Raw genomic sequence first — 57,671 nt, 5'->3', positions numbered from 1 at the left:
TCTGGGTTCTTAAACGGTGAGTTGGTGAACTGGCTTGCGTCACCGTGGATTACCCGTCGGACTGCTCCACTTGTGTTCTGACAAAGTGCCCGCAGTACAAACTCCTCTTCGTCTGTTAACCGGTCTACTGCATCGGAGGGATCTTCGATTTCACCAAGTCGCGTCTCAGGTGTAGGCCACTCCTTCAGTATGAAATCGCGTAGTTGCGACTCACGATGCTCAATATTCTCGATGGACCACTCGTCGTAGTTGTTCTGGATATCCCATTGCACCCAGAGCTTTGAGTCCGCATATCCTTCGTCGCACTTCATTTCAAATTCGGCGTTGCCCCATGTTGAGTTCCAAGACCTACTTGCTAGCGTGAGATTGCCGAGTCGGTGGACATGAGCTTCATAACGAGCCTCCGGGCTTGGGTAGTCACCAGAGTCCTTTAGAGGTAACTCTTCGGGGTTCTGTGGCCATATGTGCTCTACTGTATACTCGTTGCTCATTGCCTCGGATAGTGTCGGACCACCCCGTTCACGCTCATTTTCTGCGCGATGTTTATTATAGAAGTAGAAGAGGTACCGTAGATCCTGTGAGCTCGCTTTCGAATACAGATTTTGTGCTGAAAGTGATTTCCGGAACTTAGTGTCGCTCTCGTACCGCTTCATCAGGTTTGCGACTTTGCTTACCCAGACTTCTAATGGTTTGTCGTTACTGAGCTTCCGAGTCCTGACATAGAGGCTGGACTCCCCGGTGTGGCCCTTGTGATTCCCGGTCGAATAGACGCGGAAAATGTATGTTTCAATGGCGTTCAGTAACTCTATTCTCCCTTCATCGTCGAAGTTCGGCCAAGCTTTCAGCAGCAGCGGGTAGAACTTGGTTGCGTGCCGGAGTTTGTGAATCCGGTCTATAAGTTCAGAGATTTCGTCGTCTCCAGTCTGGTCTAGAACTGTTGACAGCGCATTAAACCCCCTTTCTAGGCTACTCGTGTAGTCTTGGATGTACTCTAAGCACTTCTCAGGGTCCTCTTGTCGGAGCCCGTCGACGTGTTCTTTTAATTCAGCCAAGAACGCCGGATCACTGTATTCATCAGAGCTTGACCAGTCGAAATACGAGATGAAATGATAGCGTTGCACTGCATCGTCGCTGATGTCGTTGACATACGGAGACTCCAGCATTGTCTGGTGGTCGTTGTACATCTCGCCGAACGACTGGCGAACTCGGCGAATAATCGCCTGGGCCTCACTCTCCTCGTCTGCGGCAAGATATGCCATTCGCATCAAGAATGATTTTGTCTTGTCGAAAGTTGAGAGAGAGCGTCCCCGGTCGTTGACGCTGTCGAATATGAGTGTGGCTTTCTCCGGGTTGGCCGCGTCAACTACATACACCATCAGTTCAAGCTCCAGTATCGTTTCCCAGAGTTGTTTCAACCGTGAAGCGACACCAAGTGGGTCGGTGTCAGGAGATGCGGTGAGGTCCGCGAGCTGCTGGTCGAAGAACTCCTTTGCCTCAATCATCTTTCGCTGGGACGGTCGTTCGGGGTCGCGAATATCCTGCCCGGTGAGCAGCCTTTCGAGATACTTGTTGTCCTCTCCGTCAAGCAGCTGGAGTTGGTAGATATTGTCCGTGACGAGGAGGGTTTCTCGCATCTCATCAACGTCATTACGGATCTCTGCTTCGTGATTCGTCTCTGGCGCGAGTTCTTCCAGCAGCTCTGTCATTGAGCGAACGAGCAGTGTAAGAGATGTTAGGCGCTGCTGGCCGTCAATTAACAAATTGACTGGCTTCTCTTTAGATGATCCATACCCACCTGTGCTTCCCCCAGTTTCTGTTTCTTTGGTTTTCTGTAGAATTATTGTACCGAAGTAATGCTGTTTGTTAGGTGGCAATGTGTATAGGTCAGTCCAGAGATCTTCCCACTCGGACTTGGTCCACGAATAGTATCGCTGGTAATCTGGGATATGGAAGACACCAGCCGTAATTAGCTCATCAAGAGACTTTTTCCCTGATTCCATGCTGCAGTTTAATCAAACAAATGTGAAGTAACTATGGGAGAATTGGTTCTGTGGCACTGTCTAGATAAGCCAGTTTGAGAAGCGAGCAAGTCCTAGAGTTAGTGATTGATGCTACTCTCAGACTTGCTCAAACAGAGTTTAGACACGGCTACGCTTGAATGTTGGCAGCGAGAGAGGACGGCGACGCCCGTTAGGGCGTTCGCCGTCCGACTTCACGCAGCAGGACTTTCCCTCAGGGAAACAGAAGCAGTTCTTCGGCTACTTGGCGTAGAACGGTCGTTTCAGGCTATTTTCCAGTGGGTGCATCGACTTTCTGATAGCCTTCCAGACCCGCCGAAGGCGAAGCCGAGGCGGGTCGCGGTCGACGAGACAGCTATCAAGATCAACGGCGAGTGGTCTTGGTTGTATGCTGCAATATACCTCGACACAAAGTTGATTCTCGACGCCACGTTGTTCAGGCGTCACGGTACGAATCCAGCAGCTGCGTTCCTGTTTGGACTCGCCGAGAAACACGATCAATCAGACGCTGTGTTTCTGGTCGACCAGTTCGGATATCGGACTGCCTTAGCTCGGTTAGGATTGAACGGTCGGGTCGACTACAAAGACCGAAACCTGATTGAAAAGTGGTTTCAGACCTTGAAGATTCGAGTCGACCGTTTCCACAACTCATGGGTGGGCAGTCGGCTGAGCGTTCGCCGGTGGCTTGCAATGTTTGTGCATTACTACAACGTTCAGCGACCGCATCACTCGCTCGATGGACGAACGCCAGCTCAGGAGGTTAACTAGACAGTGCCGGTTCTGTTGAAATTATCGGAGCATGACACTAATAGCGTAACCGATACGCGCCCTGTATGCAGCACGAGTCACAGAACACAACAGTGAGTCGTCAGAACATCCCGCGGTTCACTCGCACGCTCGGTCTGTCAATACGCCTCCAACGACACGTCCTGATACTCCTGCAGGTACTGCTCGATAGCGCCTTCGCGCCAGTCAAGCGGCGACAGGACGCTCTCGGCGGCTCGAACAAGCTGCTCGCGGTAGTACGCGAAGTCGTACTCCTCCAACGACTCGCTCCCGAGTAGGACCCGCTCAGGTGACGATTTCTTGTCGTCGACGATGACGTACTGGACGGACTGGCCTGGGTGGCGGGGTATTCCGAGGTGTTTCGCGCGTTCGAGTGCGGCAACGTTCCGAGTGTACTGCGAGTACTCCTCAAGGGGCTTCGAAACGCGATTCGTCACGAGCAGGTCCTGAACGTCGACGTCACCGCGACTGAGTTTCCCGATCCAGGTCTTCAGCCGCTCGACGACCGCAGCAGGCTCACGAGTTTCATCAAGCGTCTCGATGAGGTCTTTCTGTGCTCGCTCGACGAACGGTGGCGTACTGCGCTGACGGCATTCGATACCGCGGAATTTGTACTCGTCAGCGTCGGCTTCCTTCCCGAAGTACTTCGTCAGCGCGCCGGCCTCGCTGTTGCGCATGGGGACGAACGCGATCCAGTCGTACGCAGCCTCGTACTCCAGTCGGATGCCCACGTCCTCGGTGATCTCGTCAGCCAGTTCACCGAGTGGTGTCTGTTCTTCGTCGTCGATGGCGGTGACCCAGATGGAGTCGACGATACCGTGGACGACGCGCCAGCCGTTCGCCTCGAAGGTGTCCTTGGCGTCCAGCAAGATTTCGCGCGCGAAAGCGTTGATTGCCTCGTGGCACTCGATACGACCATACTTCGCGTTCGAGAAGCCCTGGTAGCCGAAACAGGACACCAGAATCCACTTGATGGCGTTCGAGCGCCCCTCCAGTTCCTCGATTCGGTCGGGGTCCTCGGCCTCGCGCAGTTCAGCCTTGATGTCGTCACGGTCGCTGATGAGTGGTTCCAGCACGTCGGGCAGATAGCCGCGTTCGTCACAGATGCAGTAGCCGAGGCCGGGCACGTCCTCTCGACCGCTGTGGCAGTCACAGCGGATCTTCTCCGGACTCACGTTCCGCGTCACGATGATGTTCGGGTAGAGACTGGAGAAGTCGAGCTCGTGGACGTCCTCGTGGAAACCGGCGTCAGGAGCGAACGTGAAGCCGCCACGGTCGGCCTCGTGAAGTTGCCGCATCGTCTTGGGGAACTCGTGTCGCCATGAGTACCACGGGACGAGGACGCCGCGTCGACGCGCCTCGCGAATCTGGATGGCAGTGAGTATCGACCCGATGGACGAGCGGGCGAGTTCCTGCAGTGGCTTGTGTGACCGGGAGACGAGGTCGAGACACCCATCCAAGTTCGTCTGGTTCCACATGAACGTGTTCGACGTGTCGACGATGGCTCGCCCCGGGACGTTGTACCGCGCGGGCGAGTGCCCGACGCGGCCGTAGCTGGTGTACGTCGAGCGCCCGGCGAGCTGTTGATACCGCTTGTCCGGCAGTCGTCCGAGTCTGAAGTCGTCGAGGCCGACAGCGTCGGCCTGGTCGGCGAGTGCGGGCAGGACTTCGCTGGTGTTCACGAGCAGCACGTCCGGGTCCAGCGTGTCGAGTCGTTCCTGCACCGACTCCAGTACCTCTGCCCTGTCGCCAGTCACCTCCTCGCCGTCGACGGTGAGACTCGTGATGTGGCTGTTCGCGATGGACTGCTCGTCGACTGCGAGTTCCATCACGGACAGTTCGACCGTCGGTGTCGGGTCGACGCCTGTTTCGAGGCAGTAGCGGTACTCACGGGACAAATCGACGTTGTATAGCCGATACACGCCGGGATCTGCCCAGCCAGCAACCTCCCGTGCGATGCGCTTCACCGCGTCGATGGTGCTCGCGTCGACGCGGAGGACACGCGACGGGTCGTGCCTGAAACTGATTCGTTCCTCCACGTAGCGGGTATGCTCGACCTGCGGATGCTCCGAAAATGTCGGCTCTATCTCGGTGAGACAACCGCCACGGTGGGCAGACACGTACAGCGTCGGTGTGTACGACTCGTCGACCTCGTACGTGGCCCCATTCTCACCAGCAGTCCACTGGTACACGTCGCCGTCGATAAAGTCGAACTTGAACGGCACAGAACTCACCCCGTCTGCATTGCTGGCTCCGCGCGCTCGTCGAGCGCGGCTTCGAGTTCGCTGATGCGCTTTTCCTGTTCGAGCATGATGGAGACGAGCACCGGAATCGCCGTCGAGCGATGGTTGAGGTAGCCAGCAGCGTCGGCATGGGCTCGGGCGTGTTCGAACAGCGCGTCGAAGTGGGGCTGGTCGTGGCGACGCAGCGCCCGCCGGTAGTCGCTCCAGTTCGTCTCCATCGTCCGCAGCGAGTCGCGGAAGGTCGGGTTAGTACGTCCCACCGATACTCACCTCGTGTTGTGCGGACTCCGTAAGCGAGGCGTGTCTGTCATGCAGGACGCGCTCCCAGAACGCGAGCGTTGTCTGGAGGTCGCCGTTTTGCAGGGGGTACACGAGCGTCTCGAACTCGTCGCCGGAGAAGCGTGGCCCGAACTGCGTCCGCTCGCACTGGACGACGTCGTCAGCAAGGTCACGAATGGGCTGCGAGAAACCGTCGACTCGTTCGCGAGTGAGCAGTATCGGAACTTCGTACGTAGCGGCTGCCTCCTCGACGATGTCGAGAGCAGTGTCGAGCATCTCGTTGCCTTCGCCACGTCGGAGGTCCTCTGACCGGTAGAACGCATCGAAGGCTGGCAGGACGATGAGTGTGGTCTCGTCACGGAGCATATCGGGAAGGTCAAACAGCAAGCTCTGGTGCTGCCAGGGCGTGAACGCCCGGGCGACGTCGATACGGTCGAGGACGCGTATGCTCGGCGCGAGCCGGGCCATCGGCTTCGTCGTCGAGTAGGCGTTCGCGTCGATCCACGTCGCCGCCCCGCTTTCGAGCAGGACGTGGTCGAGGACGAGCGACTGCAACGCGCCTGTAACGCGCTCGTCGGCGTCGAGGAGCGTCACGCCCGGGTCGAGCGTCGGTAGCTCTGGGGTGTCGGCCTGAGACTGGAAGTTTCCCATCGGTACCAGACTGTAAACACGAGCAACACTTATTCTCGATAGGGCTGTTTCCGATATTTCCGATACCGCCGTTACTGCAGCCGATACGTCCGTCCGCGCTTCTCGCCGTCGCTCACGATGAGGCCGTACTGATCGAGCTTCGCAAGGTGGTTTCTGACGGTGCGTTTCGACTTCGGCTCGTCGACGCCGTCGGTGTACAGTTCGTACAGATTACCGGGGTCGATTTCGCCCTCGTTGTCGATAATCTCGTAGAGGGCGCGCTGATGCGGGTTCAGTTTGTCCACTGCGTTATCCCTGACCTCCTGTTTGCCAGCCGGGACTGCAGCTTCGAGGATGTCCGTCGTAATCCGCCCAGTACCCTGCTGGTCTGCGCGTCTCGCCGCCGACCGCAGAATGCCGATACCGACGCGTGCGTCACCTGCTGCACTATCGGCAATGAACCGGAGTCCGTCCTTTCCGATAGCGTCCTCCGCTAGTCCCCACCGAGCTCGTGCCTGGAGGATCTCCACGAGTTCGTCGAGGTGGTACTTGTCGAACTGGATGCGGACGCAACTGTGGAGTCGGCTCACCAGTCGGTCTTCGAGCTGTGAGAACAGCTGCTCCTCACGGTTCGCGATGAGGACCATCGTGATCTTGCGCGCCTGGTAGAGGTCGTACAGGACTTTCGTGTCCTGCAGCTGGTCGACTTCGTCGAGGATGATGACGTACTGCGAGCCGTCGTAGTCGGCGAGTCGCGCCGAGAGCTCGTCCTTCGGGGTGGAACGACGCTGCAGGTCGACGGTCTTGTCGATACCGTCGAGAATCCGGTAGAGGACGCGGAAGCGAGAGTAATCCTGCCAGCAGTTGACGTACTGCGTGTTGATGTCGAGGACGTTCTCACGGAGTTTCTCGGCCGTGTACTGCGCGATACAGGTCTTCCCGGCTCCACTGGGTCCATACAGGAGTGCAGTCTCTCCGGGGTGGCCGTCCATGATGGGCCGGAGCGCGTTCGAGAGGTGGTTCACCACCGCGTTCCGGTGTTCGACCTCCTGCGGGATGAACTCCGGTTGGAGCACACGGGCGTCGGCGATCATCGAATAGGTGTCTGGGTGGCAACGTAATAAACGGAAGCGTGGGGTTTCCGATACTCAAATCGGGAAAACTGCTTTCCAGATATATTGGCTATCTCTTATAGGGAAAATTTTGGAATGAAGTGGCGGGTCAGATTTTTCGACTGATTATCTTTGATTATTTGGACAATCTAGTTAAAAAAACTAGAATTAGAATACAAATCAGAATGATATATAATCCGAAAAAGTAAGTCAATTTGCTCTCTGGATCTCGTTCCTTGTCTCCAGAAGGACGTTAGCTACGTATGTCGCTCTGTCAGAAAGATCGGCCAATTCTTCATCATCAATGTCATATTTGATTGAGTGTGCCATAGCATCGCCCTCATGTTTGAAGGACCATATCTTTGCTATTATTCCGTTATCTAAATTATTGCAGTATTGTCTAAGATCGCTTTTGTCATTGTCCAATGTGTCAATTAGGTCTGAAAACCCGTGGAACTGTCCTTCGTCCTCGTTGTAGAATTTTTCTAACTGGCTAGTCCCGTAGTGACCACGGAGGATTTCGATAACCGTGTTCTCAATTAGTTTCCGATATAGTACAAGTACAGCTGTATTAGCACCAATACGATAACAACGGTTAATCTCACCAATGGTTTGTTCATCAAACGCTCCGTTTGCATAGTCATCATCGACGAAAGTTCCTGCCTGAACAATCATCCCATTTTCCCCTGCCCAAGGGAAGTTGGTACCGCAAGAACGGCAAAATAGTGGCAAGTCAGTTCTTGACACGTCTTCTTGGGTAACGTTTTCTTCTGAAACGATTATTTTCTGGTTATCGCATTCAGGGCACTCAATATGGCCCTTCGTACCACATTCAGTACAATATTCGCCATCCTTAATATATTCTGGATTCGGAGACGTGTTCATTATATGCCCGTTCTCGCAAACTTGAGCATGCGTCGTCATGTCCTCTAATGAAATAACAGGGGGCATGAACATTGTGGTTCTTATAGGCCAATTAGCAGCCAATTTTCCATGCTAAGATAACGAACTCAACGCTTTTTGTGAGATTCTTTATCAGATATCTTTCCACCGTCGGTCACCATTACTTCGAGTGACTCCCAAGCAGTCGGTTCGAGACCGTCCGCGACGTGCTTGATGAGCACCGAGTTCTCGGGGTGCTCATGTCGTCTCGACTGGCGAGCGCACGGCCCTTTTCAGCCCCACTCAACTGGTTAGTTGGTCTTCGTCGTCGCCGATATCTCCGGATGAACGCGGCTACCTAGTTTCGGGCCCGTCCACATGTTTGTCAGCCCGGCGTCGACGGCGCGCCCCGCTCGCCGCTTCCGCCCGGAGCGCTCACGACTCCCTGCGGTCGTCGTTCGCCGTCAAGGCACTCCCTCCGGTCGTGCCTCGCAACGCTCGCGACCGACCATTCCGGGCGTGCGGTTCGCTCCTGCGTCGCTCACCGTTCCGGGCCAAGCTCGCTCTCTCGTCCCTCGTTCGCTCATATGGCTTCGACGCCAGCGGGTAAGCCCGTCGGTTGCGCCCCTCGCGGACTTTCGCGTTCCAGCGCTTGGTGCCGATGCGCTCGCCGAGTCACGACCGCCCCGACTCGACGAGCGCACCGACAGTCGCGCTGGACACGGTCTCGCAGTCCGGGCCGGACCGAGAGCGGGCTTACTCCGCTGGACGCTCGCTCCGGGCGGGTCGCCGCGCGGTTCTGGTTAGTTCCTCTCTTACGGCGCGCTCTCGCTCGCGCCCTTGGGGCGCTCGCGAAGGCGCAAGCGAGAGCGCGCAGATGATTGGTCGGTCTGTGAGGAGAGCCACGGCTGGAGAGTCGTAGTTGTCGGAAGAAGACGCCGAGTGAGCGCCTTCAGTGATCAGCAATGTCGAGTAAGAACGTTCTCGGTAATGAAGTTTCGGACGTCGAACAGTACAGAGACAAGACGGACGCGTACGTCGTCGACGAGCAATCTGAGCTCGAACCGACGGTGGAGTTGGAAATACAGGCGAAGGTGGACACGAATCACCCTGACGCAAGCACGGGTCGGGGACTGACGCTGGCGGCGGAAGAGCGGTTGGCGGCGCGAGAGATGGAGATCGGGCGAACGCGAGAGCGGTGGGACCGGTCACAGGAGTCAACCCGGGAAGGGCGGTGTCGCGACGACGTGGAAGCGCAGGCGGCGACGCTGGAAGGTGTGTGGGAGCCAGAGCCGGACCCACGAGAGAACCTCAGTCGAGCAAACCTGGGGGCGGTGAACGAGCAAGCGATGAACATTCACCGGCAGGTGAAGTACAGTAGTTCTCGGGCGGCCATCGCGAAGCAACTCGCAGAGCGCGTCGCAGACGGAGCGAGCGTTCTCGGAGCCGTCGTCGGTGTCAGTGAAGCCGAGCGCGATCGACAAGGGACCATCATCCCCATCTCCAGACTGGAAGCGGTGTGGCGCAAGGAGGTGAGCATCGAGGGGCGTGTGACCCAGTTGTGGGAGCCAGCGCATCCAAGCATCTCTCAAGTCGGTCTCGTCGAGGACGAGACGGGCGTGACGAAATTTACCAGCTGGGTGCGCAGCGACCAACCCGTGGTTCGTGAAGGTGACCTCGTACGGTTCTACGACGTCGCGAAGAACTGGTACCAGGGACGTGTCTCACTGGCACTGACCGGCTGGTCGCGGGTGGTCTTCCCCGAGCGCGATCGGTGGTGGGACCAGTAGACGACGCTGGGGGTTCTCTCTTTTTCGTCGTCGCCACCACCCAACACCCGCCACCCCACCCTCCGCTCCGTGCTCGCTCCCTTCGGTCGCTGTGCGCGCAGCCACGACCTTTACCGTACCCCCCTGTGGACGCTTCAATCCCACAAGGATCCTTCTGTACCCTGGCGTGCTCGGCCGTGAGCGTGTACGGGCCGATGCTTCAACCCCACAAGGATTCGTCTGTAACGCCCGTTGCCGTCGCCGTCGCCCGCCAGAGCGGTAGGTAGGGTGCTTCAACCCTACACAGGTTCGTCTGTCCGCAGGTAGTATCCGTCGGCGTTCGCTTGGACGACGCTTCAACCCGACAGAGGTTCATCTTCAACCAACATCGAACACGACCAGTACCACGACCTCGCCCGGCTTCAACCCAACAATGGTCCACCTGTAACGATTGGGCCTCCGTTGACCGTTTCCGCGAGCGTGCTTCAACCCCACAAGGTCCGTCTGTAACGCGTCGAGGTCACGAAGTTGTTTGGACGTAGCAAGTCCTTCAACCCTACAGGAGTCTTTCTGTAACTCGCGGTCTTTACTCTGCGTCGGGGGTCTCCGTACAGCTTCAATCCCACAAGGGTGCTTCTGTAACGTCGGCGAGGTCGTGGTGACGCGACCGCTAAACGGGCTTCAATCCCACAAGGGTGCTTCTGTAACCACGATGACGCCGACCGAGTACGACGAGTTCCTCGCGGCTTCAATCCCACAAGGGTGCTTCTGTAACACGGGCATCTTCGGAGCCATCGGCGTGTTCTTCCGGCTTCAATCCCACAAGGGTGCTTCTGTAACTAGCATGCAGCTCATCAACGGGCAAGAACTTTGGATTGCTTCAATCCCACAAGGGTGCTTCTGTAACGGCGATGTAACAGTGAGAGATATATCAGATATGACCGCTTCAATCCCACAAGGGTGCTTCTGTAACTCGGGGAGCACGTGACGGAGGTGCATCGAGGCGAGTGGCTTCAATCCCACAAGGGTGCTTCTGTAACGCGCGTCTGGAACGATGGCGTGCGCCAGCCCATCGACGCTTCAATCCCACAAGGGTGCTTCTGTAACGAAGTCGCACCCTTCTGTACCGTCCAACAAAACAGCGGCTTCAATCCCACAAGGGTGCTTCTGTAACCCGGGAACAAGGGAGAAACCACGGAGCAGATCGGGCTTCAATCCCACAAGGGTGCTTCTGTAACTTCGCCTCCGACGCGACGCTCGTGCCGACCATCAGGCTTCAATCCCACAAGGGTGCTTCTGTAACTCGCAGGCGGAGACGGAGACAACACTATGGCAGAAGCTTCAATCCCACAAGGGTGCTTCTGTAACCATCATCGACCCGGACGAACTCGAGGAGACTGTCGCTTCAATCCCACAAGGGTGCTTCTGTAACAGGTTTCAGTCGCGGTTCTCCTCCCTGTGCCCATCGCTTCAATCCCACAAGGGTGCTTCTGTAACACGCGCGCAAGTCGCGGGTCTCGTCGCTCTCGATGCTTCAATCCCACAAGGGTGCTTCTGTAACAGCTACACTGGACGGGAGGGCGGGATTCCCACGGGAGCTTCAATCCCACAAGGGTGCTTCTGTAACTCGAGCCAGTCCTCCGCGATGGCGGCATCGTACGTGCTTCAATCCCACAAGGGTGCTTCTGTAACGCGGCATGATGCCGCCGGAGAGGTCCGTCGAGTCGCTTCAATCCCACAAGGGTGCTTCTGTAACAGTATCGCGTCCCGGCTTCCCCAAGTCGAGAGCATGCTTCAATCCCACAAGGGTGCTTCTGTAACGCGCTTCCCCGCCATCGAGGACTGCGCCGAAGTCTGGCTTCAATCCCACAAGGGTGCTTCTGTAACACGAGCGGGACCGTCACGTCCGCCGAGTTGCCCCGGCTTCAATCCCACAAGGGTGCTTCTGTAACTCGCTAATCTTCCCGGGAGCATTATCTATTGTTTCTGCTTCAATCCCACAAGGGTGCTTCTGTAACTCTGCTTGTCCTGCACCGCTGAGGCCGAAACCCGTGCTTCAATCCCACAAGGGTGCTTCTGTAACCCGGATTCGAGAGCAACTCGACACGTGGACCGGCAGCTTCAATCCCACAAGGGTGCTTCTGTAACTCGCATCTCATCTAAGAGTTCTGCGAGTTCCTGCTTCAATCCCACAAGGGTGCTTCTGTAACTGTTGGGTCACCAGGGTTGGCTGCCGTCGAGTTGTTCGCTTCAATCCCACAAGGGTGCTTCTGTAACTGTCGGACTTCGACCCGAAAGGCGCGGATATGCCGCTTCAATCCCACAAGGGTGCTTCTGTAACCTTGATTTGCGCGCTCGACGCGCTCCCGAGCGGGCTTCAATCCCACAAGGGTGCTTCTGTAACCAGGGCCTCCTCGCCGTCCGCCTGCTCCGTCTTACGGCTTCAATCCCACAAGGGTGCTTCTGTAACCAGTCGACTCGATAGACTCGCCCGGATTCTGGTTTTGGCTTCAATCCCACAAGGGTGCTTCTGTAACGTCTCGGGCGAGGTGGAGTTCGAGGGCGAGGCGGTGGCTTCAATCCCACAAGGGTGCTTCTGTAACCCGCGACTGTATGACCCGCGCGGGGGTCCCGCAGCTTCAATCCCACAAGGGTGCTTCTGTAACCCGTCGAGGGCCGCGGAACCCCATCTCCCCCGCCCGCTTCAATCCCACAAGGGTGCTTCTGTAACGTGTACGCGCCGTCGGTCTCCCGCACGTGGTTCAAGCTTCAATCCCACAAGGGTGCTTCTGTAACCGGGTTAGGTCCACATTGTGACCGTATTCTCCCCGCTTCAATCCCACAAGGGTGCTTCTGTAACTCGTCTAACCACTCGTCAACAACTCCGATTTCAGTCCGCTTCAATCCCACAAGGGTGCTTCTGTAACCCACTCAGAGACTGTGTGTCCGGTGAGATTAATTGAGCTTCAATCCCACAAGGGTGCTTCTGTAACATGGTTGAGTCCGCGCTCCCCACGCTCGAGAGGTCGCTTCAATCCCACAAGGGTGCTTCTGTAACCATACCCATTTTCAGGCACTCAGTGGTCATAGCCGGCGATTTCACAAAACAGTTTCCGTCGACCTCTGATAACCCGTCTACCCCCCGGGGTCGATGGAAAATCAAAGAAATCGAGCGTCGTTGGTCGGGTCTTCTCCGACCACGGTCCTCTCGACGTACTTTTCGGAGCTCATTCGGTAGATAATCGCGGATTCATTGGGTTCCAGTAAATCCTGTGTTCGAGTCTGAATAGTCTCCAAATCACCCTCAGTGATCTCTCCCTCAAAGACTGAGTTCTGGACATGGGTGAGGTATTTGCGAAGGAAGTTGAGCATGAGTCGCGTTCGGTCGGCTTGCATGTCGTAGACGACGATAACGTAGACCACTGGTCACCACCAACGTTTGAACGGGACGTACTCCTCACCAGTGAGGAGATATTTTTTGAGCTTGTACGCCTCGAGACGGAGGAGATACTGGTAGCTGACCTTCTTTCCGAGATCCGGATGGTCAATTGTACGCTCGAGCGTTTCCTCGTAGGCTTTCGAGAACGTCTTGCGGCCTCGGTCAGTTAACAGACACGAGTTGAGGTCCGTCTCGAAATCGTTCGTCGAAAGTTGACTTCGATTGAGCAGTCGGAAGATGACTCGATCGGTGAGAAGCGGTTTGAAAATATCCGCGATATCGAGAGCGAGCGAATACCGGCGTTCTCCTGGTTCGTGGAGAAAGCTAACAGCGGGATCGAGTGCTGTCGCTCGAATCGCGGAAACCACGTTGGCGTAGACGAGGGAATTGCCGAACGAGATGAGGCTATTGGTCTCGTTATCTGGCGGGTTGTACCGTCGACCGTCGAAGACGAACCCGTCCGGAAGAATGTCGTCGAACGTGGCGTAATATGCACGCCGAGCAGTTGCTTCCACTCCCATTGTCTCGTCGACGGCTGCCACCCCGTCGAGTCGGTCCCTTGTTTCGTCTAGCGTCTCAATGACGTCCTCAAAGTCGTGGCCTCGGCCATTGTAGTAGGTGACGTTCGCTCGCATGTTGTGGATACTACCTGCGACAAACTTCCGGGCCAGCTCGATGCGACGGTCGGAATCGTCATAAGCGCGAACCTGCTCAACGAGCGTCTGGCCTGATGTCTGGCCCCGCTTTGGCATTATCGACCCGGAATAGTAGTCATTCCAGCCGAAGACGTGGATTGCGACGCCGTGTTGGTTGAGAAAGGAGATTAGCCGAGTGTTGTAGTCCACCTGTCCGTGGAGGTAGATCGCCTCTGCTTTCTCGATGGGGAGAAATTTCTTCTCGTCGTCGAGGGTAACGAGGCGAACGGTGTCATTGTGGCGCTCGAGTCGTCCGTCACTGAATACGTGGTAGTTCCTGTCCATGTTCAACAGCTCCAACAGAAGTCGTGATATGCACACGACTCACAAATTGGCTTCTCGGTTGCGGGTGGCGGCGATTCGCTGGTGATAACCGCGTGGATACCTCGAATCGCGTTTTCAACGCGTTCTGTCTCTTCGAGTCCAAGTTCAACGTCCTCCCGCCGCCGCTCCGTCGGATGGGCAAGGACGCCCGACTTCTCGACGCCGACGACGCGCTTCAGATACCACAGGTAGTATAGCAGTTGTAACTTCGCTGGTTCGACGAGCGCAGAAGAGGGTTTGACTTCCATCACACGCCCGTCATCGAGCACGTCGATGGCGATGGTCTCATCGATGGCGACGTTTCGTCGCTTCTCGGCGTAGGCGGTGTCATCGACGTGGGTGCCGCGAACAATCGCCGCATTGCCCCGGTCAATTTCGATGTGGCGGCTGTGGAACCAGAGTTCCCGTTCACAGACGACGTAGTACTGCATCATCACGCCAGTCACGGTGAACCCCTCAGTAACGGTTTCGTCACGAGCGGTCTGTAGCAACTGATCGACCGGATCGACGTCGGTCATAGGAATCTATCCTCCACGGTCGCCTCGGGAACGACGAAACCGAGAGTCGAATCGAAGTGCTTCTCGAACGTCGGTGAGGTCGACCGAAGGACACGAATCTCTGCTTCCTCTTCACGCCCGGCGAGTGGCGGGAGATTCGTGACGACCTCTGCCTCCCGTGAATCCTGATCGTAGATTGGGACTGACACGCGAAGCGGTTTCGTCTCGTCGAGCAATCGTCTCACCCGGTCAAACTCGTAGTCTTCGTATGCTGTTTCGAGGTTGTCGACGAGTGCATCGTCCTCAGCACTGAGACAGACGATAACGTCTATCGCTCGGGGCGCGTCGATGAGCGAGAGCGAGGCGAGTCCATCCCCGTCCGCGGAATCAACCAACTCTACGTAGTTCTCTCGGCCGACGTCCTTGTCGGCGTGGAGTCGCCTGTAATAGTCGGTAACCGCGTCTCTGGCAACGACTCGTCCGGTCAGTTCTGGTTCATCAGACCGAACGAAGTCGAGCGCTGCGGCAGTGACCGGCGTGAGTGCCGTTCCCCGGTCGTAGACGGCGACAGCGGGCGTCTTCGTTTGTTCGTCGGGGGCGTCGAGCCACCAGACCGTGACCGTTCCGTGGTCCTGTTCGAACGACCGGTTACAGCGGCCGGCAGCTTGGACAATACTGTCGACCGGTGCGAGGTCGCGGTAGACCGCCTCGAAGCTCACGTCGACGCCAGCTTCGACGAGTTGCGTGGTGACCGCGGCAACCTGGACATCCAGCCTTCGAAGCTGTTTGATGATTCTCACGAGTGCGAGTCGGTCAGCGGGCCGCAGTCGCGTCGAGAGATGAACGAACGGGTGTTTGTCGGCCGCTTGAATTCGCCTGACGGTTTCGGCGACTGGATCTGAATTGTCTTGGTCGAGCGTGCGAATGTACTCCTCCATGACATCGACTGTTTCGAGTCGGTCAGTGAGGGTTTCCGTGAGTCGTCGGGCGCTGTCGATGGTGTTGCAGATTGCAAGCGTCGCCGTTCCCATCCGAACGTCCTCTGCGAGTTCGGTGGCGGCAGTCTCATAATCTAGCGGCTCGTCCACACCGTTCAGATGTCGTTCGACGGAACTGTGTAGCCGGTACTGGACTCGTTCAGCAATCTGGAAGTACTTGTCTACGTCGTCGACGAGTTCGACCGCCTCGGGGAACAACTCGGGCTGCGTAGCGGTCATCGCGATAACAGTCGCCCCGTACTGTTCAGTGAGCACGTCGACTAGCCGTGGAACGAGTTTCCACCAATCAAGGGGAAGAGACTGCGGTTCGTCGAGGACCAGAACGCTATCACGGAGTGCGGGTACTTTCATCGACTGCGTGTTTCGCGGACCGGTGAGGCTCTCGAACAACTGGACGAACGTCGTCACTGTGAGTCCGGCACGCCAACTCTCTCCGAGCATCCCTGCAACGTCGTCACTGCGGTCTGCGGCGTCGGCATCGCTTCCGTCCCCACCCGTCGCGTCAATGCGAGTCTCTGCGAGATGGTGATGTGTTGCGAGCAATCCGTCAGTCCCACCCGAGTCGAAAATCTCCGCGGTTTCGCCGGCGACCTGGTCGATGATGCTCGTGAACGGGAGTGCATAGACGACACGCTTGCTCTCGGTCGCGTCACGAATTGCGAGGGCTGCGCTCAGCCCTGTAAGCGTCTTTCCCATCCCCGTCGGAAGGGTCAGAGTGCATACGTTCTCGTCTCTCTCGACGAACTCTGAGATGCTTTCCAGAACATCGTCGCGAGCAGCAGACCTGAAATAGTTGAGCTGCTCCTCACGAGTACCGTCCGCATCCGCGTCCGCGTCGGCTTCAATCCCGTGGATGTACTGTTCGAGCGTGTCGAATTGGGGTAGCACCGATTCGTAGACTGACCGATTAGACTGCGCCCCGGCTGCACTCGTTTTGTCCGCGAGGACCAGCGTCCCCCAGCAAGAGAGTACGAGGCCGTAGAACTCGTCTGAGATGAAATTGAGAGAAGTAAACGTCGTCACACCGTCATCGCTGACGTAACTAGCGATTTCCTCAAACAGAGATGAGTCGACGCATGATTTGGCGAACATCTTCCAGGACTCGGTCTGGTTGGTCACTTCCTGAAAGAGGTCCTCCGCGAGGTCCGGGGCGTTCTCGTGGATATCGTGTACCTGGTGCTTCACTGGGTCGAGAATCTGCGACTCTGTCTGCGTTCCATCCGGCTGGAATACGTCTTTCGTCCGGCTGAAGACGTACTCTGCGACGTCTGGCAACCGGCCGTGATGCTTCGCGACCGAAACGAACCCAGCTAGACACGTTTCGGACTCGTATCCAGACTCACGAAGAACGTAGTAGGCAGCGAACGAGCCGAGCGGTGCGTGGTACCGAAACGCGTCGAAGTTCGGTTGTCCACGCATGACACCGATGTACTGCTGAAACCACGTTGTCGCTTTCCCGAAGTCATGGACGAGTGCGAGTTTTTCGATGACTTCGTCGAGCGATTCACCGTGGGGTGTCGTTGCGTCATCCGGGACGACCATCCGCACTCGGTCTCGAACGTCGTGGAGATGGTCGACGAGGTGAACACCAGGTCGTCCATCCTCGGGCGGGTGTGAGTAACGCTCCGCGGATTCGGAAATCAGACGAACATCACCGTCCGACCGTCGACGAGCGCTGTCTTTGGGTTCTGGACTCTGACTGTCCCGCCATCCGGGTTATAAGCATAGCTGGTGAATCCGGTCGTTGTTCGACCACTCGAATCAGCTGCCATGAACGCTGGCGACTCCTCGACCTGACAGCGCGTGTCGGCGCTTGGAACGACGTCGTCGATGGCATTCGGGACTGCCGAGTCGACCGAGACGGTGCCGTCGGTCGGGCCTTCTTCGACCTCGAAGACGCCGTGATACTCGAGTTCAGCCAGATGTTCGGACAGACCCAAGCTCGGGACATAGTGCGATCGCCCGTCCGAGAGCATCGATTCGAGTTCACGGAATCGTTCCTCGTCTCCGAGCCACACGTCGAGTCGGTATGCGGGGTCGACGAGGACCTCGTAGTTGTGCTGCTGGCGAAGCTTCGTCGGATTGGGGAGCGAGACGCTGATCTTCCCTCGAGAGTTCAACGACCGCATCGCCTCCTTCGCGGTGGAGAGCGTGTTCATCGGCATGTTGACTGTCCGAAGCGGTGCGACCGGTTCGATAGCTACGGCAGACGTCTCTGGAGTGAACAGATCGTAGTAGTCGTCCCGACCGATACCGAGGACGGCGGCGAGCAAGCCAGCCGCCGTCGTTCGGGGGATAATCCGGTACGTCTGCTTCACGATGTTTCCCTCGATGCGTCGGAAGTGTCCCCAGGGGCCGTGAACGGTCACTGATAGACAGCGCGGTGGATTACTACCGCTGTCCGACGCTTCATCCTCCCATTCCGAAAGCTGTTCTTGGGACACGGTCAGTTTGCGAGGGTATTCCGAGACTCGTCGTACACGTCGACCACATGAACCGCGTCTGATCCGACCGCTCCTTCAAGTGCCTCATAGAGGACTTCGGGTCCGCCAACTTCGTCCTCGTGCGATATCGGGAGTACGTCGCTCGCGACGACGGAAATCTGTTCGATGCGGTCCGCGCTCCGCTGGATACGGTCGACGAGCGAATCCACCGAGACGGTGAGGTCACGTACGTTTCGGAGTTCGTCGTCGGGCTTTGTTCGACTATCAGTGCGGTCGAGGTCGAGGTCCTTGTCCAGCCCGCCGAGGTGGAAGCTGTCGGTCGCGTACTCGACACGCAGGTAGAGACGTGGCTCTTGTCCAACCTTACTTCGGCTGATGGTTTGGTTCTTGATTGCACGCCAGCAGAGTGTGTCAAGTCGCTTGATGTCTGAGTGAGTGAGCTTTGTATCGGCAGCGCCGTGTTCGTCGACGAGACCGTGGAACCGGATGAGCCCATACTGGATGCGGTGGTCATCAAGGTCGAAGCCACCCTGTTCTTTGTTCTCCTGTGTGGCGATGACGCTCGTGAGGCTGTCGTACTCCTCGTTCTCATTGACGGCGTGCATCGTCTTTCCAGGGGAGAATTGGACCGGCCCGGTGAAGTGGTCTGGGAGGTGGTCTTCATACGCATCATCGGTATCGATGCTCATCGTCGCCCCGAAGTACCGAACGTCGGCGCTGTTATCGAGGAACGTGCCGAAGACCTCCTCGGCAAGGTCTTGGTCCTCGGTGTCGTCGAGGTCAACCTCCTTCAGCCGGTCTTCCAGGAGTTGCTCACGGGTGTACTGATTGCCCTCCTCGTGGACGTTTCGGATGTACACCCCGTGACCGTCAGCGTCGAGCTGGTCTCGGAGATAGCGTTTCAGTCGAACATCGGTGACGATGGCCTGCTGTGTCTGCGGGTCGATTCGGGGTCGGTTAGACCCACTCAGTGGGTTGCCGTTTGGGTTCGCGTCGACGGCGTCGTACAGGAAGACGATTTCAGATCGGTTCTCGACAGGAGTTGTGTCTTCGGACATTGGTTTAGTTGGTGGTCGCGGTGGACTGTTCGGCAGGCTGTTCGGACTCGTTTGCTGCGTTCATCGGACGGTCGTTCATCCCGTAGGTAATCCCGAGTGCGTAGTAGAACCGGAGGTCAGCCGTCTCGATCTCCCAGTCGTCCGGGTCAGGATGAAGTACGGTTTCACGGAGGAAATCGACAATATAGTCGAACTTCGTTCCAGGGTAGCTCCGGCCCTTCTTCTTTTCCTGACGAGTGTACGTAACGGTCTTTTGAATCGCCTCCTGTGTGACCTTCTTGATTCGGTTTCGGGTCACTGCCTTCACCGGGAACTGGTCGACGAGCGTGGTCGAACGGTCGTGTTCGTACTCCTGATAGTTCCCGACCGCGCCGACGAGCGCTCCCAACAGGAACGAGGCACACCGTTCGTCGTTTTCGTCGAGCGCGGGGGTATCTTCGATGAACGATTCGAGTTTCTCTGCTCCGGCGAAACCACCGTCTGTAATCGCGAGTTTGTCTGTTGATGGCATGGTTCGTGAGTCGTAATTTGTTGGTTCAGTAATGTGGTTCTGCTCGCCTGATTCCGACGCCAAGAAGGCACCTTCGGCGCACGCCAGCCCACAGAGCTGGGCGTACTGGCTGGCGACGAGGAATGACGGAAACCCGTGGTCTTCGTCGCCGCTGTCTTCGATTATCCGTGCCACGTATGCTTCGAGGAGGGTCGAGACTGGTATCGAACCACCGCTCAGGACTGCTACGAGGGACTGGATGCGTGGGTCGTCAGCACTGGCGTCTGTGTCGTCGTCTCCCGATGGGAACGTCTGATGGAAGTACCAGCCGGATGCAATCGGCCCAAGAAAATCCTCTCCAGAGAGGAGGTTCCACTTCTCGTTTGTCGGCAGGGCGGCGGTTCGATCCCCGTCGTCCCTGAACGCGGCCGTCTTCAACACAGTCTCGTGAGCAACCGAGAGTGCTGTTGGATACTGAATCGACCCGTTCATTGTTTCACCGAACACGTCGAAGCGAGACATCTGGTGTGGCATCACGGCTGAGACATAGAATCGAAGCTCAAAGCCGTCGAGCGAGATTTCGTTGCGTAATCTGAATGCTCGCTCGACAGGCGTGAGTCGTTCCGAGTCATCGTCTGCTGTCGTCGCTGCGTACAACAGCTTGTACAGTTTGTACGTTCCTTCCGGGGTCGGTCTACCGAAGAAGTACGGGAGATAGTACACGCGCGCACCGAATGTGCGGTAGGTGCAGGCATCGACGAACGTCCCGGCGTTCATCAGCGTGACGGCGGCATCCTCGGATATCGGGTGGCTGCGCCACGCTTCATCGGGATCTAATCCAGGAAACTTCTCCAGTTGCTTGCTGAGGAAGTAGTTCATTGGATCGTCTGCTGTTCCAACAGTTCTGGATCGTTCTTGCGAAACGAGGTCGATCGCGTCCCCGGCTGAATTTTTTGCTTTTCCTTTTGACACTAATTTAGAAAGACGCTGTTGTCGCATTCCCTCTTTCAATACGTCAATGTCACCGGGTAGCTGGTACTTTTCTGATTGTTCAGTCTTTATGGCGACTGTGAGTAGTGCAGTGGATTTTTCTGAAATCTGTGCTTCCGTCTCACTCGCGACTTTCTCCAGTATTGACTCGTCTTCACCAGCCTGAGTTAGTTTCTCGATTATCCAACCTTCTTCGTGTTCCAGCTCGACCTTCTTTACAGCGTCTTCAGTCGGCCAGCGAGTAAGCCTGTCAGTTGCGTACTTTCCGAGTTTCTCGGGGCTCTTTCTGTTCCCACTTTTATGAGTGATGCTGTGGTCAATACCACTCCCCTTATTTGCAAAGTAGCAGTGCGCCACCTCACCGACTATCTTCTCCGAATACTTCGTGACCCACACTGGCCCTCGGTCATCATCCGCAAGCTGTGGTTCCTTACCTGAGAGGTCCACCCGAACGACGATGAGACTATCTGGTTCGTCCACAAGGTCACGGGCTGCATCGGGAGTGAGGTACGACGCGTAGTCGCCGCCGCCCGCGGTCGCGAGCGTGTAGAGTTTCCCGTACAGGTACTGTACGTCTCGAAGCGACGAGACTGGTTTTTCGGGAAGCTCTGAAGTGAGTTCATCCGGTGGATACGCTTCCCGGAACTCCTCAGGCGAAAGCACGCTCACCCTCCAGTTCAGTTCCATCGGGGGCTGTCTTCTCAACGATATTCAAGAAGCCGAAGCCGTATCCGTTCCGGCCACCGAGTCCCGTGTCCAGTGCGAGATTGAGGTGGCGGCGATGGGTATCGTCGCGAACACGATAATCGAAGCGCCACTTGCTCACCACGACGTCAATTCTCGTCCCGGTCGTCACGGTCAGTGGCAATGCGTACGTTTTCAGCAGGTCGTAGCCTTCAAATAAGTCGCCTGAAACGTCTTCAGGGCCGGATTGGTAGTCGTGTGCGAACCGGTCGTGTTTGTGCTGTAGGTTCGCCTTGGTAGCTTCTTTGAACGGTTCCATCGTGTGTTCGGGTCGCCAGTACGTCGGTGCGTCGTGTGAATCCTCGATACCGTACCGGTCGCGATGCGGTTCGGTCAGTCGAACGAACACACCCGTGGCGCATTCGACGACGCCCCGAGTCCCAGGTTCGCCGACATCCACATTGAGTGCACGCAGGTCGTCGACGTCGAACGGCATATCCCCGATGTTGAACTCGGGATTCGACTTGAGGTCGCTCGCGATGGTCGCGAGTAACTCCTCACGAGGTGACGCTATCAAGACGTGTCGCTTATCACCTTCTGAGATGTCTCCCCACGGAAACGGGTTCGAAAAGACGAGACCCATCGGTTCTCCGTCGTCGTGCTCGTCGTCGTATTCTGTGTCCTCAAGCGCTCGCCAGATGCGTCCGCGTAACTTATCGTGGTAGTCGTGGCGGTACGCTGTGTCCTGTCGGGCGCGAAGATCGACCAGTAACCGCACTATCTATGCCTCCGTTTGGATTCTGATTTGTCAACAGTCATGTCATGCGCCATCTTTCGGTTGATGTTCCTAAAACTGTTCGGGGAGGATACTGTTCACTGAGTGGAGCTGTTGTATGGGCGATTCGTCTGACCCTCCAGCAATATTCCAACCTACAGAGTTCGTCTGTAACCTTCACGAGGTCGCAGCCGTCTTCTCGATGACCGATGCTTCAACCTCACACGGGTCCTTCTGTAACTGCCGACCGGTCTTCAGGTTGAGGAATATTCCCAAGCTTCAACCTCACAAGAGTCCATCTGTAACGACTCGAAGCTCGGTGTGCCGGTCTACATGGACCAGCTTCAACCCGACAAGGGTTCGTCTGTAACGCGTGAACGCGGTTTTCGTCGAGGTTCGACGCGATGCTTCAACCCGACAAGGGTTCGTCTGTAACCCGAGTTGCGAACCCACGGATTCAACGACATAGCATGCTTCAACCCGACAAGGGTTCGTCTGTAACAGCCACTGAACGGGGCTTGTGCCGGGGAGTCCGCGAAGCTTCAACCCGACAAGGGTTCGTCTGTAACGCTTCGACTGCTGGAGCGGGCCGACGCGGTGGAGTCGCTTCAACCCGACAAGGGTTCGTCTGTAACGATTGGAGCACAAGCGATGACGATGATGGTGAGGGAGCTTCAACCCGACAAGGGTTCGTCTGTAACGTGGGACGTACGCGGCGAAGATGGCCACAGAACTCCGTGCTTCAACCCGACAAGGGTTCGTCTGTAACTCTACCATCGCGACTCCGAGGTCCTGTCGATTCAGCTTCAACCCGACAAGGGTTCGTCTGTAACCATGACTGATTCAGCCACTGTGAGCCTTCTACCGGCCGAACTGCAATGAGGTTTCCGTCGACCGTCAGTACTCCCTCAAGACCGGGGGGTCGATGGAAGATGACCAAGTACGTTTCCGATGACTGCCGCCCTTCGCCTTTTGCAGTCGTTACCTGAGAGGGTAGCCTGAAGGACGAAACAGAGACGCTCTGGTGAGTCGACGGCTCGGCTACTCGTCGTCGTGTGTCGCGGCGACGTTCACCGGTATGGCACCAGACTATTAGCTCTGCTCTCTTCGGTAAGAATGCATCTCGGGCACTTCCGAGACACTTTCCTACAACACTCAAGCAGCGAATGCGTTGCTTGCTCTGCAGTTGTGGAATGCGATTCAGCCTGCAAGGTCCGTCTGAAATACCGTTGGACGTGCCGGTTTGCGTGCTCAAGCCTTGCTCCAACCTTACAGGGGTCCGTCTGCAACATCGGAGCGGGTCGCTCAGGTCATGGTCATGGCTGAGCTTCAACCCCACAAGGGTCCGTCTGTAACTCGGCGACCTCCGGCGGTGCGTCCATCTGGGGGACGCTTCAACCCAACAATGGCCCATCTGTAACACGTGGCAGTGGGTTTCAGAGGTGACGATAGACCAGCTTCAATCCTACAAGGGTCCTTCTGTAACTGAGATTCCGACGTTGCTCCTCGACGAGGACCACGAGGCTTCAACCCTACAAGGGTCCTTCTGTAACAAGTATCTCTTTAGAGGTCTTGCGAAAGGTGCGAGTGCTTCAACCCTACAAGGGTCCTTCTGTAACTAGCGGGCGAGCAGTTCGGACGAAACGAGGTCGTCGCTTCAACCCTACAAGGGTCCTTCTGTAACCGAAGGGCACCGCATGGTCGAAGTCGACGGGGTTTCGGCTTCAACCCTACAAGGTCCTTCTGTAACGCCGACCTCGTCGGACTACCTGCCGTACTTCCGAACGCTTCAACCCTACAAGGGTCCTTCTGTAACTCAGCGGTCACAGCGACCAGCGCAGTCTACTGCGCGGTCCTTCTGTAACCGGATGAGCCCGTTCGGAGACGACGAGCGGGAGTCGCGCGCAGTCTACTGCGCGGTCCTTCTGTAACCATGGCTGATTCAGCCACTGTGAGCCTTCTACCGGCCGAACTGCAATGAGGTTTTCCGTCGACCTCCAGTAACCCCTCAGGACCGGGGGGTCGACGGAAGACGATCAAGTACTTTTCCGATGACTGCCACCTTTCGCCTTTTACAGTAGCTACCTGAGAAGGGGGCGTGACGTACGAAACAGAGACATTCCGCTGGGTCGACGGCCCACCTATTCCTCGTCGTCGTCCTCAAGCTCGTCGACGTCGAGGTCGCCGGAAAGGTACGAACGACCGAGGCTGGAGAGTTGGTAAATCGAGCCGGATTCATCGTAGTACTCGACGAGACCACGTTCCATCAGCACCAGAAGATGCTCTCGAACAGTCGTCCTCGCGTAATCGGTGTTCTCTGCGATTAGGCGGGGAGTCAGTACGAGTTCTTCATTCCCCTCGTTCAGCAACCGCTCTAAAATCGCTCTGTCTGCAGGCGTCATCCACGATGCCAGAGGGGTTCGCACTGAGTCTGAGGTCTTTCTGGGGTCGTATTACGATTTCGGCATTTTGTCATGTTCGTTCAGCACTGTACAGTTTTCGTACAATCTTGTGGGTAGAAGTTATTAGCCTCTCGTACAGACCTGTGGGTACGAGAGCTTCGCGCGGACCCATCGCTACCTGGCTGGGTCCGTTGAGAAATGCGGGCCCGATGCTGGAGACATCGGCTCGCGTGGACTCCCGTGATTACGGCACGAAAGCCATGTACGAAGACACGCCCGCGGGCCTTGAATCGCCCGCATCGACGACTGACGGCGGTGTTTCGTGTGAGGACGAGACGCCCGCACAGACGACTGACTACGACTGCGACGACGACGCGGAGATTCTGCAAGCGAGTAGCCGCCACGTTGTCGGCCAAAGATCCACGCAGCGCCAGCCAGTTTATCGACCCCACGAGTGGTGGAGGGCACGAAGACGTGCTCTCTGCAACCGATGGCACACCACGAACCACTCACCAGTCGCGACCGCCTGTACCGCCACCTTGAGAACGCACATCGACGCACTGACTCACCAGCGGTCGAAGCGGAGTTGGAGGCCGCATTCGTCGCCTGGGCAGCCCTGCCACAGCCACCATTGCAGGAGTGCCCGACGTGTGGTTGCATCGGCCTCGCGGAACGCATCGAACAGCATCACTGCGTCGAGCCAGTCCAGAAACAGCAGCACTCATCCGCACGATAGAAAGAGTACATTTCGTCTGTTCGACCGCACGAAAGTGACCCCCGCGAACGAAGAGATAGAGAAGACATTTCGTTTGTTCGCCCGGTACAGGAGGAGGGAGTCGGGAAGGAAGAGAGAGGACGTTTCGTCTGTTCCACAGCGAAACGGGAGTGCTGTTCCAGAGACCAGCAATCAGCAACTGGACGCCAGTACCGCAACCGCTGGGCCTGTGCACTAAATGAGTTCCCCATTCACGTCCATCGGCGACAGCCTCTTCGACGAGAAAGCGGTGCTTCGCGAGGACTACCAGCCGGACGAGATTCTCGAACGGGACGACGAGATCGAGCAGTTCAGCTACGCCCTGCAGGACATATTGTACGGCCGCGCACCCGAGAACGTGATGCTGTACGGGAAAGCTGGCCTCGGCAAGACTGCCGTGACGACGTACCTTGTTCGCGAACTGCACGCGAAGGTCACCGAGACGGACGGTACAGACGACCTCTACACACACGAGCAGAACTGCAACGGCAACACGCTCTTCCAGGTCGTCCGTCGACTCGTGAACGACCTCTTGCCAGACCACGCCAGTCTGTTCCCGAAGCGGGGCCTCGGGACCGGCGACGCGTTCGAGGAACTCTACGAGCAACTCGACCGAGTCGGCGGCACGCACCTCTTCATCCTCGACGAAATCGACCACCTCGAAGACGCGAACACCCTGTTGTACGAATTGCCAAGGGCCCGGTCGAACGGCCACGTCGAGAGCGCCAAGCTGGGGGTCATCGGCATCTCGAACAACTACACGTTCCGAGACTCGCTCTCCCCGAAGGTGAAGGATACGCTGATGGAGACGGAGATATCGTTCAGTCCGTACGACGCCGAGGAACTACAGACGATACTCCGAACACGCGCTGACCGTGGTTTCGTCGACGGTGCCTGTGACCAGTCTGCGATTCAGCTTGCCGCTGCCGTCGCCGCCCGAGACGCAGGGAATGCACGGCAGGCACTCGACCTGCTCAGGACCGGTGGCGAAGTAGCTGAGAAAGCGGACGACGAGACTGTTCGTGATTCGCACGTCGAGGAAGCCCGGGCAATTGTCCAGCGTGGCCGGGCGGCAGACAAGATTCGCGACCAGACCGAACATGCCCAGTTGATTCTCGAAGCATTGGCACACCTGGAAACGGCGGGGTCGACGCCAGCGCGGACGAAGGCGATTCAGTCGAAGTACGAGACAGCCGCCGACGCAAACGCCACGGACCCACTGACGACCCTGAAGAGTGTGCAGGAGCATCTCTCCGACCTACACATGCTCGGGTTCCTCCGACGTGCGGAACGCAACAAGGGAAAGGGCGGTGGGAAGTTCTTCGAGTACGGACTCGATATCGACCCGGACGTCGTCATCGAGACGCGACGTCGGCTGGACGACGCATGATTGTGTCGGCATAACAGACGAAATCCCCTCTCTCACTATCTAACAGGGGGGACAATCGCGTGGTCTAACAGACGAAGTCTCCTCTCTCTATCCCTCGTTCCCTTGGTCCTCGAGCGAACTAGGCCGCCGCCCACCAACGTAGAGAGACAGGTCCGCCCCATCCGCAGAACATTTTATCACTCCCTCAGGGTTGAGGGAGAATCCTCAGATGTCGACAGACACAGACCCAACTAACGACGATGAGCAGCACAGACTTCCAGACGACTTCGACGTGACCGAGCACATCACTCGAACCGACACCGGAGCGTCGATTAAGCTCACGATGACTCGAGGAACTGGAACCCGTGATCAGGACCGCCTCGAGGGGAAGGTCAAAGCACCGACCGTCAAGCAGGCCAAAGCCGACGTCGACGAACTGTTCCCGAAGCTCTGCCGCCTCGCTGAGGCCGCACGAGCGTTCGACCCGACCATCGACGCCAACGAATAGCCACACTCTCCATGACGTCACATCCCTACGAATCCGACGGCCACGAACAGTTCGAACGACGCCAGCTCGCCCGAGACCGTGACCACAGCACTGCACTCCAAATTGCAGAATCGGATGCACGACACATCGTCACCGACCTCGTCGACGCGGGCATCGTCGCCCCCAATCCAGAGACGCAGCAGTTCAGACACCGTCCGACTGGTGAGGTATTCCGCTCGTGCATCTGTCTCGCGTACTTCCATCGCGGCTGGTTAGCTGGCGTCGACGGCTGAAACGGCGGGAGGTCAACAACTACCGCTCTCGGTGAATCAGGTATTTGCTCACTCGAAGAACTTTTTGAGCAAGCAGCCTACTTCGGCACAAGATGACGAACCGTGACTCTCCGAAGAACCCGCCGAGCGGTGCCGATTCGTTCGCCGACTCGTGGGGCAAGAGCGTCGCGGACCGGTCCACGAAAGAACGAGTGTACGAAGTCGTGACTGGACTCACTGAGCCAACGCCAGTATCTGCAATTGCAGAACTCGCTGACTGCTCTCCCGGAGGAGCACGGACAAACTTGGAGTGGCTGGAAGAGATCGGCGTCGTCGACAAGACAGCGACCGACCCAGCACTGTACAGGCGAAACAGTGCCTACTTCGACTTTCTCAGACTCGACCGCCTCACGAAAGAGTACGACACAGGAGAGCTCGAAGCACTCGTCGACGAGTACGAGCGTCGGATCGAGGACCTCTCGGCCGAACTCGGTGGCGAAGGAATCGATACTGATGTACTCGCAGATGTTCCCTTCGACGAACTCGAAGAACGGTATGACCAGATTAGCGAGCTTCGGACGCTTCGACATCGAGTCCGAGACATGAGACAAGCGCTGCTCTTCCTCAAGCGAGACGGAGATGGGAGTGGCGACGTCTCCCGACAAATCTGACGATGGGACTAACCGCCTGGACGAAGAGCAAATTCAAATAGAATAGTAATTCGAACCCATCGTGCACCACTTCCCTCCTCACAACACAAATGATCCGAAATTCGTTCTTTCCATATACCTGGTTTTATAGCAGGTATACAGAGAGTTCGAATTGAGGGTTGTATGTATACTATCTACGCCCGATTTCACATGAGTTGCTGTTTCCCCCGCCTTCCATATAGGTGCTATAAAAATACCTATACGGATGCGTCGAGGAGTGGTAGTATCGAGATGCCCACGAGAGAGCTCCCAGACAAAGCCCCCGGTACGTACGTTCCTTCCCACCCAAACCCGTACTACTCACCGGAGCCACTCCCGATCGAGCCGAAGCTCGAGATATCTGAACAAACACATTCGCTGCTGGCTGATGCCGCCTACCAAATTGGCCGCGTCGATGGTATCAGCTCAACGGTCGACTTCTCCGCTGTACTCTATACATCACTCATTCGTATCGAAGCAGTCGAATCCGCACGCATCGAAGGTGCAGATGTCGCGTATCAGGACGTCGAGGCGTACCACACGCAACACCCCGCTGGTGAAACAGACGCCACAATCGAGAAAGACCTGAAAGAAGCACTCAATTACGAGCAGGCACTGAACTACGGACTCACAAAAATAGAGGCAGGGGACTCGATAACGCTCTCACTCGTCAAAGACCTCCATTCGCAACTTCTTGACGGCGTCCGCAACGACGGTGACCTGGTTGGCGACTTCCGCAATCATATGGTGCACCTCCCGAGTCCGCAGACCGGGCAACGTCCGTTCGTCCCGCCACACCCGGATGGGGTCGATGGACTCATGCGGTCGTTAGCGGCGTACATCAGGATGGGTGGACAATATCATCCGCTCATCGATGCTGCAGTTATCCACTACTTTTTCGAGACGGTCCACCCGTTTTCGGACGGGAACGGTCGCCTTGGTCGCTTGCTCATCATCCTCTACCTGGCGAGTGAAGGCTATCTTGAGAGCCCATACATCTACCCGAGCGCGTATTTCAACCGTCATAAAGTCGAATACGTCGAGCGAATGCGCGCTGTGAGCGAGGACGGCGCATGGGAGGAGTGGCTCGCGTTCTTCATTGAGGGGCTTCGAAGTCAAGCTGAGACGTCCTACACCCGGACTCACCAACTTCGTGAACTCCAACAGCGATACGAGACAGAATACCCTCGGAGCACGACCACGGACAAATTCGCCCGTCAATTACTCCAGTACCCATATTTCCGGGCACCAGACCTCATGGAGTACCTCGATGTATCGCGTCGGACAGCCTATAAGGTCGTCGACGACCTCGAAGCGGACGGCCTCATCGAAGAGGTGACCGGGAAGGAGCGGGGCAAAGAGTACAAAGCTGTCGACGTGTTCGAAATTCTCGAGTAAGAAGAGCCGACGCGAATTGTACTCGTCCGACCGGATATCCAGAAACCCGGGCACGTCTCATAGCATTTTATTTCCCCCTGAGGGGCGAGGGGGACTTCGAGTTCTCCTCGGAGACGCCTGATGTCTACAGATACCTGCCACACGGAGAGTAGCGACGATGGTACCGACGACGAGACTGACCACACGCGATTCGACGATGCCGATACTCGTCGAGACGAGATGCACGATTCGCTCGAAGCGTGGGTCGAACAGTTCGCAGACCTCTCAGACGACGCACGAGCCAGCACAGAACTGCAGGAGTGGCTCGACGTCCAATCGCACCTCCACGACTACTCGTACCGGAACACGCTGCTCATCAAGCACCAGTGTCCCAGCGCGACAAGGGTTGCAGGGTACAACACCTGGGCGAACGACTTCGACAGGGACGTCCAGAAGGGTGAGTCAGCCATCTGGATCTGGGCACCCATCATCACGAGCAAGTGCCCTGCATGTGGGAACTCGCCGTCGTACCATACCAGTAGCGACTGTGAGTACGACGAGACGCCATCGGACGAGTGGAGCGACGGGCTGGTCGGGTTCAGGCCTGTTCCCGTGTTCGACGTCTCGCAGACCGATGGTGAGCCGCTTCCGGAACTCGACACGGCCGCACACGGTGGCGGTTCCGAAAATGAACTGCTCGACGCGTTACTTCGCGCTGCTCCACAGCTCGACGTCCGGGCGACGCTCGTCCCACCGGAGGACTGGGAGCATGGCGATGCAGCCGGAATCTGTACCAAACGCAGTACGTACGATTGCTCGCTACTCGTCGAGGTGAAGGACGACGACAACGAGGCGCAAGTCGCCAGCGTGCTCGCTCACGAGTATGCACATGCACTGCTGCACTTCGACGTCGACGACCGTGGCGAACGGGCGAAGCGTGAGGTCGAAGCTGAGAGTACAGCGTACGTCGTCTCACAGTATTTCGGGCTCGACGCGTCGAACAGTGCGCTGTATGTGGCAGCGTGGGACGGCGAGCCCGCAGATGCGATTCGTGACCGACTCCAGCGAATCGTCGCGACGGCACAGGAGATTATCGACGCCGTCGAACGCCAGATGTCCAAGCCAGACAGGGGATAGCTCTATTGCGTTTGCGCCAATACTCTGTAGTATCGGGCCCATGTACGGCGAACCAACGCCGATTCCACGCTACGCGGAGAACTGCCTCGAGATTATCTCCGGGACGATCGCGCCGCCCGAACCCGGCGTCGACGAAGCAAGCGCGACGCGGACACTCGTGAACGAAGGCTTCTCACAAGCCGACGCTCGCGACGCACTGGAAGTACTGGAGATGCGTGGGTACATCTATCGCGTAAACTCCGAGATCCGGGTTACAGACTGACTGTATCCTCTCGTTGTGTGTTTTCCTGACCGCATCGGTCAACGCTGAATCAGTGGGTGCCGCTATTCACCAATCAGTGATAGCGCTACCTAAGAGTCGAACCACCTTTAAATTCCGATAACAAATCACACAGAAATTATGGCACAGACATCGTGGCACACTGCCAACCTTGACCTCGCCGAACTCGTCGACGACATCCCCGGTGAACACGTCCTAGCCCGCGTGCAGGTCCGAGAGGACATCTCGCTCGAAGAACGCCAAATCGTCGCTGCCCATTTCCGCGGGCTTGCTGCGTCGTTGACCGAGGAAGAGTAAGCGCATCGAGAAGGCTGGCTTGGTCACGAATATTGAAGTCCGAGATTCAGATATACGACCCGAACCAGAAATATATGCGCTTCACTCGCGAATACACTGGTATGAGCGAAGGAGACCCGCCGGCGTTCGATGCGCATGAGCAATGGCAGGCGGACAGAACGACGTTTCAACGGGTCTACGACGTCCTCGTCGGTACGCACGAACCAGCGACTGTGAAACAGTTCGAAGAGTGGGATGAGTGCTCTGAGAACGGTGCCAGGCAAGCGCTCGAACAGTTGGCCGAGATGGGTATTGCCGAGCGAACCGACACTCGACCGGCGACCTACCAACGCAACCAGTCGTACTTTCGGTGGAAGCGTATCGAGCAGTTGGCTCGCGAACACAGTCCGGGGACGCTCCGAGAGCGGGTCGACGAACTGGTCGATCAGGACCAGGCGTTCCAGGAGCAATACAGTGTACCGGAACCAGATGCTGTCGTCGTCGCCGACGAAATCACCGAGGACCACGAGGCGCTCCACGAACGGTGGGACGACCTCACCGAGTGGCGAACGATCCGTCGAGATATCACGGTTCTCAAACAAGCGGTCCAGCGTGCCGAGTCGATGCGCGACGACCGAGCGCGGGCCTGACTCGTGCCGGACAGAGCTGAAGGCCCGAGCGGCCCACTCGACATCCAGACGCTGACAGTCTTGGCACAGCGAGCATCGAGCCATCCCGTCGTCGTCGACGAGTACAAGTTCCGCGGTATCGAGTGTCGCTAGCGTAGCACCCCACCATTCGTCGAGCGGGCCCAGAAGGACTTCATCGAGACACTCGATGAAACTCGTGAGCCTGCTGCAGTCATCGAGCGGTTCAGCCACTTCGGCTACCGTGTCTGCCTCCCTGGTGGGAGCCACCACATGGTGGCCATCGCTTGCGACGGCGACGAGTACGTCGGGCGGTGCGACTGTCGCGGCTTCGAGTACCAGAGCGGGCCCTGTGCGCACCTCTGTATGATCCGGAAGGCCGAGTTCATCGACGCCGAGACGATCGACGAACTTCGACGACGCGGCTATCTAACCCGGTGTTGGGACCCAATCCGCCCGCAGTGGGTGGCCGTCGGATAAAGAAGTTGGATACTGGCGATAACATTCATTTGCGACTATCCAGATAGAGTACCTGAATGAAGGTTGGTGCTATTGGACAGGGGTTCGGAATTCCTAACCAGACTGTTGCAGAAATTATCGATGCGGAATCTGCTGGTTTCGACGGTCCTCCCACAACAATTGGGGAGGCTGTGGTCGCGTCCATTCAGGACGACTCATTCCAAGAGATACAATTTGTAGTCGCGTTCGCCACCAAGTCTGGTGTGAGTTCGGTGATTGACGCTGTGGAGTCTTCTTCTCTCGAACGGTATGAGTACTTCATCGGTGCCGACCAGGAGGCAACGACGAAGCAAGCTCTTGAGGAACTACTCGACTCGGAAATCGAGACTTCGTGGATAAGATTCCGGTCCTCGGGAATCACGTTCCATCCAAAGGTCTACCTGTTCCGTGGAGACGACAAGATTCGTCTAATCGTTGGGTCTGCAAACGTTACCCAGCCGGGGCTCTCAGCGAATGTCGAAGCCGGGATGGTCTACGAATGCAATCCCGCTAATTCTGACGAACTGGGCCCCATTTCCGATATTGAGGAGACACTTATTGCCCCAGTACGGGAGAAGAGCGAACCACTTACCGAGTCCTCGATTCAGGACTTAGAGGCTCGCGGGTATATCGGAGACGAGTCTAACCGCGAATTTGGCCCCGCGAAAGGATCTGGTGCAAGTGGTGAATCTGACGAGCAGGAACTCGATCCATTAGGAACCACCACCGGTACGACAGCGTCCAGTCTCTCAGGCAGTGTCGGTGGTGGTGATTCCGGCGTGGATGGCCGCAGTGAGATAGAAGAGGTCAAAGATTTCCCTTCTAGGGGGGAACTTCCTACGATTCCGCAGGTAGACGATTTCCCTACAAAGACTGATAGAGAGTTCTACGAGCGGCTACTCAATGGAACAGATAACCAGCCATCAATCATGCGGCGTACGATTTACGTCGAGGGTGAAATAAGCCAGGGCGAATTGAAACGGAGGCTGGTTGAGGACCACGGTTACGACAACAGCGGCAGCCTTGATGCCAGCCTCCGAGTGCTCTGGCGGACAACGGGAGAAGTCGAAAAGCGTGGCCAAGGAGAGAGTGCTAACCTAGTCTGGATTCGCGATTAAACTACGCGTCCTCGCGACAGGGCATTTTACGCAGATGGCGCTCCCACTGCCGGGAATCCGGCGTACGAAGTGATCCCGGGGACTGTCTTTGGCTTTGGTCTGCAGGCGTCAGCTTCCTCAACTCGGTGGCGGTTCGCTTAGGAAGACACTGACGTCGGTGACATAGACAATAACAGGCCACGGAACTGGAGTTCGGAAGACCTTGTTGGGTTTCTCCTCTGAATCACGCACGACCTTCGTATCAGTCTATCAAATTATTCAGTGTGAAATGAAAAGCGACGGCGTGCAGAAAGCTCTCTCTGTGTATCGGCGCGTTCAGCAACTCGCAGCCGATTGCTAACAGCGGAAACGGTGGGGCGAGTGTCCTTTCTCGTACGGTTGTTTCACAGTCCTTCGTCGTGTTCAACCTCAAATCTCATACCAGTTTTAACCAACGTAACAGAGGAAACCCTCCGTTTGTTGGTTAAGCAAAAAACACTCGTTTCAGAGAAAAGTTACCTCAATAATCGTGAGATGACCAAGTCTGAGGTTCCCGAACACTCAATTGGATACAGAGATCAGGGACCAGATTGACCGTATCCCCTCTCACTCCTCTTCGTCCAGTTCTCGATCTGAGAGCGACTGCGACATCTGGTCGAATCGACTTTGCGCAGATGATGCCCGTTCTTCTGTCTCGCCCGGCTCATAGGTGAGAACGGTCCGATCGTCCTCACCGACTCGAAGCGTGAAAATCGCGTCCTGATGTCGTCCCTCCGGGGGGAGGAACATCCGGTGGATAACGAGTTCGTCGACGACCTCGTCGCCGTCCTCGCAGAGCAGGACCGCCTGTTCTTCCTCGAAACGGTCGAGAACGGCCGTGTATGTCTTCTCGGTCATCAGTATGCCTCTTCTAGGACTGTCACGCCGTTATCTGTTTGCACGACGACGGAGTCGCCGTCGTTGTTCCAGACGGGTGAGTCACTTCCCCAGTAGAGGTCTGTCGCTGTATCGTCCCCACTGCCAGTGTGCAGCGTCACCGACGCGCCAGCCTTCAGTGTGAAGCCGGCAGGAACCGTGTAGCTGCTACCAGCAGCATCAGTGACTGTCCACCCGGACATGTCGAGTGGTGCGTCCCCGTCGTTGCTGAAGACGATGTATTCGTCGTTGAGGTTGTCCGACTCTGCTCCCTCTGCGTCGGCGTGGACGTACTCGACGGTGATGCTACCGTCAGTTGCAACGGGAGTCGCAGTGTATGGCTGTGGTGTCTTCGTGGGTCCACCCGGCTGACCTGCCGCTCCATCTATCTTGATCGTGCTTCTCACAGTGAGCTTCCCCGCGGTCTCAGGCTCAATTGCCGTCCCTTCCCGAATCGCGATTGCCTCAGTTGGTGCCTTTCGTTGCGTCGCGATGGTCAGCGTTTGTCCGTCGGTGACGAGTTCGATCGAGCCATGCGTCGCCGTCCAGTACGTCGGTACGGACCGGTCGGCAAGTCGCTGGAGAACTTCCTCGTTCGGGTGGCCGTACTGGGAGTCGTACGCACTGGAGATGATTGCCACCTGTGGTGAGGCCGCGTCGAGCAGTTCTGGACTGTTACTCGTTCGGCTCCCGTGGTGGCCAGTCTTCAGCACGGTCACGTCCAGCTGGTCGCGCTGATTCGCGAGGAGGTACTCTTCGAGCGCTTCCTCACCGTCGCCGGTGAACAGGAACGAAACGCCGCCATGCTGAACTCGGAGTGAGAGGCTGTTCTCGTTGCGAGCCTCATTTGCGATATACCCTTCAGGTGGGGCCAACACGGATGCGTCGACGCCCTCGAACGGGATGCGGTCGCCAGCACCAGCACGATAGAGTGGGACGTCGTACTTCTCGACAGCGTCGAGATACCGTGCGTACGTGTTCGACGACGCGGCGATGCCGGGGTCATATACCGCGCCCACGCCGTCGTACTGGGTCTCGAACGTCTCGATGACGGCGGCATGCCCACCGATGTGGTCTGCGTCGGCGTGAGAGGTGACGAGGTGGTCAATCCGAGTGATGCCCTGCGCTTCTAGATAGGCAAGCACGTCCTCCCCATGGTTCCGCCAGTCGCCCGTGTCGATGAGCATCGTCTCGTTGCTTGGCGCGACGAGTAGGATACTCGCAGACTGGCCAACGTTGATGAAGTGGACGCTCAGCGTTCCGTTCGTAGTGGCTGGTGTCTGTGTCGGGGAACCGTTCTCTACTGTGGTACCGTCTGAGGTCCCAGTGTCGCCTGCACAACCTGCAAGCACGACGAGGCAGACGACGAGGACTGCCTTCCAGGACCACGTGTTTCGCATACCGAACCTGACGCCTCACCCGTGCATATCCTCTCCGCTCAGCTCTGTCTGTGAAATACAGACCCCACTGTGTCCGTTGTATTAATTCACAAGCGGCGCTCGATAGAGCGGAAGCAGCGGATTTGAGTTCTGTTAACCAACGCCTGCGACTACCGTGGCCAGGTTGTTGGTTAATATGATTGACCCTCAATTCCTCGGTGCACCCACATCCAAGTACGAACAGTTCGAGTGAGGTTTCGATAACTGTGTACAGCACGTACCTCGTGTAGGATGCCGACCCTCGATTACGACGCACGCTTAGCACAGTTATCAGAGTCAATAGCACAGTCCCCTCGAATCTGTCCAAGCAACAAAGACTATCTTCGCGAGTTCGACCGGGACTTGCTTCTGGACGGAATCGGCCAGGCACGGCGGTACAAACTCCTCTCTCACCTCAAGATTATCGCTGAACAGCTCGGTGAGCAGCCGTTCGATACTCTCGACGTCGACGACACGAGAGAACTCGTGGCCTGGCTCTATACCCGGGACATCACCCATGCAACGATTCGCGACTACAAGCAGATACTCAAACAGTTCTACCGGTGGCTGAACTCCGGCGAAGACCCACCAGCAACTCGCTGGCTCAACAGCAAACACGAGCGGCGACAGCCGCTTCCGCGGAAGTTACTCGGGCCGGCAGACGTCGACGCACTCATCGACGGCTGCGTCAACGCTCGCGACAAGGCATTGGTCGCTGTCCTCTGGGAGATCGGTGCTCGAATCGGTGAGCTAATCGATCTGACTGTAGCGGACCTAGAGCAGACGTCAGAAGGAACGAAAATCATAGTGGACGGGAAAACCGGCAGTCGGCGTCTTCTCCTGCTTGAGTCTGAACCGCACGTCGAGACTTGGCTCCGTGTCCATCCCGCTCACCGCCCTACTGCTCCACTCTGGTGCAAAATCGAGCAGGGGGACTGCATGGAGCCAATCGGCTACAATTACATTCGTCTCCGACTGCTGGAACGAGCAAAACGACGGGCAGGCATCGACAAACCAGTAAATCCCCATCACTTCCGCCATAGCAGAGCGACGTATCTCGCGAACTGGCTTACCGAAGCACAGCTCTGCGAGTGGTTTGGTTGGGTGCAAGGGTCTCGGGTTCCGGGGAGGTATGTTCATCTCTCAGGCCGGGATATCGACCGAGTTCACCGGTCGCTTCTTCAACTGTCTGAGTACGAATCGCTTGCGTCAACTTCTGGTAAACCACGTTGAGTGGGTTATCACTCGATATCGCACTGTTTCGAGGCGAGGTTTTCCTTCTATTGAAGATACAACCTTTCCTTGTTACAACGCGAGGGGCTCCCCGATAATCAGTCTTCCAGAGGTATCTGGACCGAATAGACCGTATCTCGAAGCCAGCCGAATAGCTGGTCTGATCAGTACTTCCAACATGGATAAATAAACAATATCAGAAGAAGGCTCGAGGAAGAATTCGTCAAAGAGATAATTTATTTACCCAGACTAGAACAGCTTGACTATGCGCTTGTTTCAGTTCAACGAAACAGAAGGACTGCCACGGTCTACTACTTGCGAGTATCTACCAGTCAAATCTGAAGCTAATGGTGAAGGAGAAGCAGAACTCGAGACATGGCTAAACGCTTCCCCTGATGCTCTTCTTGACGAATCTGTTCTTTTGTTCGCCCGTCAGCCGAATTTGTCTACTGGAATCCCTGACCTCTTAGGGCTGGACAGATTTGGGAACGTAATCGTATTCGAACTGAAGCGGGGCGATTCAGGGTCCGAATCTGCCTCCGAAGCCAGTATCGTTAGCCAGCCACAACTCTACGCTCAAGCATTAGACCGATACGACTACCACGAACTTGATAATCTCTATACAGAATATCGAGAGAAGGATTGGATACTCCAGCCAGCCGTTGAAGAAAATCAGTCTCTCATTTCTACGTTCAATCAATTCTTTGACCAGGATATTAGCTCATGGGAACTCAACCGAACACAGCGCCTTGTAATTGTAGCTGAAGAAATTACGGCACAGACACGGCAGTCAGCACGTTGGCTTCGTGACCAAGGACTCGACATTCAGTGCGTCGAAGTACAGCGCTTCCGATTCCCCTCAGGTGAATCAGGGTTCGGTGCTGTGACTATCGTTGATTATGATGAATCTCGAACGCGAACAGAGTCGAATTCGAAACCTGGTGACCGTGTGTTTACAACCAACGTATTCACTAAATCATTCTCTGAAGTCAAAGATACGCTGTGCGTGGATAAGATTGATCCAATTCTGGGGAATCTTTCTACAAACTATCCGTATCTCGAAACTCACGCTGCTGGACATCCGGAGTCGGTTCGTTATGCCTTACGAGTCAATCCCTTCGATGAGTGTGAAGTAAAGGTCGCAATCGATGCAGCAGGAACAGAGAGTGTCCATGCCGAGAAGCTCCGGGACCATAGAGATATTTTTGAATGCAAGGGGTTCACCGTGAGTTCTCGAAAATCTATGCGCATTGTCGTTGATACATGGGAGATTGATGGTGTTGAAGATCTTCGAGATGATGCGTTCATCGACCGCGTGGCGAAACGTTACATCGAACTTCTAAAGCTAGGTCACAAAGTGTTCCAGCAGAATTGATTACCCCCTTTGGCTTCCTTCATCGAGATACACAGGACGTTAGCGACAAAAATTTCAGCCCCAATGATTCAAGCTCAAGGTACAGTCCACTACCTTCGAATTTACAATCGATTCTCACTGTAGGGACTGGATGTTCCGGTAGCAATATTTAACCAACAAATATTTTGGAAAGAGCCATTTGTTGGTTAATCGTTGAGAGTCTCTTCTAATGCGTTTCTTCCGCACGGCATTTTATCGCCCCCTGAGGGGTGCGGGGCGTTCCTGTAGAGCGACCTGCGAGCAGTGATTTCGACAATGGCGAGTAGACACATCTACGCGACTGGCTTCGACGAGAGCGAACAACTACCGATCGACCTGCCGTGCCCGGAGTGCGACGGCAACCTCGAACGGGAACGACGACAGACGTACTGCGTCGACTGTGGACTCGTGGTTCGAGAGTACGCGATCGACCACGGGCCGGACTGGTTCGACAACAACGACGGCAGAACGAGTAGTCGTATCGGGTCGCCACTCACCCCTTCCAGGCACGACGACGGCCTGTCGACAGAGATTGGGTCGAGGAAAGACGCGAAGGGGAACGTTCTCTCCTCTCGAACGAGACGACGGTTCAGCAGGCTCAGACGCGAGCACAGCAGGGCACGAACACCGACGAAGCGGTCTCGGAACGCACTCCGGGGCCTCGTCGACGTTCGGCGTATCGCGAGCGAACTCGAACTTCCGCGAAGTGTTCGCGACCGGGCTGCCACCCAGTTCCGCGAGGCACAGTCCGAAAACCTCCTTCCAGGTCGCTCCGTGAACGCGATGGCTGCCGGTAGTGTGTACGCGGCGTGTCGCTGCTTCGACCTCCCTCGAACACTCGACGAGTTCGAACCAGTCGCCCGCTGTGACCGCTCTGCACTCAGAAACGCATACATGGTGCTCCAGAGCGAACTCGGTCTCCAGATTGCGCCACCGTCGCCGTCGACGTTCGTACCGCGATACGCCGCACGCTTCGACGTCGGCGAGGCCACGCAGTTCCGGGCACTCGAACTCGCTCGACAGTTGGAGGAGACGGGCCAAGCAATCGGCAGAGCACCGACGGGCGTTGCCGCGGCGTGCATCTACGTCGCCGCTCAGGAGCACGGCGACACAGTGTATCAGACCGACCTCGCAGACGCGGCATATGTGACTCCGGTCACGGTACGAGCGCGACGAGATGAGATTCAGGAAATTGTGAGTGCATAGTCCAGCCGACGTAACACGATTTTATCACCCCCTGAGGGGTGCGGGGGGTAACAGAGCCTCTCGCTGAACAAGATGTCGACAAATCCTCTCACGAAACTCCAGTACCTGACTCGCGTCGGGAAGCGTGCACAGTACGAAGCGTTCGAGTTCGAAATCGTCGCCGACGGTGTCCGGGTTCGAAACGGCAGCTACGCAAATCCTGAAGAGCACGAGTACCTCGTCACGGTCGACGATGACTTTCCGTCGTCGTGCACCTGTCCTGCGAACCAGAAGTACGAGGGCGCGTGCAAACACAGAGTCGCAGTCGCGATACGCCAGCCTGTCCTCGACGCAGCGAAGAATCAGCAGCTTGTCGCCGACGGCGGTACGGTTGCTCCAGAGACGAGCGAGTCCGGCAGTAACGACGCCGAGGAGGCGTGTTACTGTGACGTTCTTCGCGACGATTTCCCCTGCTGGACCTGCTACCGCGACGCGAAACGTGACTTCGACGACTGACCGAACTGTCAGCCAGTGCTGAAACAAGACTCTGCTCCACCACAATGCACCAACTCATCTACGCACTCGTCCAGGCATCGACCGATGAACACGCACTCCGAAACGCTCAGGCAACCTTCGACCGTCTCGTCGGCGCTTCCCTACATGAAACACTCGTGTTCGACTACTACGTCACCTTCGACGACCACCAGTCGTCCACCGCTGGCCCTGCCCGCTGGGGTGACCTCCCCGTCGCAGCGAGAGCACACTCGCCAGCCGGTGCTGAACTCATCGAACGCGGCTGGAACCACATGCACAAACAGTTCGACCGAAACCTCACTGCCGTACAGGACGCGCTCACCCAGTACTCCGCCGACGAAATCATGGCCGACACTGACCTCGTCAGACACTCCTTCTACAACATCGGCCGCTACCACGGTCCGACCGTCACCCTCTACGACGAGAACGCATGCGGCATCCGTCACCGTCGAGGACTCGACCACGTCCTCGACCAAGACGATATCTGGGTCGTCCCCGCCGACGTCCACTACTGAACCGCAACCAGAATCGGCTCGCTGACCCCCGGTCAGTTTACCGTTCGTCTGCACCTGGAGGTGCGAATTTTCCCTGAGAAGATTGTTGGGCAAGATAAAGCTGTAGTGCAGATCGTCTCAAACACTCCCCCGTCTGCCGATTTTTCGTGCACTACAAACGGAGTATGTGCCCTACGCGTAATGCACAGCAGGCAGTGAGCGACGAAGGCACTTGGTGGACGATTCAGTCAGTAGCTGCATCACTCGTGGAGAGATTCGCGGGGTTCGTACAGGGGAATGTGACCGCCACGGTTTCGGACTGCGGCGATGGCGTCCCAGAATTCACCGCCTTTCGGGTATTCGTTCGGCCGGTGGATGATGCGCTCTTCGAGTGCGACGACCTGTATTGCATCGAGGCCGTGCATCCCCTTTCGGTACACCCACCCATCGTCGAGTTGTGCGAGTCTCGTGCCACTGTCCGATTGCTCCCAGGAGGGGTCCAGTGATTTTGAGCCGTCGCTTCGTTCTTCGGTGATAGTCGAGCGAAGTCTGATGTCTGCAGGTCGAATGTGCTGTATCGCGTCGAGGACGTCCTGGATATCGTCCGTCGTGTCCAGTGACTCGATTTCGTCGAGGTTCTTGAGAGGTTCGTGGACGATCTGGTCGGGTGCTTCGTCTGTGACGGTTGCGAACTCGTCGACGAGTTCGTCGAGGAACGCTTGACAGTCGGTCGTCTTCGTCGGCGTTTCGGCGAGGTGCTCACCAGTCATCGCGACGAAGCGGGCAGTGTCGTACACCTCGATTGCTGCCTTGGGGAAGGCCGAATCCTCGGGGAGCGTGGCGTCGATCGATTTCACACCATCGGGCAGTGACCCACGACAGAGGATGTGGACACCGGTCCCGGAGGTCGAAACATCTGTGTAGCTCGCAGCGCTGTCGATGTGTTCTCGAACGGTCGGGTGAATCTCTCCAGTGTCGGCGTCGCGTGCTCTGTCGTAGTCGACGAGCACGTAGGTCTCGTCAGGGAATTCGGTGCGGTCACGGATGGTGAACGCCATCTTGTGACCGTCGTAGTTCTCGACGGCGTCTCTTGCAGTGTCGAACTGCGTCCAGCACGTTGGGTCCTGTGCGTTCACGTACTTATCTAGCCAGTCGCTTGCCCACGGAGCTCGGGGTATTTTCCGGCCGTCGTCAGTTTCTTTCCAGGTAAGCCACTGCGGCTGCTCTCGAAGGTCGTCAGGATAGATGCCGTGTCTGACCGTAAAGGCAGGTTCTGGCATCTCGTCGCCCGGCTCCGCCATACCCTCACTACGGTCGTTCTCGGAGGATACGTTGTCGGTCACCTTCGTGGTCCCCTCGACTTCAGTACTGGGCTGTGGGTCGGGTTCCGGTAACGGAAGCGCCTGCTCCACCTCGGTAGGCTGCGTCGACGTGGCATCGACCTCCTCCGACGACGGAGCGGTGTCAGCACTGTCTTCCGTGGGTGGCGACGGATCAGCACTGAGACGGTGTTCGATAGTTGAAAGCTGGTAGATCGAACCCATCCACCAGTGTTCTCGGCTCTTCACGATGCAGTCACCCGTGCCGAACGCTTTCACGATACCCGAGGGGACAGGGTAGCGGTCTGTCTCGCGGATCGTTGTCGACTGCGAGGACTCAGTGTGCGACTGAGTGCCTCTGTTTCGACGAACCGTCGTCGACCCGACTTCTTGGCGCAGATGGCCTATCTCTGACTGGATGTATTCGGTGGTTTTGGGTTCGCCGCCACTGAAGTAGACGCCCTGCGGGCAGTTGCCGACGATACCGTCTGCGTGCTTGCCGTACTGGGCTTCGAGCTGGCCGATCGTCTGGATACCGAGTAGCGCGCGAGCCTGTGCTGAGCGACCACGAGCGGTCAGCACGTGCAACTGTGAGAGCGGTGGGAGCTGGTCGACCTCGTCGAGGATGAAGTTCACTGGAGTGTCTGATTCCATCGCGAAGCGAATCGACCAGTCGAGTAGCAGTCGGAACATCGGCCCGACAGATGCCATCTCAGTCGCTGCAGAGTCGATAATCAGCACTCGGTCATCCGGGTTCTCGATGTACTCACGAATCGAAAAGCGCCCCGTGGCAGCGAAGTCACCGACGAACACCGGGCTAGCGTTCTCGTGGAGGCTCTGATAGACGTTTACTGCGGACTTACCGGTGTCCGAATCCAGGTGTGCAGCACTCGGGGCGAGGTCGTCGTACTCTTTGAGTCGTGACTGCATCGTCTCTCGGTCGAGCAGGAGGAACTCGACGAGTTCCTCATGACCGAGTGGACTCTCGCCGTCTTCGGACGACGCTTCCCGAGACACGTAGCGTAACGCGGACTCGAACACTTGCTTTGCGGGTCGGTGGAAGGGATCAGAGCCACGTGGCTCACCGAAGACTGCACTTGCGAGTTCGCGAAAATCCCGCTCCTTCTCGACGTCCAGAAACAGGTTCCAGGTGACATCAGAATCGTCGACGGATATCCGGAGCACCTCGAACCCGAGCTCTCGATAGAAATTCTGGAAGTCCTTCCCGAAGTCGTGTGCAATCACGGCCGTGTTTGCGTCGTATGGTAACTGGTACGAGAGGAGTTCGAGAGCGGAGGTCTTCCCGCTGCCCGTCTCTCCGATTGCAAGGGTAGAGACATCCTGCTTGAGGCGGGGGATCGTGGGTGCATCGTCGCTCTTCCTTGTGAGTGCCCGCATCGGCGCGATGAACTCACCCTCGTCCTGCTGAAAGGGGATTCCGGTGATGCCGAAGACAGGGGACGTGTACCGAAGCGTCTGGAGTACCACCGCTGTCCAACTCACGACGAGCACGCCGAGGAGAATCCAGCTAGCAGGAACATCTACAAGCGGCAATCCGAGTCCGTCGACCGGCCCCATAGCGAGGGTCCAGAGGAGAATGAGCGCGCCGATTACGTGTGGAGCGACTACGAGCACAACAGGATCGTAGATACCGGTACTGAGTCCGTTCCACGTCGTGAACAGGGTGAGAACGGCGAACAGCGCGTAAACGTAGCGCCAATGCCAGAGCCGCGTAGAGAGTGGTGCGTCTCGGCCGAGTCGAAGCCAGGGGAACATGACGATACCTATCGCCTTGGCCAAGCCGGATAGTACCTCGTCAGCCAGGTCTTTCGGTGGCTCTGCAGTCTCTTCTGTCTGTGTCACCGCTCTGCCTCCTGGTCAGGCGACCGTTTTCGGTCGTCAGCCTCCGAGTTTGGCCTCTTTGGGGCGTCGGTCTTGCGTTCCAGTGCTTCCACCCATGCTTGCTCTCGTTTACGAGCCGTCGGTTCATGCCTTCGAGCGGAGTGTTTCCCATCTCTGTTTGCACTCCGTTTCACAGCAGACGTTACTTGACGCTGGGCCAGTCGCTGTGGTTCTTTGAAGACCTCGCCAGCCCGTTCACGAAACGACTCGATGTCTTCGCGGTCCATGTAGAGTTGCTGTTCGCGTCCAGTCACCGCAACGTGAGCGTGTGGCGTCTCCTGGCTGTCGTGGACAGCATACACGTAGTGCGTCCGCTTCCGGGCCTCTCGCCACTCACGCATCAGTGAGCGAACGTTCCGATCGACCTCACTGGCAGAATACTCCGCCTTTGGATCGGGGGCGACGATGATGTGTCGCTCCATCCCGTACTGTTCAGAGACGTCGACGAACCGACTGCGTTTGTTCTGGTCGAGTTCCCGTCCGGTGTGATCTTTCACCGGAACTTCTTGATCGTTATCTCGGCTGATGTACCTGAGAAGATCCCCTGCGCCGCCGTACTGGAAATCGGTCTTCGTGATCAGAAGTACCACCCGTCGTCCTCACCGTCAGAAGAGTCTTCGTCGTCAGCTTGTGGTTGCATCTCGTGTTCCGATTTAGAGCTGGCGCTGGCCCCGAGGTGGTTCGCCTCTTCACGGAGTCGACGCCTCCCTGCTTCGACAGCCTGCTGTCTGGCAACCTCTCCGTGGTCTCCTTTGACCAGTTCCCAGGCAGCGACCGAGTAGACTCCAGTCTTCAGAATGGCTTCTTCCAGCCCACCCGTAGCATCTGTCACTTCCTCGGTCGCGTGTGCAACGAGTTCCTCGATTCGACGTTCTACTGCCGTCTCGTGGCTCACTTCGCTCGTGAGGTCGTTCTGGACGTGTGCTTCGAGAACATCAGCGATGTATCCAGACCTGGACTGACCAGACTCGTCTGCCCGTGCCTCGATTTCACGGTACAGGTCCGAATCGAGGTAGACGTTAATTTGGTTATCTCGTCGTGCCATCGCACTCACTGAATCTGGGTGCTTTCATGCATTACCCGAGCCTTTGAGCACTCTTCAGTTTCCAAGACACCAGAATTCATATATTGGAAAATCAATGTGGACTTCATCATTGGAATCTTCCTCGCACAAGTATAAATTCCATACTATTTTTATGTAATAATGGCTCCTGGGAGATAGAGAATTACCTGAACTAAAAGGGCCACCCGTCGACGAGGAACTCTCTACTGTCGACCCGGTGAACTATATCCTTGTCCTTTGAATTTCAGCACAGATGCCGAATCCACTCTTTTCGACGTATACACAGGGCGAAAACCGGGTAACTTCAACGATGATGGCGGTGATGGCCCATATAAACAGTCGGCTTGTGGAAGATATCTTCGAGGGGGCACTCGACGAGTCAGATCTCGCGCTACTGACGTTCGATAATCAGGTCACGGGTCCTGAGTCTGTTCCAGATGCGGCGATCAGGAGTTCGACGTCGCTCTGGTTCGAGACGAAGACCTCAGAGAACGTTGTCGATGCAAGTCAGTTGCGAGGCCATCTCTCACGGCTCGATGAAGAGGAGTCGAGCAGTCAGCGATTGATCGTCCTCACACCGGACCACACCAGGCCGTCCCCCGTCGACAACCTTGACGATGAGCGCGTTGTCTGGACGAATTTCGACGCCATCGTCGACAGCGTCGAGGAAGTTCTTGACCGGGATATGGGTGCTGAACACTCAGTTGCAGTTCCCACAGAACGCGAAGCATTCCTGTTACGCGAATTCGTACGCTTCCTCTACGACGAATCCTTGACCACCGGTGAAGAGAACAGGGTGCTCGTAGTCGCAGCACGTCGCGCCTGGGACGAGTTTCAGCAGTACGGCCACTACTTCTGCCAGCCGAATCGCTCCTTCAAGCCTGTCGGCCATCTCGCGTTCTACCGGAAGAATGAGATTAAGACAACTGTACCCCGAGTGACTGGGTCCGTTGAGAGCATCGCGCTCACAGTCGACGCCGTCGAGGGCGCTGACGAGTTGAGCGAGTCCCAGCGATCGAGTCTCAGGACTGCCGTCGAGCAGATGGAACAAGACGATCACGAGCGAATTGGACGTGAAGAGAAGGTTCTCTTCCTTGACGAAGAACAGGGCTTCACACTGGATGAGGCGGTCACCAATGACAAGACTGCTGACGACTCTGACCGTAGAATCGCTTTTGTGTTCGGTCACCGGTACGTGTCTAAGTCAAAACTACAGGACAATCCCTCTCGTACCTCCGAACTTGAAGACTGAGTTAGCTGGTTCGTCAGAAATTGACGGCTGTCTTTGACGAGAACTCGTCGTAATCCATATTGAAGAAGGCACTATGGGCTTGGGAACTCTAGAACCTCTTGGAGAAACTCAATTGGTGATTCGAACTCGTGGCTGCAGCGATTATTCACCGGTTGATTGATGTACCTGACTTCCCCACCTTCATATTCTGCATTCGGTAGAAACACGTCCTTTCGGCCGACGCACATTCGAAATTTCACACCTGTGTGGTGAACGAGGGTGCATGCTTGCTCTAGCTTTTCTTTAAGGTGCCGCGGCATTTGCGTCTTGTCCGTGTAAATGATTGCACCTGACTGTGCTTGCTGCAACTGATACCCCAAGTGTGTATCCGACGAGCCCTTAGCGTGATCTGCATCTATATCAAACTCAATTGGGTTTTGAATCGATGGAAGGCAGATTACTACTTCCAGCCCACTTCGGAGCTTTCTAGCCGTGAATCCATATATCATGTCTTCGTCCTCGCCGAACCCCGTGCAGTTACTCGTCATTATCAGAACCTCAGGAAGTAAGCCGAATCTTCGTCGAGACGGGCGCTGAGTTTGGACTGTCGACCCATCTCATCGATTTCCTCTTCCGCGGGAACCTTTCTGACGAGCCACTTCTCGATTTCATTTAAGAGCCCGTTGCTCAGCACCTCTGACTGCGGTCGGTCGAAGATTGTCCGATTGAGTTGGAGATTAGCCTGACATCCATCGAAGTCAGGGGACAGGAAGATAGACTCAATCGCCTCTTGGTCAATCTCGTCAAACACGTCGTCGAACTCAGATAAAATATACTGAGGAAGTTCTTCGCCATCGTTACCTTCCACGTTTTTCATCCGTGCGTAGGAGACGTTGGATTTGAGTTCTGCGAGGCGTGCTGCATCGACCTGATACTCTTCGGAAAATTGGGAAACCTGTTCTAAGGTCACACACAGCTCATCAATGATTCTGGAAACTGTTTGTGGGAACGTATAGCCCAGCTGCTCCTCAATCAACTCCGCGATGATCTCCTCACTAGCTTCGCGTACATCATCATCTTCACTACGCAGGCGCTCAACACTGACTGATCCAATGAACGTCTGCCAAACAGGCTTTGAATCATCATCGACCCCACTTGCCCAAAGCTGTTCATTCAGCACTTGGGCGTTTCTCGTGAGTCGATAAAGAGAGGCTAATACCTCCTCCGGTTGACTCTCTACGGTATCCCAAAAGAGGTCAACCACACCTTGTCCACCCTCAATTTGTTCGAAGGTGTGAACTTGGTACTCATCAGCGTCAGAGGAATCTGTGGGACGGTCAGTTCCATAGAGGAGAAGTTGTGTGCTGACGCCAGTAACGTCTGCAACCAGCATTGTCAGGAGGTGGGCAGTCGTGTATGTGACAATCTCATCGGGGTCTGTTGTGGTGAGGTCCTTGTGAGCCGGTATTTGATTGAGGTCTAAATGGATGTTTCCTTCATCATCGCTGAGACGCTCAATCAGTGAGTCAATACACAGCGTCACTCCTCGTGTGTTGAGCGAATAGCCTACGCGCTTGTCTCCACGATGAATGGTCTTTTCGATTGGCTGAGCGTCGTAATCAGGGAAGAGGCGACCACCTGCTTTTTTTGCAGGTGTAATGTTCAGGTCGACCGCTTCGATCCAAGCTTGGGCGTTGATTGAGCGGAGATCAAGGAGTTCTCCCGATTTATTTCTACTCTCGAAGGTTTCCTCAGGCTCATTAACTCTGGTTGCGATTTGAGGAGTAGAGTACACCTGACCATACTCCCTACTCGAGTACTGTTCTAACTCAACCTCGCTCGGGGAAAGAAGCTGATAAGTGGCACCATCATAGGGAACAAGCTTGTGACCACGTTCGTAAGACACGTCTTCAACACGTTTCAGTGGCACTCGATTGGGGACGACGACTCCATTGTGTACCTCTCCCAGTTGGGAAAATTCCATTTCGAGTTCGTCATCTTCCCTTCGAATAACCTCTGGCTGGAACACGTACATCGCAGCTGGGTCTCCACGTTCACTTTGACCCGCCGCGTATTCTGTGCGGAAGGGGAGGTATTGGCTGAGGAGCTTGTCAATGGATTCTTCTGAACTTTTCCCGTTCGGTTCGACTAAGTCAAAGTACCAACCGGTATCAGCGAAGTAGTTCGGAGGGACATACCAAATCTGTCCCATAACTGGATCAGGCTCATCGTTGCCTTGTTCTACACGGAGCGCTTTTTCGAAGTAGTATGCTCCTCGGAGGAGGGATTTTACAGCATACAAGCTACCCCATCTGTAGTTAATCTGTTTATAATCAGAAATTGCTTCTAACGATCGCCGGAGATAGTACGAAACCCGTCGGCCCAGGTTTTTCCGCTGAATCTCCCCACTAATAACTCCTTCAGCTAGCTCGTCTATCCTAGTGGTATACTCAATAAATTCTGTTGCGTTTTGTGTGCTTCCTTTGGCACTACGTGAGAGTTTACGGATATCACCCAGTAGCCCAAATCTGTTGTTTATCTCTGTTTGGAGAGAATTTCCTGCTTCCTGGACGTCATTGAGATCGATTGCGAACAAGCTTTTCTTGAACTCTTCGAGATCGTGGACAAGATTTCCTTTCCCGTTCTCACGTGCCAAGTTAATGAAGTCTGAAATGTTTTCAACTAGCTTCTCTCGGAATTCTTTTAGCATGCTTCTGGCTGCATCTTCTTGCAGGAAGATCTCCTCAGCGTCTTTATCTAAAATATCTGAAAACCGCTCGGTGAATTTTTCAACAGACTTATCATAATCATCCAGTTTGCGAAAAACTCCACCCAATCTCTGGTCTAAGAGGTGGCTTGAAGGAATGTCTAAATCGAGTAACCGGTCAAACTGGACTTGTGGGGATTGTAAGAAGCTATTGTACTCATTCCAGCCAACAGATTCGAAGAAACGCCGAAGAACAACTCCTTCAGATTCATCATCAGACCAGTTTTCCGTTTCTGCCAGGGCTTCGTAATATTTGTAGAATAGGTTGTGGAGTTCATTGACAACGTAATTGTTGGTTCGAAGAGGCGTAGAGATGTCCTTATCAACGAAACCGTCGGCTCTGTAGTAGAAGTTCGTGTCTCCGCTATAGCTTGATAATAGATTGAACATGTGGGCGTCACCATTCTTCCGAGCAGCGCGACCAGCACGTTGCTTGAGAGCTGCCACACTCCCGGGCTCGCGATAATTGATAATGTACTCAAGTGACTCGATGTCCACACCAACTTCGAGATACTTTGTTCCGAGAGTTAAGTCGTGGTTTCGAATCTGGTCAATTGAGGTTGATGACCCTGAGTACACCGATAATGGGTTGTCCAGTGGGCTATCTATCTGTGGGATGTGTTCGGTGTCTTCTGCAAGTGTCGCCCAGTCTCCCGGTTCACCGTGACCGAAGTGGTACTCATATAGCTTATTGGTACGATCTGCATCAACAAACTTTGTATCGAGATTACGGAGAAGACTTTTGCTATCGATGAACGAAAGCATCGCAGACCGTCCCTCTCCCGTACCAGCATCTGGATCATCTTCGAGCATTGAATGGCCCACCATCATTGCATGTTGGATAAATTGTGAAGAAACGTCCGGACTATCATCTTCCTTGGGTGTAAGCATGAAATAGTAGTGCTGCTTGTCGTCGTTCTTGGAATCTATGTCGGAATCAGACGGTGTGATAACTTGGAGGTCTTCGGTAGAGTATTCGTGAGAAATAGCTGCTGGAACTCCCGTATCGGCTGAAAGTCCAAAGAGATCTCGACCAAATCGGCCAGGATTTTCGACTGTGGCACTAGACCCGATGTAGAGTGCTGGTGAAGTGTCGTCCGTTGCCTCCCTGTTCCGGACTCGTTTGATGTTTCGAATTACATTTGATGCATGGGTCCCCCGTAGTCCACTATATTGGTGAATTTCATCGAATACGAAATAATTCGCAGTGTTGATTAGGTCATAGTGCGGCTTCATCGCTATGTTTTCGAGCGACTCAAGCGTCGTCAGGAGCAGATTTGGCTGTCGATCAATTATCTCCCGCCTTCCGATGTAAAATTTTCTCGAGTCAAAGAGCTTTTCCCCAGCACTGTTCTCCAGAGTATACGAAGCCTTCTTGTCAGTATTTATGTATATATTCGAGTCGTTCGATTCCTCCCAATATGTCGCCCCAGTGAAAATAGTCTTTCCGTTCTCTTTGGCTGCTGTCGACTTTCTTGTATTTGTAACACCTTGCGAACTCGATGGCTGATTCCCATGCCAAATCCCAAATGTTGGAATGTCTTTGCCAGAATCCTCAATATTAGAGAACAGCTCCATTACCCGGGTGAGCTGGTCGTGGAGGAGTGCCCGTGTCGGATACACGAATATGGCTGCATCGTTGTTGCTATCAACATCTGCACCAACAGACGTGCCTAGACTGGAGAGTAGCTGCTCAAATACATAGCCATAAAAGCAGGCTGTCTTCCCAAACCCAGTGGGTGCGGATATGACGAGACCTTGGTCGCGACCGGTGTCAATTATTCGTCTATCGAGTTGCGCTAACTCGTCCCAGCTCTCGAGTTGGAATTCGAGGGCGGTATCTTCGTACCCCAGTAATGTGAGGATTGATTTGTAATCAATCTCGTACTCACCGGAGATTTCGTCAATGCCGCGGTAATCGGGTCTGGGTTTATCCTTCTGAGCATACTTGATAGACCCTGTCGTGTATCTGGCATCCTCTTGCTCCTCACTGGGATAGTCGAAAAGCTGCTGATTGTAGACTGACGCACGGAGAATGGCCTTGATATCGTCTTTCACATCAAGATTTCCAAAGTCAGAGAACCGGTCAATATGCCTCATTGACAATTGAGTTTTTCTTTGTATAACAAATAACTACTGGCAATTACGACACTGCCCAAGAAACCAGTTTGCTAAACTACCATCTACACTTCGGGCTAATTCGATTCTAACTTCTCGAGATCAACGTGGGCGTCCAGTATTGCCTTATCCCTGTCCAGATCGTTGTATCTACTATATGGAACCCCAATTTCCATCGCTTCCTGGAGTGTAGAGCACACTCCTGGGTAAATAACAAAGTCTAAAATCTCATCTGTATACTTGAACGGACTGATACGAGGGCTGAGAGGCCCCTTGTAGACCAATTTTAACTGAAGCCGAAAAACCACTTTTTCCGGGTACTCCTCCCCCAAAATCTCATTCAGACTTTCCTGTCCATCTGACTTCCGAACATGCAGATGAATAAGATAGCCAATATCAGTCTTTCCGCCCGGGATTGTTGCCTTAGCATTGTCTTTCCAGTTTGAATGATACACATCTTCCCGAAAAACGTCCAATGGCAAACACCGAGGAAAATCCAACCGGAAAGGCCCTGAATTGAGAAACGGTAAATTCTCTGCCGAGGTATCTTCACCGCCTGATTCAAGATCATCACCCCTGTAGAGCGGCGTAACCTTGGAGTGTATCTGGACCCCTTTTGCAGTTCCGCTCCCCAGATTCGAAACTTCGAACAGCACTTCGTCAGGCTCGATATCTGATTCTGTGCGGGTTGCCTTTCGTTCCTCGACGACAGAAAGGTGGTGAGCGACACGAGGGACGTCCAAGTCAGGCTGATATTCTTTCTTTTGGATTCGATATTGGAAATAGACTAGAATCAGCAAAAGTGCAGAAGTTAATGGTGCAAGGATGTTTGTAAAAAACCCTTCGGGCAATCCAAGTACGTTAATATCCACGCTACTATTTGTCCTGACTCTCATAATAATTAATCTACCGAACTAATAGGTTGCTGTCGCATAGCACTGCACAACAGCGTTGTCGTGGGCAAGTCATTACACGTGGACCTATAGATGAATCAGATCAGTCGCCCGTTCAATTAGAAAATTGAGGCAGTTACCCCGCTATCTGACATCAGCCACTCGCGACCCATTGTTCTCGTCAGAGAACTCTTCACTTACCCCTAAAATCAACTCATTCGTCCGCTCGGCAGGGTCGAAGTCGATAACGGCTTTCTCCTTGGGCATCGCCTGCACGCGGATGCCTCGCCATTCGCCGTCGACGCCGACGAGGGCTTCCGAGTAGCCAGTGTCCTCGTTCCCAGGGACGGCGTCTTGCACGTAGCGCATCTGGGCGTAGTTCAGGCCGAACTCGTCGGCCCACTCTTCGTCCATACCATCGAGGCGGTGGAACTGCTTGACGGCACACTGGTCGAGGATGGCCTCAGACTCTGCGTGTTCGAAGAACTCGTCGACGGTCTGGGTCACGAGACGAATCGAGAGGTCGTGGTGGCGGTGGTGCCGGAACACGGTTTCGAGGAAGGACAGACTCGCGGCGTCCTGCATGATGTAGCGGGCCTCGTCGATGACGAACACGACCTCCTTCTCGGTCTCTTTGGCGCGTTCGTACACTAGCGAAATGAGCAACTGCATCGTCAGCGCAGTGCTGCTGTCGACGCTACCCTCTTGCTGAGCGAGGTCAAGGTAGATGACTTTCTCGTCGCGGATGTTGAACTCGGACGGCTTGCCGAGATTGGCGTAGCGACCTTCCTCCTCGAACGGGCGGAGCTGGTCGAGTAACCATGCCGCGTCGTCGTGGAGCTTTCCAGCCTCTTCGTCAGACCGAACGACGAACTCCTCAGGGGTCTCGACCATCCGCTCGAAGACGTCCATGATGTCTCGTACAGTCGGACTCGGATTCCCGTGGGTGGTGATGTCGTCGGTGATGCCGTTACGCTTGTAGGCGTGTCTGAGACCGAGTTCGAGCGTCGTCCGGCGGTCACCCAGTGTGATACCGCGCAGCGCGAAGAAGTTCGTCAGGAAGCTCATCGCGTCGTCGAGCTTCTCGTTGAACGGGCTCGCGTCCTCGCCCATCGCTCGTTGGACGTGCTCCGGCGTCTGGCGGATCTCCAGTGGGTTCAGCCCGAGCGTTCCGCCGACGGTGATACGCTTCGCGTCGAGTGCCTCGGAGACACCGGCCCAGTTGTTCAGCGGTTCGAGGACGATGCCGATGCGGTCCGAACTCTGCTCGATAGAGCGGATGAAGTTCTGCTTCGAGCCGAACGACTTTCCGGAGCCGGTGTCGCCGACGGTGAACATCGCGTAGCCGTTGTCTCGCGAGAACGGGTCGATGACGACTGGACTCTGGTTGTCCTTGTGGATGCCGAACTCGACACCTCCCGGTTCGAGGATCGTCGCGTTGTGTGGCGACGCGAGGAGCGCGCCGACGGCCCCACCAAGCGCTATTGACTCGCGGCCGAAGGCGTTCTCTCCGATGGGTGCTGCGGACTTCAGGGCGAGGTCCTGCCGACAGATGGCCGTCTTGGGCGTGAGGTTCGCCGGGTCGTCACGGAGCGCGGTTTTCACTTTGCGTACGGCGTCCGTGAGCGCGTCTTTGTCGTCGGCACGAACGGTGACGAACAGCCCGAGGCCGAACACACGGGCACCGCTCTCGACCGCTGTGTACGTTGCTGCGGCTTCGTTGGCACGCTCTTGCAGGTAGGCGCTGCGGACACTCTGTTCGAGATCGGCGTCCACCTGGAGGTTGTCAGCGATATCCTGCAGTTCGGTGCGAGCTCGCTCCTGATTCTTCGGCGTGAGGTGAGCGGTCAGGTCGAACTGGACGTCGGTGAGTTCGAAGAGGTCGCTCAGGAAACCGTCGCTCGGGTAGTCAGCGTAGTCGGCGATGTAGAGCGTCGTCGTCCACTGCTCGCCGACGCGCGCGGCACGGGTCTCCCACTCGATGGCGTCCGGTGCGGTCACCGTCTTGTGTGACTCTGCGATGTCGTCGAGGACTTCGAACTCGACTGCGCCTGCAGCCAGGGTTTCCTCGTCGAGGACGTCGTCGAAATCGACTTCCTCCTCGGCCTGCTGTGCGGTTCGACGGCGGGCCAAGAACACTTTCCCAGCGAGACCGAGCACCGCGACGATGAAGACGTAGAGTGCAGTTCCTTCGGTACTCGCCGGATCCAGCAGCCACTCAGTGAGCTGTGAAACGGAGACTGTCTCTGACTGCAGGACCACGCTACTCATCGTGGCTGTCCTCCCGTCGGCTGTGGCCGATGATGGGCTGTTCTCGAACGACGCTGGAGGCGTCGGCGTAGTCGTGCTCCTCGCCGTTCCAGAAGTCCATGTTCAACACGAACAGTTCGACCGTGCTGAGTCGACGTGCGGACCAGCCAGACGCCTGCTGGACGAAACCCGACTGTACCGTGTGAATTCGGTCGTCGAGTTTCTCGAACTGCTGTGCGCGCTGCTCTGCCTCGCTGAAGTCCTCGCGGCGGGTGACGAACGGGTTGAACAGGAAGCCGACGATGGGGAACTGGGTCAGCTTCTCCGCTGGCGTTCCCTCGTCGCGGGTCCGGTTGTACACCTCGATGGGGCTGACTTCAACGCCGAGGTAGAACTTGACCTGCTGCGTCCCCCGATCGCGCATCTCCCTGGGTCGGGTCTCGCGGTACTCTTCGAGGAGTTCGCGGAAGACCGCGTTCCGAGAGACGTCCTCGTCGGTAAGTCGGTCCTCGATGTTCTCGACGATTCGTCCGACGGGGAACGAGCGGGTCGTGGCGTGGAACTTCAGCTTGGCGTCGAGTTCTTTGTTGGCGAACTCGGTCGCCACTTCCTGTATCTGTGCCCAGTCGCTGGACATCGCGAAGTCCATGTTCCCGGGCCTGACCTCGATGAACGCCTCCACCGTACCGTCGGCGCGCTGGATGGCACCTGCGCCCGGCCACGCTCGTCCGACGTTCGTCAGGTCCTGTGTGCGCTCGTCAGGTTTGAACGGCGTGTAGTTCGCGAGTCCGCCCTCGTTGCGGACAGACTCCGATTCGGTGCTCGTTTCCTCAGCTGGCGCGCTGAACGTTCGTCGAGGTCGCTTCGCGTACCGGTAGACGTCTTTCGCCCACGTCCAGGCGTTCAGGTGACTCGGCGTGACGTAGATGACGGCGACGCCGAAGCCGAGGCCAGCGGTCACCAGCGGAAGTGCGAGTGAGTCGATGCCGGTGAGGCCGGCGATGAAAAGGCCGATGATCGGGAAGGCGACGAGGACGCCGACGTCTCCTTCCTCGACGTTGAGGTACGGGATGCGACTTTCCTCACCGAATTCATCCATGATGCGTCGTGCTGCTGCGTCGTGATCAAGTGGCATTGGTGGTCAGTACGCCCCAGGGTCGTTCTCGGTTCGGCGGTACGACGGCTTCGAGCCCTCCCCGTCGCCGTCCTGAATATGGTCAGCTGCTCGCTGTGCGACTGCGTGACCAGCGGCTGCTTTCGGTCCCCACCGTGCCGCGGTTGTCGCGACGCCTGCGCCGCCGACATACGTCCCGGCGGCGACCGCGCCGACAGTGACGACGCCCTTGGTCGTCGTGCTGAGAATTTTGGCGCTCATCGGCGTCGCGTACTGGAACGTCTTCCACGTCACGTAGAGCGCGACGAGCGGGAGCGACACTGCGACGAGGTATTTGAGGAAGTCAGTGGCAGGGTGGAATCCGCTATCGCTATACAGCAGGTCGTATCCTTTGAAGACCATCGCAGCTGGAAGTGGCAGGACCGCTAGCGGGACGAATCGCTTGCAGAACCCCATCGCGATATCGGAGAGAACAGGCAGATTCCCGTACGCGAGAGCGAACGCAATCGGCATCGCGTACAGATAGACGTAGAGCAGGACCGTCCGAATGTACAGCATCGCTTCGAGTGCCCACATCGAGAGTCCACCAATTCCTGCGAAAAGGAGGGTCAGAACGGGATTGACCAGTGTAACACCGATGAATTGTAACATCGCATCCCGAAGAGACGACAATTCTGGCATCAAAGCAAGCGTGAAGCCGTCTACAAGGTACAGAGTCAACACACCAAGCCAGTACCACACAACGATGAGGAAGACACCGACCCAAGCGGTCTTCTTCGTCTTCTGTGCCTCGTAGGCACTTCCGACATTGAATATCCGAATCGTATGCCGACCTTGAACACTCATCAGGAGAATGAGTAGCGATACGAGCATGATTTCGCCCCCGACCAGCGCGTCCTGGATTGCTGGCCAGGGAGCGTTCGATGGCTGTCCAAAGATGAACGAGCCATCGGTCTGAGGGGTGGGCGTGCCAAACATCGTCTCAGCGAGACTTTTGTAACCCTTCGTGAGACCCTGTTTGAACAGACCACTGAACCAGCCAACGAAGTCCTTCAACCCTTCTAAGACAACATCAATCAAATCGACCATCGTCAGACCTCGGTAAACGTGATTTCACAGTCACGCATCTTTTCGGAACCAGTGTACTCGACGCCAAATTGGCTCGTGATAGCCTGGCCGGTCACCTTGCTTTCGACGGCTACCGTGACGCGCCCAGTGTTCCCGGCGATCGAGCAACCCATCCCCTCCTCACTAAGATTCGGACCGAAGGGGAAGGTACCAGAGTAGGCATCGACAGTTTCTCCAGGACCAATCTTTACGGACTCTTTCTCGTGCATACCGCTCCCGTTCGGGTCTTCGATGGGGTTAGGAACGTCTCCGGAGAAACTGAGTTCGACCACAGCTTCCGGTCCAGTTCCAGTGTTTTCAACAGTAACGAACGCTTCGCCGTTCTTCAGGGCATCAGTCTCACTCTCACCGTAGACCTCGTCCCAGGGCTTCTCGGGCGTGTTACGGAACACGCCCATGTCCCGGATCTCCAGCTCAGGCCGAATTTCGAGACTCGTCTCGACGACGGTTTCCTCGCCCTGCAGCGCGAGCAGTCGATATTCGCCGGGGTCATATGAGGTTCCGAGTTCGAAGGTTACCTGCTGGACTCCGGCAGGCACGTCGCGGCGGCCGAAGAGTTCGCCGCTGGGCCAGATGAGGTTGACCCAGTCGACTTCAGCGTCGGCCGTGAGTTCGACGACGAGCGTTGTTCCGTCGACGGCGACACGTTCCAGCGTGTCCTGCCCGGGTGGAGTCGCGTCGCCGTCGGCTGGGGTTCGCGTTGTGGCTTCGCTGTCGTCGCCAGCGCAGCCAGCGATTGCGCCACAGGAAAGCCCAGCGGCTGTTCTGAGTACGGTACGTCTGTCGAGTCGTGAGTTGTTGTGCATGATTACGGTCTCTCGAATGTCTCTGGTGTGAATAGCCGCAGGACTCGTCTACCTGCGAAAAACGCGACGAAGAAGGGGATGAACTGCCAGCCGACCTCGACGACGAGGGCGAACCAACCATCGATAGTGCTGAGGGGGTGCCAGCGGACAGTCGCCACGTCGCGAACGTAGGCTGGGTCGTGGCCAAGCCATGTTCCGGGGTGATACTCAGCGGTGTAGGCACCGGGCTGGTCCAACGTGACGATAGCGACGCCGGAGAAGTTCGTCTCGACTCGCCGGTTGCCAATAGTGATGTAGCCATCGCGAGTGCGACCGCCGATGGGTTTGCGACGGGGGTCCTCTCGAAGGACGATTGGTGCACCCGTCTCGTTGTCCCGTAGCTCGATTCGGGCAACGAGGTGGTTTTCAGTCTCCTCGATAACGTCGATAGTGAGGTTGCTCTCGCGTATCTGTCGCTCCGAACCTGCAGGAGGTTCGACGATAGTGGCGTTCACGCCGCGGACGATACCG

The 57,671-nt window shown here is 56.3% G+C and carries 47 protein-coding genes, 1 pseudogene and 2 CRISPR repeat arrays (1 of these 50 running past the window's edge); of the genes and pseudogenes, 20 read left to right on the top strand and 28 right to left on the bottom strand.

Annotated features, from left to right (window positions below; all coding sequences use genetic code 11):
* Positions 1-2,000 carry the 5' portion of a DUF262 domain-containing protein gene (locus tag ACSC1P_RS21875; RefSeq protein ID WP_435362346.1) on the bottom strand. Its footprint begins 130 nt before the window's first position, so only the first 2,000 of its 2,130 coding nucleotides appear in the window; it begins with the start codon at positions 1,998-2,000; the stop codon falls past the left edge of the window.
* 108 nt (positions 2,001-2,108) lie between these two features.
* Here ACSC1P_RS21875 and ACSC1P_RS21870 point away from each other — a divergent pair, with 108 nt between their 5' ends.
* Positions 2,109-2,786 (top strand): IS6 family transposase, encoded by a 678-nt coding sequence (locus ACSC1P_RS21870; RefSeq protein ID WP_435362345.1) that lies wholly within the window; start codon positions 2,109-2,111, stop codon positions 2,784-2,786.
* Positions 2,787-2,923: 137 nt separating this feature from the next.
* On the opposite strand, the gene ACSC1P_RS21865 is transcribed toward ACSC1P_RS21870, so the two are convergent.
* The 5 genes from ACSC1P_RS21865 to ACSC1P_RS21845 form a co-directional block, all read right to left on the bottom strand.
* Positions 2,924-5,029 (bottom strand): type B DNA-directed DNA polymerase, encoded by a 2,106-nt coding sequence (locus ACSC1P_RS21865; RefSeq protein WP_435362344.1) that lies wholly within the window; start codon positions 5,027-5,029, stop codon positions 2,924-2,926.
* A gap of 5 nt (positions 5,030-5,034) precedes the next feature.
* Positions 5,035-5,307, bottom strand: a complete 273-nt coding sequence (locus tag ACSC1P_RS21860) for a DUF8156 family protein (RefSeq protein WP_435362343.1) — start codon at positions 5,305-5,307, stop codon at positions 5,035-5,037.
* Positions 5,294-5,977 carry a P-loop NTPase family protein gene (locus tag ACSC1P_RS21855; protein ID WP_435362342.1) on the bottom strand — a complete coding sequence of 228 codons (684 nt, stop codon included), beginning with the start codon at positions 5,975-5,977 and terminating at the stop codon, positions 5,294-5,296. The genes ACSC1P_RS21860 and ACSC1P_RS21855 overlap by 14 nt, the downstream gene beginning before the upstream one ends.
* Positions 5,978-6,048: 71 nt before the next feature.
* Entirely contained in the window at positions 6,049-7,050 is a 1,002-nt protein-coding gene (locus ACSC1P_RS21850; protein WP_435362341.1) for a Cdc6/Cdc18 family protein, read from the bottom strand.
* A 228-nt stretch (positions 7,051-7,278) separates the two neighbouring features.
* A complete protein-coding gene (locus ACSC1P_RS21845) occupies positions 7,279-7,992 on the bottom strand; it encodes a DUF2321 domain-containing protein (RefSeq protein WP_435362340.1) in 714 nt (237 codons plus the stop codon).
* A gap of 923 nt (positions 7,993-8,915) precedes the next feature.
* Between ACSC1P_RS21845 and ACSC1P_RS21840 the strand changes: the two genes are divergently transcribed.
* The gene (locus ACSC1P_RS21840) at positions 8,916-9,740 is read left to right on the top strand and encodes a DNA-binding protein (protein ID WP_435362339.1); all 825 of its coding nucleotides are present in this window, start codon (positions 8,916-8,918) and stop codon (positions 9,738-9,740) included.
* Positions 9,741-10,332: 592 nt separating this feature from the next.
* A CRISPR array of direct repeats spans positions 10,333-12,777; the repeat unit is 30 nt; unit sequence GCTTCAATCCCACAAGGGTGCTTCTGTAAC.
* Between the two features lie 101 nt (positions 12,778-12,878).
* Here the strand turns inward: ACSC1P_RS21840 and cas2 are convergent.
* The 10 genes from cas2 to ACSC1P_RS21790 all read right to left on the bottom strand — a co-directional run bounded on the left by cas2 (position 12,879) and on the right by ACSC1P_RS21790 (position 25,236).
* Positions 12,879-13,142, bottom strand: a complete 264-nt coding sequence (cas2, locus tag ACSC1P_RS21835; protein ID WP_435362338.1) for a CRISPR-associated endonuclease Cas2 — start codon at positions 13,140-13,142, stop codon at positions 12,879-12,881.
* Between the two features lie 3 nt (positions 13,143-13,145).
* Positions 13,146-14,138, bottom strand: a complete 993-nt coding sequence (gene cas1b, locus ACSC1P_RS21830) for a type I-B CRISPR-associated endonuclease Cas1b (protein WP_435362337.1) — start codon at positions 14,136-14,138, stop codon at positions 13,146-13,148.
* Between the two features lie 2 nt (positions 14,139-14,140).
* Positions 14,141-14,695, bottom strand: a complete 555-nt coding sequence (gene cas4 / locus ACSC1P_RS21825; protein WP_435362336.1) for a CRISPR-associated protein Cas4 — start codon at positions 14,693-14,695, stop codon at positions 14,141-14,143.
* Positions 14,692-17,316 (bottom strand): CRISPR-associated endonuclease Cas3'', encoded by a 2,625-nt coding sequence (locus tag ACSC1P_RS21820; RefSeq protein ID WP_435362384.1) that lies wholly within the window; start codon positions 17,314-17,316, stop codon positions 14,692-14,694. The genes cas4 and ACSC1P_RS21820 overlap by 4 nt, the downstream gene beginning before the upstream one ends.
* The gene (gene cas5b / locus ACSC1P_RS21815; protein WP_435362335.1) at positions 17,313-18,116 is read right to left on the bottom strand and encodes a type I-B CRISPR-associated protein Cas5b; all 804 of its coding nucleotides are present in this window, start codon (positions 18,114-18,116) and stop codon (positions 17,313-17,315) included. Before cas5b ends, ACSC1P_RS21820 begins: the two co-directional genes overlap by 4 nt.
* A 2-nt stretch (positions 18,117-18,118) precedes the next feature.
* The gene (gene cas7b / locus ACSC1P_RS21810; RefSeq protein WP_435362334.1) at positions 18,119-19,174 is read right to left on the bottom strand and encodes a type I-B CRISPR-associated protein Cas7/Csh2; all 1,056 of its coding nucleotides are present in this window, start codon (positions 19,172-19,174) and stop codon (positions 18,119-18,121) included.
* A gap of 4 nt (positions 19,175-19,178) precedes the next feature.
* A complete protein-coding gene (cas8b, locus tag ACSC1P_RS21805) occupies positions 19,179-21,317 on the bottom strand; it encodes a type I-B CRISPR-associated protein Cas8b/Csh1 (RefSeq protein WP_435362383.1) in 2,139 nt (712 codons plus the stop codon).
* Entirely contained in the window at positions 21,304-22,116 is an 813-nt protein-coding gene (gene cas6 / locus ACSC1P_RS21800; RefSeq protein WP_435362333.1) for a CRISPR-associated endoribonuclease Cas6, read from the bottom strand. The genes cas8b and cas6 overlap by 14 nt, the downstream gene beginning before the upstream one ends.
* Positions 22,117-22,324: 208 nt before the next feature.
* Positions 22,325-22,946: direct repeats of the CRISPR family, unit length 30 nt; unit sequence GCTTCAACCCGACAAGGGTTCGTCTGTAAC.
* A gap of 1,308 nt (positions 22,947-24,254) precedes the next feature.
* The gene (locus tag ACSC1P_RS21795) at positions 24,255-24,515 is read right to left on the bottom strand and encodes a helix-turn-helix domain-containing protein (protein WP_435362332.1); all 261 of its coding nucleotides are present in this window, start codon (positions 24,513-24,515) and stop codon (positions 24,255-24,257) included.
* Positions 24,516-25,080: 565 nt separating this feature from the next.
* Complete coding sequence (locus tag ACSC1P_RS21790; protein ID WP_435362331.1) at positions 25,081-25,236, bottom strand: hypothetical protein; 156 nt, start codon at positions 25,234-25,236, stop codon at positions 25,081-25,083.
* Positions 25,237-25,468: 232 nt separating this feature from the next.
* Between ACSC1P_RS21790 and ACSC1P_RS21785 the strand changes: the two genes are divergently transcribed.
* The 12 genes from ACSC1P_RS21785 (at position 25,469) to ACSC1P_RS21730 (ending at position 33,419) form a co-directional block, all read left to right on the top strand.
* Entirely contained in the window at positions 25,469-26,659 is a 1,191-nt protein-coding gene (locus ACSC1P_RS21785; protein ID WP_435362330.1) for a Cdc6/Cdc18 family protein, read from the top strand.
* Positions 26,660-26,867: 208 nt separating this feature from the next.
* The gene (locus ACSC1P_RS21780) at positions 26,868-27,146 is read left to right on the top strand and encodes a DUF7389 domain-containing protein (RefSeq protein WP_435362329.1); all 279 of its coding nucleotides are present in this window, start codon (positions 26,868-26,870) and stop codon (positions 27,144-27,146) included.
* Between the two features lie 11 nt (positions 27,147-27,157).
* On the top strand, positions 27,158-27,418 hold the full coding sequence (locus tag ACSC1P_RS21775) for a DUF8069 family protein (RefSeq protein ID WP_435362328.1): 261 nt from the start codon (positions 27,158-27,160) through the stop codon (positions 27,416-27,418).
* A gap of 92 nt (positions 27,419-27,510) precedes the next feature.
* Positions 27,511-28,068 carry a DUF7342 family protein gene (locus ACSC1P_RS21770; protein WP_435362327.1) on the top strand — a complete coding sequence of 186 codons (558 nt, stop codon included), beginning with the start codon at positions 27,511-27,513 and terminating at the stop codon, positions 28,066-28,068.
* A gap of 270 nt (positions 28,069-28,338) precedes the next feature.
* The gene (locus ACSC1P_RS21765; protein WP_435362326.1) at positions 28,339-29,484 is read left to right on the top strand and encodes a Fic family protein; all 1,146 of its coding nucleotides are present in this window, start codon (positions 28,339-28,341) and stop codon (positions 29,482-29,484) included.
* Positions 29,485-29,604: 120 nt separating this feature from the next.
* Entirely contained in the window at positions 29,605-30,600 is a 996-nt protein-coding gene (locus tag ACSC1P_RS21760) for a M48 family metalloprotease (protein WP_435362325.1), read from the top strand.
* Positions 30,601-30,640: 40 nt separating this feature from the next.
* A complete protein-coding gene (locus tag ACSC1P_RS21755) occupies positions 30,641-30,862 on the top strand; it encodes a hypothetical protein (RefSeq protein ID WP_435362324.1) in 222 nt (73 codons plus the stop codon).
* A gap of 138 nt (positions 30,863-31,000) precedes the next feature.
* Positions 31,001-31,177, top strand: a complete 177-nt coding sequence (locus ACSC1P_RS21750; protein ID WP_435362323.1) for a hypothetical protein — start codon at positions 31,001-31,003, stop codon at positions 31,175-31,177.
* Between the two features lie 101 nt (positions 31,178-31,278).
* Positions 31,279-31,806, top strand: coding sequence for a DUF7342 family protein (locus ACSC1P_RS21745; RefSeq protein WP_435362322.1), 528 nt, complete (start codon positions 31,279-31,281; stop codon positions 31,804-31,806).
* A gap of 3 nt (positions 31,807-31,809) precedes the next feature.
* Positions 31,810-31,938 carry a hypothetical protein gene (locus ACSC1P_RS21740; protein WP_435362321.1) on the top strand — a complete coding sequence of 43 codons (129 nt, stop codon included), beginning with the start codon at positions 31,810-31,812 and terminating at the stop codon, positions 31,936-31,938.
* Between the two features lie 138 nt (positions 31,939-32,076).
* On the top strand, positions 32,077-32,283 hold the full coding sequence (locus ACSC1P_RS21735) for an SWIM zinc finger family protein (RefSeq protein ID WP_435362320.1): 207 nt from the start codon (positions 32,077-32,079) through the stop codon (positions 32,281-32,283).
* 56 nt (positions 32,284-32,339) lie between these two features.
* Positions 32,340-33,419: a phospholipase D family protein gene (locus ACSC1P_RS21730; protein WP_435362319.1), complete on the top strand. Its 1,080-nt coding sequence runs from the start codon at positions 32,340-32,342 to the stop codon at positions 33,417-33,419.
* Positions 33,420-34,004: 585 nt separating this feature from the next.
* Here the strand turns inward: ACSC1P_RS21730 and ACSC1P_RS21725 are convergent.
* A complete protein-coding gene (locus tag ACSC1P_RS21725; protein ID WP_435362318.1) occupies positions 34,005-34,295 on the bottom strand; it encodes a DUF3006 domain-containing protein in 291 nt (96 codons plus the stop codon).
* Positions 34,295-35,713 (bottom strand): lamin tail domain-containing protein, encoded by a 1,419-nt coding sequence (locus ACSC1P_RS21720; protein ID WP_435362317.1) that lies wholly within the window; start codon positions 35,711-35,713, stop codon positions 34,295-34,297. The genes ACSC1P_RS21725 and ACSC1P_RS21720 overlap by 1 nt, the downstream gene beginning before the upstream one ends.
* 270 nt (positions 35,714-35,983) lie before the next feature.
* On the opposite strand from ACSC1P_RS21720, the gene ACSC1P_RS21715 reads away from it, so the two are divergent.
* The 5 genes from ACSC1P_RS21715 (at position 35,984) to ACSC1P_RS21695 (ending at position 40,591) form a co-directional block, all read left to right on the top strand.
* Positions 35,984-36,964 (top strand): tyrosine-type recombinase/integrase, encoded by a 981-nt coding sequence (locus ACSC1P_RS21715; RefSeq protein ID WP_435362316.1) that lies wholly within the window; start codon positions 35,984-35,986, stop codon positions 36,962-36,964.
* Positions 36,965-37,229: 265 nt separating this feature from the next.
* Positions 37,230-38,339, top strand: coding sequence for a hypothetical protein (locus tag ACSC1P_RS21710; RefSeq protein ID WP_435362315.1), 1,110 nt, complete (start codon positions 37,230-37,232; stop codon positions 38,337-38,339).
* A gap of 294 nt (positions 38,340-38,633) precedes the next feature.
* Positions 38,634-39,563 carry a transcription initiation factor IIB gene (locus ACSC1P_RS21705; RefSeq protein ID WP_435362314.1) on the top strand — a complete coding sequence of 310 codons (930 nt, stop codon included), beginning with the start codon at positions 38,634-38,636 and terminating at the stop codon, positions 39,561-39,563.
* 72 nt (positions 39,564-39,635) lie between these two features.
* Complete coding sequence (locus tag ACSC1P_RS21700; RefSeq protein WP_435362313.1) at positions 39,636-40,058, top strand: SWIM zinc finger family protein; 423 nt, start codon at positions 39,636-39,638, stop codon at positions 40,056-40,058.
* Between the two features lie 44 nt (positions 40,059-40,102).
* Complete coding sequence (locus ACSC1P_RS21695; protein ID WP_435362312.1) at positions 40,103-40,591, top strand: DUF7995 family protein; 489 nt, start codon at positions 40,103-40,105, stop codon at positions 40,589-40,591.
* 239 nt (positions 40,592-40,830) lie between these two features.
* Here the strand turns inward: ACSC1P_RS21695 and ACSC1P_RS21690 are convergent, their stop codons facing one another.
* From ACSC1P_RS21690 to ACSC1P_RS21680, 3 genes are read right to left on the bottom strand one after another with little or no spacing between them, the layout of a single operon-like run.
* On the bottom strand, positions 40,831-43,752 hold the full coding sequence (locus ACSC1P_RS21690) for a type IV secretion system DNA-binding domain-containing protein (RefSeq protein ID WP_435362311.1): 2,922 nt from the start codon (positions 43,750-43,752) through the stop codon (positions 40,831-40,833).
* Complete coding sequence (locus ACSC1P_RS21685) at positions 43,749-44,381, bottom strand: hypothetical protein (protein WP_435362310.1); 633 nt, start codon at positions 44,379-44,381, stop codon at positions 43,749-43,751. Before ACSC1P_RS21685 ends, ACSC1P_RS21690 begins: the two co-directional genes overlap by 4 nt.
* Positions 44,369-44,836, bottom strand: coding sequence for a ribbon-helix-helix protein, CopG family (locus ACSC1P_RS21680; RefSeq protein ID WP_435362309.1), 468 nt, complete (start codon positions 44,834-44,836; stop codon positions 44,369-44,371). The genes ACSC1P_RS21685 and ACSC1P_RS21680 overlap by 13 nt, the downstream gene beginning before the upstream one ends.
* A 271-nt stretch (positions 44,837-45,107) precedes the next feature.
* Here ACSC1P_RS21680 and ACSC1P_RS21675 point away from each other — a divergent pair, with 271 nt between their 5' ends.
* The gene (locus tag ACSC1P_RS21675; protein WP_435362308.1) at positions 45,108-46,106 is read left to right on the top strand and encodes a hypothetical protein; all 999 of its coding nucleotides are present in this window, start codon (positions 45,108-45,110) and stop codon (positions 46,104-46,106) included.
* Positions 46,107-46,635: 529 nt separating this feature from the next.
* On the opposite strand, the gene ACSC1P_RS21670 is transcribed toward ACSC1P_RS21675, so the two are convergent.
* From ACSC1P_RS21670 to ACSC1P_RS21640, 7 genes and pseudogenes are all read right to left on the bottom strand, one after another.
* Positions 46,636-50,952 carry a DEAD/DEAH box helicase gene (locus tag ACSC1P_RS21670; protein WP_435362307.1) on the bottom strand — a complete coding sequence of 1,439 codons (4,317 nt, stop codon included), beginning with the start codon at positions 50,950-50,952 and terminating at the stop codon, positions 46,636-46,638.
* A 95-nt stretch (positions 50,953-51,047) separates the two neighbouring features.
* Positions 51,048-51,842: a hypothetical protein gene (locus ACSC1P_RS21665; RefSeq protein WP_435362306.1), complete on the bottom strand. Its 795-nt coding sequence runs from the start codon at positions 51,840-51,842 to the stop codon at positions 51,048-51,050.
* A 201-nt stretch (positions 51,843-52,043) separates the two neighbouring features.
* Positions 52,044-54,134, bottom strand: a pseudogene (locus tag ACSC1P_RS21660) (VirB4 family type IV secretion system protein); the annotation flags it as partial.
* Positions 54,127-55,248: a TraC-like domain-containing protein gene (locus ACSC1P_RS21655; RefSeq protein WP_435362305.1), complete on the bottom strand. Its 1,122-nt coding sequence runs from the start codon at positions 55,246-55,248 to the stop codon at positions 54,127-54,129. The gene ACSC1P_RS21655 and the pseudogene ACSC1P_RS21660, both read right to left, overlap by 8 nt.
* Positions 55,249-55,254: 6 nt before the next feature.
* A complete protein-coding gene (locus ACSC1P_RS21650) occupies positions 55,255-56,316 on the bottom strand; it encodes a TrbL/VirB6 family protein (protein WP_435362304.1) in 1,062 nt (353 codons plus the stop codon).
* A gap of 2 nt (positions 56,317-56,318) precedes the next feature.
* A complete protein-coding gene (locus tag ACSC1P_RS21645) occupies positions 56,319-57,164 on the bottom strand; it encodes a hypothetical protein (protein WP_435362382.1) in 846 nt (281 codons plus the stop codon).
* The coding region (locus tag ACSC1P_RS21640; RefSeq protein ID WP_492764738.1) for a DUF8186 domain-containing protein at positions 57,164-57,671 on the bottom strand (508 nt) is incomplete at its 5' end. The genes ACSC1P_RS21645 and ACSC1P_RS21640, both read right to left, overlap by 1 nt.

It is taken from the genome of Haloarchaeobius caseinilyticus, from assembly GCF_051207395.1.
Classification (GTDB): Archaea; Halobacteriota; Halobacteria; order Halobacteriales; family Natrialbaceae; genus Haloarchaeobius.
Note: the sequence above shows the minus strand (reverse complement) of the source record. Positions and strands in the feature narration are given on the sequence as shown.

Bases quoted from the DNA above. Each gene is read 5' to 3' on its own strand.
- ACSC1P_RS21870 (WP_435362345.1), top strand. From the start codon at position 2,109: ATGCTACTCTCAGACTTGCTCAAACAGAGTTTAGACACGGCTACGCTT.
- ACSC1P_RS21855 (WP_435362342.1), bottom strand. From the start codon at position 5,977: ATGGGAAACTTCCAGTCTCAGGCCGACACCCCAGAGCTACCGACGCTC.
- ACSC1P_RS21850 (WP_435362341.1), bottom strand. From the start codon at position 7,050: ATGATCGCCGACGCCCGTGTGCTCCAACCGGAGTTCATCCCGCAGGAG.
- ACSC1P_RS21845 (WP_435362340.1), bottom strand. From the start codon at position 7,992: ATGACGACGCATGCTCAAGTTTGCGAGAACGGGCATATAATGAACACG.
- ACSC1P_RS21840 (WP_435362339.1), top strand. From the start codon at position 8,916: ATGTCGAGTAAGAACGTTCTCGGTAATGAAGTTTCGGACGTCGAACAG.
- cas1b (WP_435362337.1), bottom strand. From the start codon at position 14,138: ATGGACAGGAACTACCACGTATTCAGTGACGGACGACTCGAGCGCCAC.
- cas4 (WP_435362336.1), bottom strand. From the start codon at position 14,695: ATGACCGACGTCGATCCGGTCGATCAGTTGCTACAGACCGCTCGTGAC.
- cas7b (WP_435362334.1), bottom strand. From the start codon at position 19,174: ATGTCCGAAGACACAACTCCTGTCGAGAACCGATCTGAAATCGTCTTC.
- ACSC1P_RS21795 (WP_435362332.1), bottom strand. From the start codon at position 24,515: ATGACGCCTGCAGACAGAGCGATTTTAGAGCGGTTGCTGAACGAGGGG.
- ACSC1P_RS21785 (WP_435362330.1), top strand. From the start codon at position 25,469: ATGAGTTCCCCATTCACGTCCATCGGCGACAGCCTCTTCGACGAGAAA.
- ACSC1P_RS21780 (WP_435362329.1), top strand. From the start codon at position 26,868: ATGTCGACAGACACAGACCCAACTAACGACGATGAGCAGCACAGACTT.
- ACSC1P_RS21775 (WP_435362328.1), top strand. From the start codon at position 27,158: ATGACGTCACATCCCTACGAATCCGACGGCCACGAACAGTTCGAACGA.
- ACSC1P_RS21770 (WP_435362327.1), top strand. From the start codon at position 27,511: ATGACGAACCGTGACTCTCCGAAGAACCCGCCGAGCGGTGCCGATTCG.
- ACSC1P_RS21765 (WP_435362326.1), top strand. From the start codon at position 28,339: ATGCCCACGAGAGAGCTCCCAGACAAAGCCCCCGGTACGTACGTTCCT.
- ACSC1P_RS21760 (WP_435362325.1), top strand. From the start codon at position 29,605: ATGTCTACAGATACCTGCCACACGGAGAGTAGCGACGATGGTACCGAC.
- ACSC1P_RS21755 (WP_435362324.1), top strand. From the start codon at position 30,641: ATGTACGGCGAACCAACGCCGATTCCACGCTACGCGGAGAACTGCCTC.
- ACSC1P_RS21750 (WP_435362323.1), top strand. From the start codon at position 31,001: ATGGCACAGACATCGTGGCACACTGCCAACCTTGACCTCGCCGAACTC.
- ACSC1P_RS21745 (WP_435362322.1), top strand. From the start codon at position 31,279: ATGAGCGAAGGAGACCCGCCGGCGTTCGATGCGCATGAGCAATGGCAG.
- ACSC1P_RS21735 (WP_435362320.1), top strand. From the start codon at position 32,077: ATGGTGGCCATCGCTTGCGACGGCGACGAGTACGTCGGGCGGTGCGAC.
- ACSC1P_RS21730 (WP_435362319.1), top strand. From the start codon at position 32,340: ATGAAGGTTGGTGCTATTGGACAGGGGTTCGGAATTCCTAACCAGACT.
- ACSC1P_RS21725 (WP_435362318.1), bottom strand. From the start codon at position 34,295: ATGACCGAGAAGACATACACGGCCGTTCTCGACCGTTTCGAGGAAGAA.
- ACSC1P_RS21720 (WP_435362317.1), bottom strand. From the start codon at position 35,713: ATGCGAAACACGTGGTCCTGGAAGGCAGTCCTCGTCGTCTGCCTCGTC.
- ACSC1P_RS21715 (WP_435362316.1), top strand. From the start codon at position 35,984: ATGCCGACCCTCGATTACGACGCACGCTTAGCACAGTTATCAGAGTCA.
- ACSC1P_RS21710 (WP_435362315.1), top strand. From the start codon at position 37,230: ATGCGCTTGTTTCAGTTCAACGAAACAGAAGGACTGCCACGGTCTACT.
- ACSC1P_RS21705 (WP_435362314.1), top strand. From the start codon at position 38,634: ATGGCGAGTAGACACATCTACGCGACTGGCTTCGACGAGAGCGAACAA.
- ACSC1P_RS21700 (WP_435362313.1), top strand. From the start codon at position 39,636: ATGTCGACAAATCCTCTCACGAAACTCCAGTACCTGACTCGCGTCGGG.
- ACSC1P_RS21695 (WP_435362312.1), top strand. From the start codon at position 40,103: ATGCACCAACTCATCTACGCACTCGTCCAGGCATCGACCGATGAACAC.
- ACSC1P_RS21680 (WP_435362309.1), bottom strand. From the start codon at position 44,836: ATGGCACGACGAGATAACCAAATTAACGTCTACCTCGATTCGGACCTG.
- ACSC1P_RS21675 (WP_435362308.1), top strand. From the start codon at position 45,108: ATGCCGAATCCACTCTTTTCGACGTATACACAGGGCGAAAACCGGGTA.
- ACSC1P_RS21670 (WP_435362307.1), bottom strand. From the start codon at position 50,952: ATGAGGCATATTGACCGGTTCTCTGACTTTGGAAATCTTGATGTGAAA.
- ACSC1P_RS21655 (WP_435362305.1), bottom strand. From the start codon at position 55,248: ATGCCACTTGATCACGACGCAGCAGCACGACGCATCATGGATGAATTC.
- ACSC1P_RS21650 (WP_435362304.1), bottom strand. From the start codon at position 56,316: ATGGTCGATTTGATTGATGTTGTCTTAGAAGGGTTGAAGGACTTCGTT.